Below are 57,671 nucleotides of genomic sequence, written 5' to 3' on the forward strand. Positions count from 1 at the left end.
GGGGCGTGGGCGGCCGGGAGGGCGAACCGCTCGGTGGCCGGGTCGTAGGTCACATAGCCGTGTGCGGCCATTGAGGACAACCATTCCCGAACGTACCGATCGGTTGTGCCGGTCCGTTGTGCCAACTCCGCACTGGTTGACGAGTGATCATCAGCGAGAGCGGCCCAGAGCCCCAGGCGATCGCCGATCATGGCCAGGGTGGTGACCATCCATGCGCTGGTGTCGCCCATGACACGTCCGACGAACGCCTCGATGTCGGCCGGGTCCGCTTCCGTCCTTGTGGTCGTCACTGTGGAACTCACTGTTGCCTTGCCTCCTGTCAGATGTGGGTGTGACGATGATCGGGCTGCCTTGCGGCTCGCTTGCAGCTCAGTTGCGGCTGGGAATACCTACAGGCTCGACAGGTCGGTGGTGGTGAGCGGCTGGTATGGAGTTCGGGGTACTCGGACCGCTGAGGGTCCGCACAGGCGACCAAGGTAGGGACATCGGCAGCAAGAGACTGCGGCAACTGTTGACCGTGCTCCTGGTTCATCGGGGCGCCGTGCTGTCCAGCGATCGACTGGTCGCCGCGATGTGGGGCGAGGAGCCGCAGGCGACCGCGTTACGGAACCTGCACACCTATGTGTCGCGGTTGCGCAGCCTGCTACACGCGGACGGTGACGAGGTACTGATCACCAGGCCACCCGGTTACGTGTTGCAGATCGGCCGTGAACAAGTCGACGCCGGCCGTTTCGAGGTCCTGCTCGAGGACGCGAAGGCGGTCATCGCGGTGGATCCCGAGGCGGCGCTGCGGCACCTCGACGAGGCCCTGGCGCTATGGCGTGGCGCCGCCTATGCCGAGTTCGCGGACCGGGAGTTCGTACGGGCGGAGGCCACGCGGCTCGAAGAGGTGCGGCTCACGGCGATCGAGGAGAGGTTCGACGCCGGCCTTGCTCTTGGCAGGCATGCCGACCTGGTTGGCGGGATGGAGGCCTACGCCGCTGAACACCCGCTACGTGAGCGAGCGCGGGCCCAGCTGATGCTGGCTCTGTACCGATGCGGGCGACAGGCTGAGGCTCTGGCGATCTTCCGGGCGTTTCGCCAGCAACTCGATGAGGAACTGGGAGTCGAACCTTCTGTCGCGCTCCGGACACTTGAGGCCGCGATTCTCCGGCAGGACGCCTCCCTCGACTGGATGTCTCCACCGTCGAAGACAGATCATCCGGGCGAGCAGCCGGCGATGCCGATTCGCCGGCATGGCAGTCTGCCCGCCGAGGTGTCCAGCCTCGTTGGTCGTGCGCAGGACGTCGCCGTCATCGCCGCGGCGTTGCGTGACTGGCGCATCGTGACGCTGACCGGTGTAGGCGGTGTCGGCAAGACCCGCCTGGCGCTGCATTGCGCGTCACGGGTGGCCGGTGAATACCCGGACGGTGTGTGGTGGTGCGAGTTGGCACCGGTGGCGGATGGCGCGGCCGTGGTTCACGCCGTGGCGGCAGCGGTTGGTGCCCGACAGCAGCCGGGGCTGAGCATCGAGGACTCGCTGCTCTCATTTCTCGCGACGAGGCAGCTGTTGCTCGTGGTGGACAACTGCGAACACGTGGCCGACCACGCCGCGTTGCTGATGGAAGCGGTTGTGCGGAACTGTCCGCGGGTGACTGTGCTCGCGACAAGCCGAGTCGCCCTCGGCGTAACGGGTGAGCGCATCCGGCCGACCGCGCCGCTCATGGTCCCAGAGCGCGATAACCATGCCGATGCGGTGGATTCACCCGCGGTGTGCCTGTTCGTCGATCGTGCACAGGCGGTCCGGCCCGATCTCGACCTGAACATGGAGAATCTGGAGCGCATAGCGCACATATGTCGCAAACTTGATGGACTTCCGTTGGCGATCGAGTTGGCCGCCGCGAGGGTGCAGTCGCTCAATCCCGTCGACATCGCTGCCCGAATCTCGGACCGCTTCGGTTTGCTGGCCACAGCGAGGCCGACCGTGGTTGCCCGCCATCGAACGCTGCGGGCGGTCGTGGACTGGTCTTATGATCTGCTGAGTCCACCCGAACAGCGCGTATTCGCCCGGCTGTCCGTGTTCGCCGGTGGATTCACGCTGACCGCGGCCGAGCAGGTGTGCGGGGAGGTGCTTGTGGACCTGCTCGCAACGTTGGTGGAGAACTCACTCGTCGTTGCCGGATCGACCGCCGGCCAGGTCCGCTACTCGATGTTGGAGACGCTCCGTGCCTACGGTCACGAGTTGCTGGATCGACGCGGTGAGGTCAGCGCCCTGCGTAATTCTCATGCCCAGTACTACGTCGCGCTGGCCGAGGAAGCCGGCCGCGCGATGCGCGGGCCGCACGAGGAGCGTTGGGTGTCGATACTCGACGCCGATTTCGAGAACCTGCGGGCGGCTCACCGGTGGGCTGTCGAGCAGGCCGACACGAAGCTCGCCTTGCGACTGTCCGCTGGGCTGTACAACTTCGCGATCACCCAGTTTCGGGACGAGGTGGTCTCCTGGGGACAGATCGCCCTCGGGCTGCCACAGGCGGACTCTCATCCGCTGTACCTGACGGTGTCCGGGGCGGTGGGCGAAGGCCTCACGTTGCGAGGTGAGCTCACGAGCGCAGCGGACTTGGCCGAACGGGCACTTACGTGTGCCACCGATCCGGACGATCCGGTACGGCTTCCCGTATTGAAGGTCAGCACAGCCGTCGCGCTGTATGAGGGTCGCCTCGACGACTGCTTCGCCGCGGCAGGCGAGATGCTTCGACTTGCCCGACGTGAGCACGATGCGTGGCACGCCGCGGCCGCGCTTCTGTTCCAAGGTTTGGCAAGAACCTATGCCGGTGACGCCACCGAAGGACTGCGCATCGCACATGAATGTCTTGAAGTCGCGAGATCGCTCGGCAATCGTACCTACCTGGCTTGGGGACTCTACGCTCAGGGCGAGGCGCTGGCGCTCACGCACCCGGACGAGGCCAGGGATCGTTACGAGTCGGCGATCGCTGTCGCGGAATCGGCGAGCAGTACGTTCGCCGCGAACATCTGCATGGTCGGGCTTGCCGCGTTGCTCGCTCGTTCCGGGAACACTGACGACGCGTTGCGCGCGTTTCGTCGGAGCGTGCGCGACTTCCATGTGATGCAAGTCTGGCAACATCAGTGGACTACGTTGCGGAACCTCGTGCAATTGCTGATCCGGGTTCGTGCGTATGACACGGCCGCGACGCTGCTCGGAGCGCTGGCCGCGGCGGACACGGACGCCTACGGCGAGGATGCGGACAGCATGGGATCGGCAGCGGAGCGACTCAGAAACCGGCTCGGAGCAACCGCTTACGCCCAAGCGACTGATCGGGGCGCGGCCATGTCCCCCGATGCCGCGGTCGTGTTCGCGCTTGCCGCCATCGATTCACTGCTGAAGCGACGGTGAGCGGCAGACAACGCGCCGCAAGGCTGGAGCAAGTTGACTGACAGGTCTCGCGTGCAGGCTCGGGTCAGCGTCGAGCAGAGCGAGGAGGCCGCAGCGCTCCAGTCCGGCGGTGTGCACGGTGCTGCGGAAACCCATGGTGACCGATCAGTTGGCAACTCTCGAGCAGCGATTCGCCGAGGGCGACGCAGCCGCGCTCAAGGACATCCACGACACGTTCGCGGGACGGATGTTCGGTGTGGCCTTGCGCATCCTCAATGATCGGGATCTGGCCGCCGATGCGGTGCAGCAGGCGCTCATGCAGGCATGGAAGGCCGCACACACCTATGATCCGGGACGGCCCTTGGAGCCGTGGCTGTTCTCGGTGACACGACGCGCGGCCATCGATGTCTACCACCGGCATCGCAGCCGCGAGCAGGCAGTCAGCGTCGAGTCGATCGAGCCCGACATCCACCCGGCGGTCGATGGCGCCAGTGCTGAACAGGTATGGCTCACGTGGAAGGTTCGCTCGGCCGTGGAACGGTTGTCATCGTCCGATCAGGCCATCATCAAGCGGGTCTACTTCGAGGACATGACCCATCGCGAGACGGCCGACGAGCTCGGCATTCCCATCGGGACCGTGAAGTCACGCCTGTTCCGAGCGCACCGCAAGCTCACCGCGGCTCTCGGCCACCTCAAGGGCACCGCGTAGCCGGACGACACGCGATTCAATGGAACAGCCCGCCGGACCGAACCGGCGGGCTTTCCATTCCTGTACACCCTCAGTTCCGCACGAGCGAACCTAGAACTGCAGGCTCCAGCTTCGGATCTTGCCGACGGTGCCTACCACTGTGTCGAAACCTCTGAGCTGCCACCGACCGTTGGGAGCAACAGCGGAGGCATTTATCGGAACATTGATACGAATCAGATCATCACCGGTGTCCGGGCTGGGCTGCTCAAGGATCCACCGCTGCCCGTTCGGGGCGAAGAGCTCGACAAACAGCTGACCGCGACTGGCGTGCTGGATGTCGAACGAAAGACGAAGGCTGGTTCCCATTGCGCTGCCGGGGTCACCCTGCCCGGTCACGTCGATGGACGAGATGCCACCGGTGCCGAGATCCGGGATGGGAACATCGTCCTGATCCTCGTGGAACCCGCCGAAGTGCAGAAGTCGTGCGGCGTTGACATTCGGCTCTCCGGTAACCACATTGGGAGTAGCCTCGAACTTGACCCGGAAAACCGCGTCCTGGGCGCTCACCGAATTGGAAACGTAGTGCGCCACCACGCCCGTCGCCAAAGGCGCAGCCATGGACGTACCGCTCTTGACGACCGTGCCGGTGGAGCTGTCATGCCTTGCGGCACGGATATTCGTGCCGGGGGCGTAGAGATCAACGCAACTGCCGAAATTGGAGAAGGACGCCCGGTCGTCGGTCACGTCCGAGATGGCCGCGACGGTCAGCACACCGGGAATACGAGCAGGCGATTGGGTGCAGGCCAACTGATTTTCGTTTCCCGCCGAGACAACGTACGCGATGCCGGCGTCCATCGAGCGCTGCACTGCCTCTTCAAGCAGCGCGATCTGCGGCAGGATCGCGTTGTTCACCAGGTATCCGAGTGACATGTTCACGACCGACCTGCCCGGTGTCGCGTTGCTGGTCACCCATTCGACGGCACTGACTAAACGCGACAAGGACGCAGCACCCGTGCAGGCACGCGTCGCCTTCACGGCCACCACGTCGGCGCTTCGTGCGACACCGTAGGTGTTTCCGCCGGCGAGACTCGCAACATGGGTCCCGTGGCCGTTGCAGTCTCGACCGTAGTCCGGATGGCCCACGGCGAAATCATCATTCGTGTCGAACCCGACTCGCGCTCGTCCGCCGAACGACGTGTGCTCGGCCGTGATGCCGGTGTCCAATACATAGATCGTGCTGTCTGACGCACCATTGAACGCGTTCACCGCATTGTATCTGCCGTCGAGGGGGCGGTGTGCCCGCTCGTCGATCCTGTCGAGATGCGCGGGTGCGTTCAGTTGCACATCGGACAGCGACACCTCGATATCCTGAACCACTGAGCGCACGTCCGGGTGTGCGGCGAGCTTGCGAGCCTGTCGCTCCGGCATCTCGATGGTGAAACCGCGACCAACAGCGGTGTGGACGCCTCGTAGCCGACCACCGTGCTCGCTCGAGAGATCACGAGCAAGGCGCTCAACATCCGAACCAGAAAGCTCTGCGCGAAGCGAAACGATGTAGCTGTCCTGGATGCCGCTCGCAACCGCGTGAAACGTCGGCTCCGACGCCGCGCCCGACCCGACAGCTGCTCCCGGAGAAGCCAGGGACAAGATGACGGCGGCGGCCCCAACACCTCCCATCCTCGCCAGTCGGCCCGCTGCACGGCGAATCTTCATGATGACTCTCCCACCCAATCAGTAACGGCTCTCCTTGTGCCTACGGCGCTCGTTCCCGTGGTGGTTCCACCGATGAGTCGGCCATCACACTTCTCGAGCCCAAAACGCTGCGGCTCGACCGCGTAAGCCTCGGCGATCGGCGTCCGCAACGGCAACCGCTGGCTCTGCCGGGTCGCCATGGAGATCCTCGCTCAGGCTCGGCTCGGCCAGGGCGACCTCGATGCCGCCGCGCGCGCCGCGGACATCGCGCAACGAAACCGCGGTTCGGTGCTCGGCTTCGGCCTGGTCGGCCTCGCCGCGTACCGGCGCGACAAGGACGACGACGCGCGGGACGCCTTCCACCAAGGGGGCGCCCTGTCATTCCTGCCCCTGCACGCGGCGGGCCACCACGGGACGGCACTCGATGAGGTGCCGCGCACGGTGCTGGACCGGGTGGTGTGCTCCGTGACGCCAACGCTTCGGGCGCTGGCCTACTCTCGACGCGCCGCGGGTTCACCGCGGCGTCCTTCCGACTGGGCCGTCGTGGTGGCGATGCCGAAAACTCCGGGCCGGCACGCTGACCTGTCGGGTGCCGAGGCCGAAGCGGCCGTCATCGAGCGCCACTTTCCAGGCGAGGTGGACATCCTCACCGGAACGGAGGCCACCCACGACGCCGTGCTCAAGGCGCTGACCGGGGCCCGGTGGGCGCACTTCGCCTGCCACGGGCACAGCGACCTCGCCGATCCGTCGGCCGGCCAGCTGGTGCTGGCCGACCATCACAACCGACCGCTCACCGTGGTGGACCTGGCCAGGCTCCGAATGAATGACGCCGAACTGGCGTTCCTGTCCGCGTGTTCCACCGCGCGCCCCAGCGGCCGGCTGGCCGACGAGGCGATCCACCTGGCCTCCGCGTTCCAACTCGCCGGCTACCGGCACGTGATCGGCACCCTGTGGTGGATCGGCGACTTGCCCGCGGTGGACGTTGCGGACCTGATCTACTCGGCGATCGCCGACGGCGCGGGTGTTGCCGAAGCGGTCCATGGCGCCACCCGCCGCATGCGCGAGCGGTGGCTGCACGACCCAGCAGTGTGGGCGTCGTACGTCCACGTTGGTGCGTAGCCGGAGCCGGTCACGGAGATGGCCGGGCCAGCAGGAACGTCGCGACACAGTCCGCGTAGTCCTCGTCGTCGGCGGACAGCACCAGGCCCCGCGAGCCCGCCCGGTGGTAGTGCGCCACAAACGTGGGACACGCGGTCGCAGCATTCCTGGTGGTGAACACAAAGCGGCCCTCCGTGACCGTCACCAGGGCAATGCCGTGCGCCGTGGCGAACTCGATGGCACCGGCCTGATACGACGACGTGGCAACCATGACACCCTTGTGCGCCCCCACGCTGTGGAGCTTTTGGTGGAGCACCTGGACCAGTTGACGCTTGATCGGATTCCGGTGGAGCTTCGCCTCGACGACCACCAGGAAAGCCATTCCCGCGAACCGGTAACGCACAGTCGCGTCGAAGTCGTACACACCGTCGGCGCCAACAACTTTCTCGTGCACGGCGACCACGAGGTCGTCCACCGCCGCCCCCGCCGCCCCCAGCAACTCCCCGGCGACGAACTGCTCGAACTCCCCAGGCGTGATCTCCGGGCACGGATAGCGCACAATTCCGCGGTCACTCTCGATCACGCCACGACATTACCCCAACCCAAGTCTGGCTCGAGGATCAATCGCTAGACGCTCCCGTTTGCCCATGACCATGAGGCGTTGGGGTGGTGTTCGGCTCGGCTGTCGCAGTGTAGCCAGGATTGGACGTAGGAGCCGAGGCCGGAGAAGCCGCAGGTTTGGGCGATGCGGTAGATCGCGTAGGTGGTCAGGCCGGGCACGGTGATGTCGACGGCGGTGCCGTGGGTGTGTATGCCGCCGGGCGGGGTGATCCGGTTGGGCCGGTAGGTGGTGCTGTGGAAACCGGTCTGCACTACGACTTCCCGATCGTCCACCTTGTGTCGCAATGCTTCCAGTTTGTACATCAGGCGGCGCGCATTTTCTCGTACCGTGGCCTCGTCGGGGGTGCCGGCCGCGAAACCGCCGCCGTCTGGGGCGGCGAACTGTGTCCACTCGAAATGTGCGGTGGATCCGTCGGGCGCCTCCAGGGCTGAGAGTCGGTCGCGCGTCGGGGCGTCGACCAGCCCCTTGTCTGGTAAGCCGTGGGCTTTCTGGAAACGTCGCACGGCCGCTTCGGTGGCGGGGTCGAATGTTCCGGTTATGCTCAGGAACGAATGCCCGGCGTCGTCGCTGGCCCAGCCTGCGATTCGGATCTGGAGTTCGCGAACGTCCATACCGGACATGCCGGCACGCAGTTCCCGGACACCGAGGTTGCTCGCCGCGGCGGGTAGCGCGCCGACGGTGGCCAGGCCGATGCCGATCGAGCCGATGGTCAACGCGCGCAACACGGTTCGTCGGCGGTACGGCAACGGAGCGATCGGCCGGCCGTCGTGGTCAGTCATGGCGTGACCCCTCATCCGTAGCAGGCGGCGAACGCTTGGCGCGCCCAGCCGACATTCTCGGCGACTCCCGGCCCATTGGGTTGGGCCAAGTGAAGATTCTCCAGCGCGACGGAGTTCCGGTTGAACCCGTTCGTCGTCCACTGTCCGCCGGCGTCGTAACCGACCGCGGAGTTGTTGCGCAGCCGCACGGCCCGGGGCGCGTTGTTGCGGACATCGACCAGGACCGCGGTCCGCTGGCTGCCCGGAACGGCGCTGTTGATGAACGTGCAGTTCTCCACGACGCAGGCGTCGCCGGTTCCCGGCGCGACCGACGCACCGACCCGCAGACCCGGTGCGTGCACGGCGTTGAACACGCAGTCGCGCACCGCGATGGTGCCGTCGACGGTCACCACGAGCCCGACTCCGTCTCTGTTCTTGCCGTCCGGGTGATCGTTGGAGAAAACCCGTTCGTCGCCGTTGAACCGGCTGGGGTAACGGGAGACATTGTCCGGCGAGGCGGGAATCATCTGCTGTCCGTAGTGGAACTCCAGGCCGACGACCTGGACGTTGCCGGTGATCTGGGACGGCGTGCGCTGGCCGTAGACCCGACCGCCGAGGGTGCAGTTCCGGACCAGGTTGCTGTCGCCGTTGATGCCGAACGCCCGCTGGTACTGCATCCCGCCGATGTACACGCTGAAGTCCCGCTCCACCGTCAGGCCATCGAGGATCACGCCGGCGGCGGGCTCCGCCCTGCCGATCGCGGTGTGGCCGGGATCGCGGACGTAGCACAGTTCGCCTGCGCCGCTGGTCCGGCCGCGCACAAGCAGGCCGGTGACCCGTGCGTTGCCGGCGATGCGCAACGCGTCGGACGCTCCGGTGCTGTGCATGTTGTCGATCTCGTAGTAAGGCTTGCCGACCACGCGCAGGTCCCACCGCGGCGACACCTCCAACGCGGTGAACGTGTCTATGGACGTGCCAGACACCGTGTGGGCGCGCAGGTCGACCACCGGCTGATAGGGACTCGCCACGTCGACCCGGGCCTCGAACCGGCCACCCTCACAGCCACCCCGGATCTTGAACGCGCCGAAGCCACCGCCAATGGCCCTGATCGTCTCGTCGACATGCCAGTCCTTGGATTCCCGGATGGTGAGCAGACCGAGGTCGAGGACACCCACCGCGCCCGCCGAAAACTGGGTCAGCAGGGTGATGCCGCCCCACACCGTGGACAGCGCGGGATTTCCCTTGGGGCTGAACACGAACAGCCGCGCGCCGATCGGCGTCGGCACCGGGTCGGGGTCGTCGTCCTCCTGCCACACCTCGGTCGGGGTCAGCTGCGTCCAACTGTGCGTCTCGTCCAACCCCAGGGTGGCGAAGCTGCGCGCCTCCCAGATCTCGTTGTACGGGTCATAAGCCGACGGCACCGCGGTCAGGCTCCCGATGGTCAGCGGCCGCCCACCCCGCCACACCCTGATCACCCGGTACTCCGGCCTGGCCCCGGCGACGTTGCGGGTGGTCACCCAGATCCCGGTCGGCTGCCCCGCATTGGTCCCGCCATTGCTCCGGATGTTCGGACAGCCAGCCGTGTTCGCGTTGTAGTCGTTGGCTCCGTTGAGGAAGACCTGCACGAAGTCGCTCGGCTGGTTGAGTACGTCCAGATCGGTGAAGTGCCACGGCAGGTTCGGGTCGTGCGCGGTCATCGACCAACCATCCGGCACGTCGCTCCCGGCGCCGATCCCCTTGCCCAACTGCTGCCCGAAGTTCGCCTGACCCTTCATGATGAACTGCCCGACGACGAACCGAACCCGATCCGGCGCGGTCACCGGCGACGCCAGCGCCCGAGCCCTTGTGAACGTCCTGACCCGAGTGTTCCAAGTCGTTCCGTCCGCCGAATCCACACCATCACCGCTGACGAAGATATCCCTGATCGCCACGGCACCTCCCAACTATCTGATCCGTGTTCATTCTCAAATCCACTGCCCGCCCCCGCTTGGCTGCCACAGCTGAGGGTGGCGGCGGCCGGTTGACCGCCGCCACCGATCAACATGGTTCCCGCTCCGCAACGGTCACTGGAACGGTATTTGTTGGGAAACCCGGCTGGCATCGACCGGGAAGTAGCAGAACGGATTGGCATTGTTCCTCGCCCGGCAGATCGCCGCCTCGTCGACCCGGGAGTCGACCGCGACGGAGTGCCACGCCTGCTGGCCGATCATGTTGTTGTTGCCGTACGCCCAGAATTCGGCGTAGCTGCTGTACTGCCTGCCCTCCACGATGGATGCGGGGCTCGTCGAGGCGATGGCCAGGTTGTATTGCTGGCCGTCGCCGAACGTCGTGTCGACGAATGGGGCGGGCAGGGTGGTCACCGCGTAGTTCCACTCGAAGCAGCCCCGGCTCCGATCCGCCACCTCGCCGGTTCGTCCCCCGAAGGGGGGATTGCACGCGGGATTGCCGATCAGCAGTTCGTCCTCCATCCCGGTCCGCGACACCCACACCGAGTTCTGCAGAGCGCGGCTGCACTCGGCGGTGGCCAGGAACTGCTGGACGACGCAGGGCTGCAGGCCGTCGACGAACTTGTACGCGAGCGTGCTGATGGGTCGGTTCTGGTTCGACGCGGCGATGTTGGTCACCTGCGTCCCCCAGCGGCTGTCCCACCGCGCGGCGCCGTAGGTGAACGCGGCGGTGACGATGGCGTACGGGTAGCAGGAGATCTGCCAGTATCCGCCCGTGCCATCCGGATTGGGATCCGGCACCCAGTACGCATAGCAGATGTAGAGGACCTCGTTGGCCCGGTAGTTGGCAATGCTCACGCCGAACGCCTGGAATCCGCCGGTGGCCGCGTGCGGGCGGTAGGTGTGGTCGTTCGGGCATGCCTGGTTGTCCGAGCTGTTGTTGCACCCGGTCCAGAGCGACGAGTCGTCCATGACGCCCGCCGACGGCGCCGACGTGTTCGAGCCGGCGACCATGCTGCCTTCGGTTCGCGGCAGTGCGGCGTCGACCGCCGGGTCTCCCGAGATCGGGCCGCGGGCGCCGGTCCGGCAGGCCAGCGTTCCGGCGGACTGCCAGTAGCAACTCTGTCCGGTGTTCGTAGCGACCGGCGCGCCGCGTTGCGCCGAATCCGACACCTTGGCGTCCAACCGGATCTCGGTGACGGGCGCGGCCGACTCGATGGCACGCGCCGCCGCCTGCGCCTCCCGCAGGCCGGTTACCTTGCTGTCGCCGGCGTCGGGAAGCACCGCGCGTACCGATGGCGCGCCAACAAGAGCGGCCAGCCGCGTGTTGGTCGCCACCACCTCGGCGCGGTAGAAGTGGTACGCGCCGGTGGCCAGCTCTCGCGTCGCCGCCCGCTGATCCACCGCCGCCGTCTGCGCCTGCTGGAAGTAGCGCAGCCGGGTCGAGCCGATCAGGCGGTCCAGCTGCTGGGCCGGCGTGCCGGCGACCCGGGCCACGTCGTTGAACCACATGGTGTAAACGTCGCCGGAGGCGGCGACCGGAACCTTCGCCTCCACGGCGTACAGGTCCAGCCCGTGCTTGCCGACGAAGCCGGTCAGGTCGGCGCTCGTCATCCCGGCGTCGAACACCACGGACGCGCTGGCGGGCCGGTCCGGTGCCCGGGTCGCCTGGTCCGCCACCGTCCGGTGGGCCTGTCGGATGGCCTCGTCGATCACCCGCGGGTTCGCCGTGTGCAGCACACCCTGCAGGGCGCTGGCGGCCAGATCCTGCGCAAGCCGCTGGATCGGGCGACCCGTCCCGCCGGCCGGGTCGGCGGCGGCCCCGCCCGCGCCGGCCGCGACCACGGAGGCCAGGCCCATGGCGCAGCAGGCGATTGCGGCCGCCCACCTTCTCCTCGTTGTCACTCGCATTGTCGATGTCCTCCCTGGCGCGTTAACCAGTACTTGGAGGCGTGGACCCCGGAAGCACAATCGGCTCGGAAAACATGACCTTTCTCTGCCCGCTCCCGTCGAACGCCACCGAGTGGACCAGCGTGCCCGGCACAGCGTTGGTAACTCTTTGGTAGCCCTTGCGTTGCCCGGCCAGACCCGCTATTGAAGCTGAGGGCCGGGTCGAGGAGGCCAGGATGGCGGTGCAGTTTCGCCTGCTTGGTGATATTGACGCGCGCGTCGACGACCAGCCGATCACTATTGGTTACGCACAACTGCGGTGCATGCTGGTGGTGTTGTTGATCGAGGCGAATCGCACCGTGCCGGTGGACACAATTGTCGCTCGGGTGTGGGGCGACCGCCGGGTTCCGCACCGGCCGCGCGGTGCGGTCCAGCACGACATGACGCTGCTGCGCCGGGCGCTGCGTCCCGCCGGGGATGTCCGGATCACCTGGCGGTCCACCGGCTACCAGCTCACGGTGGATCCGGACGCGGTCGACGTGTACCGGTTCCGCGCGCTGATCCGCCTGGCCCGGAGCGCGGCCGACGACGAGCGCGCCGCGGAACTGTTCGAGCAGGCACTGGCCCTGTGGCGGGGGGACCCGCTCGCCGACCTGGACACCCCGTGGATCAACTCGGTGCGCGCCACGCTGACCCAGCAGTACCACTCGGCCCAGCTGGATCTCACCGATCTACGGCTCCGCGCCGGCCAACACACCACGTTGCTCGCCGAACTCGCCGAACGGGTCGAGCAGCAGCCGCTGGACGAACGCCTGAACGGGCAGTACATGCTCACGCTGTACCGAAACGGCCGCCAGGCCAGCGCCCTCGAGCACTACCGCCGGCTCTGGCAACGCCTTGCCAAGGAGCTGGGAACGGAGCCGAGCCCGCCACTGCGCCGGCTGCACCACCGGATCCTCACCGCCGATCCGGTGCTCGACACGGCGGCGGACCGGGCCGCGCGGCCGGTCGTGCCGCGGCAACTGCCGTCGGCGCCCCGGCTGTTCACCGGCCGCGGCCACGAACTCGCGATGCTCACCGAAACCCTGACCGCACACCGGGAGACCGCCGGGATCTGCGCTATCGGCGGGATTGGCGGGATCGGCAAGACGTGGCTCGCACTGCACTGGGCCCACCACCATCTCGACCGGTTCCCGGACGGCCAGTTGCACGTGAACCTGCGCGGTTTCGATCCCAGCGGAGAACCGATGACCGCGGTGACCGCCGTGCGCGGGTTCCTCGACGCCCTCGGCGCCGACCCGGCAACCGTTCCCCCGGATCCGCAGGCCCAGCTCGGCCTGTACCGCAGTCTGCTGGCGGGCAGGCGGATGCTGATCCTGTTGGACAACGCGCGCGACAGCGGCCAGGTGATCCCGTTGCTGCCGGGCAGCCCGACCTGCGCCGTGCTGGTGACCAGCCGCAGGCGGCTCACCGGCCTGATCACCGCGCAGTGCGCCCATTCGTTGACCCTCGACGTGCTCACCGAGACCGATGCGCACAGCCTCATCGCCCGCCACCTCGGCGTGCAGCGACTGGCCGCGGAGCCCCGCGCGGTCGCCGACCTGCTGAGCCACTGTGCCGGACTGCCGCTGGCACTGGGCATCGTGGCCGCCCGTGCGACGAGCCATCCCGGCTTTCCGCTGGCCGCGCTCGCCGACGAGCTGCACGACCACACCGACCGGCTCGACGCACTCGACGCCGGCGACACCCCGGCGAACCTGCGCGCCGTGTTCTCGTGGTCGCGGCACGCGCTGTCCAACGAGGCTGCCGCCGTGTTCCGGTTGCTCGCACTCGCCCCCGGACCCGACATCGGTCTGCCGGCGGCGGCCAACCTCACCGGGCTACCGATCGCCCGGACCAGAACTCTGCTGCGCGAGCTCAGCGGCAGCCACCTGATCGGGCAACACGGGCCGGGCCGGTACCGCATGCACGACCTGATCCGGCTCTATGCCACCGATCAGACCCGGCACGAGCCGACCGATACGGCCGCGCTGCGCCGGCTCGTCGACTTCTACCTGCATACCGCGGCGGCCGCGGAACGGCTGCTCGGGTCGTACCGCCCACCCATCCCGATCGGGGCGCCCGAGCCCGGGTGCCGGCCACACCTGCTGCACGACGACACCTCGGCGCTTGCCTGGTTCACCGCGGAGCATCCCAACCTGCTTGCGGCCCAACGTATTTCGCAGGAGCACGGCTGGCACGCGCAGGTCTGGCAGCTGGCCTGGGCCCTGGACATCTATCACTACCGGCGAGGCCGCCTCGCCGACGGGCTGACCGTGTGGCAGGCGGCGCAGGCGGCCGCCGAACGACTCGGTGACCGCGCCACCCAGACCCTCGCGCACCGCCGCCTCGGCTACGCCTGCGCCCGGGTGGGTCGGCACGCCGAAGCCCGCCAGCACCTGCGGCAGGCATTGCGCCTTGCCGAGGCCACCAACGACCTTCGCGCCCAGGCCCACACGCATTACGTCCTCGCCCAGGCGTTGGCGCAGCACGGCAACGACCGGCAGGCCCTCGAGCATGCGCTGAACACCCTGCGCCTGTACCGGACCCTTGACATGCCCGCACGGCAGGCCCGCGCGCTCGACCTCGCCGGACGATGCCACACCAGGCTCGGCGACCACGACCAGGCCCGCAGCCATTGCGAAGCCGCCCTCGACCTGTTCCGCCAGCACCATGACCGCGACGGCGAAGCGTCCACATTGGACAACCTGGGACAGATCGCACACCGCACCAGCGACCACGACCTGGCCCAGAACTACTACAACCAGGCACTCACCCTGCTCCGCGAACTCGGCAACACCTACCACGAAGCCGAGACCCTCGAACACATCGGCCTGACCCAACAACACCTCGGCCAGCTCACCGCGGCCCACGCCAGCTGGCACCAAGCCCGAACCCTCTACCAATCCCAACACCGCACCGACGACGCCGACCGGGTCGGCCGGCTTCTCACCGCATGCGACAGGTCAGGTGCGTGACCGAACCGGTCGCCCGGAACTATGGCGTCCGGTTGGGGCGGTGCGGAGAATCGATGATCGTGGCGCATCCTGAGGAGTTGGCGGGCCTGGATCTGTACCGGGTCTGGGCCGGTGCGGGGGAGTTGGCCGGCGGGTTCGATCCGTTCCGGTTCCAGCAGCGGATGGCGGCCTACCGGTCGATGATCCGCAACACCAACCCGGGCCAGCGGTTCGGCGCGGACAACCGGCGCAACCCGTTGTGGGGGTTGATGTTTCAGCACCAGTGGCAGTTCCGCACCGGTCGGCTGGGCGATCCCGCCAAGCAGGACGGATGGATTGATCCGGACGCGCCGTGGGGGTATGGCAACTACACGCTGTGTGTGCCGCCGTATCTGGGTGCCTCGGCCGCCGGAGTGGTGCCGGACCTGCCGGTGGCCGATCCACCGGGCGGGCGCCGGTTCCGTTACGTGGTGGGCGGAGTCGTCCCGAGGGAGTTGGCCAGGGGCGTGGCCGACTGGCGCGCCTACTTCACCCTGGTGGCGGGCGGCGGATCGGCCGATTCGGAGCCGGTCCGGCTGGCCTTGTGGAAGGCGCACAAGAGCTGTCTGGACGTGGTGGTCGACGCGATCACCGGTATCGACGCCCCGCCGTGGCCGGAGTTGGAGATCACGTTCCTGCGCGGTTGGTGCCGGATGGTCGACTACCTGTGGGTGGCGGCCTGGCCGACCGACTTCGCCTTCATGACCGAGCACGGCCTCGACGTGCTGCCCGAGCGACTGCTCGGCACGCCGGCCGACCTGCGCGCGCTGCCGGACAAGGCCCGCCGCAACACCGCCAACATCCTGCGCCTTGCCGGCACGCCGGCCTGGCGCTACCGGCTCAACCTCGCGCTGTGGAAACGGGTCATGCGCACCCGGGCAGCCCGCGACCAGGTGCTGCCCCTGCTCGACGCGGTGTTCAACCCCCGCCCCGACAACGCCGCGCAACGCCGCAGGCTCCTCGGCTACCTGCTGCGCCCATGACCCTGATCGCATCCGGTTCGGTCAACGGGGTCCGAGCACCTGGCGGGCCACGTGGTCCTGGCGCTGCCTGAGTGCCAGCCATTCGCCGGTCAGGTCCGCGTGCGCGGTCAGCCAATCGTCCTGGAGTTCGGCCAAGCGGGCGTAGGCCGTGTCGAGGTATCCGGTTTCCCGTTTGCACCGCAGGTCCGCGCGCAGCGCCGGGTCGGTGGCCGCAACGACGTCATCCGGCAGCTTGTCCAGCAGGTCGCCCGGGTTCGCGGCGTCGATCCCGAACCGGTTCACACACGTCCGCCAGCGCTGGGTGGCGGCGAGGAAGGCCGGATCCCGGTCGAGTCGTTCCCTGGCGTCGCGTTCGCCGTCGTAGAGTCGCAGCCGCAACTCCGACGCCCGTTGTCGCTGGTCGCCGAGCAGGCGGTACTCCGCGTCGGCCAGGCAGCCGGTGCCCGGCGACGATATCTCCAACCGTTCGCCGCGCGCGACCATGCGCTGGTCGGGATCGCCGAACAGCACGCGGGCGTACTCCTCGCTGTGGACGGGCTCGGCCGGCGCCGGCTCGGTCGTGAGGTCGTCGAGCGACTCCAGCCCGAACGGCTGCAGCGCGGCAAGTGCCTCGGCCTCGGTGATGTCCTCGACGTGGGTGGCGTAGCTCAGGCCGTGTGCGGCCATGCAGTTGGTGACGAGCACCTCCCGTGCCTCGGAGATCCGTCGGTCCTGGTCGTCGGGCACGTACATCATGCGGTACATGGGCGGGACGACGCGGGTGTCGGCCTGCCCGGTGGCGACGTGCGGCGCCGAGCCGGACAGCAGCAGCGCGGTGAGCCCGGCGGCGAGCGTGGCCGCGATCGCGCGGACGTGCCGTCCCGGCGGCGAGCCGCCGGAACGGGCACGGTCGTGGTTCAGTTGCTGAGGCATACGACCGAAGTCCTCGGCCTCAAGCGCAGGGAACTGGCCCTCTCCCGCAGATTGCTCGGCAGGGAATTGACGGTCGCACCCGGGTTCACGCAGAACAGGAAACCCGAGTGGAACTCCCCGTCGTAGTAGTGGCTTTCGCGGTTGCCGGTGGAGGAGTTGCTGGCCGCCCACGCGTTGTTGTTGACGGGTTGGCCGGCGCCGAACCCGTCGCCGCCGCCGAACGTGTCATTTCGGAAGTGGTCGACGGAGTCGAAGTACTGCTTCTTCGACGAGAACACGTCGAAGAAGAACAGGCAATGGAAGCCGTTGCTGCAGTTGGCGCCGGCCACCGTCGGCGGCTGCGCGCCCGATTTCGCCGGGTCCGGTCTCGAGATCCTCGGGTCCGCACCGGCATCGGCCGACGGTTGGCCGGCCGTGGCGCCGGTGTCGTCCGCGGTCGCCGCGATCGGGCCGGCGAGCACGAGCGACCCGACGACGGCCGCGACGATCGCCGCGATACCGGGCGCCCGCCGGTTCCGTCCAAACAGGACAGGAGCGAGTTTCACTGAAAACCCCCTTCGTGGATGGCCGCGACCACAGGATCTGCTTCCCCCCGGCTCGGTCCGGGTTCCTGGCCCAGCCGTGGCACAGCCTGGTGGCGGGGCGGTGCAAAAACCTTGAACGAATCCGACGGGCCACTGTGGTGACGCGCGAAACGTGCCAGGTCGCTAGTGGGCGAGTTGGCCGAGCCGGTGCGGCTCGGGCTGTGTCCTCTCGCACCAGACCCGGGCACTCGCGGTACAGGCGTAGAGCGCATCGGGGTTCCACCCGGCCGCCGGGCCGGGTGGTGGCGCCGGGTCCAGGCCGAGGGTTCGCGCGGCGGCGTCGGCGAAGCCGATCGGAACCGGCAGGCCGAGTTCACGGCGAAGGGTGTCCCAGCGCAGCGCCAGCTCCTGGCTGGCCGCCTCGTCACCGAGATCGGCGGCGATCAGGGCGGCTTCCAGGACGCCGGTGAACGTGAGCTTGAACTGGGAACGGCCGGTGGCTGCCGTGAAACCGCCGCACAGGGTCCGCCGGGCCGCCGCCGGCCGGCCACTGCGCCGTTGTGCCTCCGCGAGCAGGATCTGCAGATACACCAGGCGCGAAGCCAGCGGCGGATACGTGGCCCGCAGCTCCGCCCACGCCTGCTCGAGGAAGCGGCATGCGGTGTCCACCTGCCCGCTGGCGAGGTAGAACAAGGCGATCACGCGACGGGGGCTGTCCTGCTCGGCGGCGTGCGCCACATCGCCGAGCAGTTCGAGGAGGCGGTCGACCAGACGCGCCGCATCGGCAAGGTCACCGAGGCCGAGCGCCGCCTCGATCCGCACGGTCAACATCGCGGCCAGTGACGAGGGGCGATGTCGACTCCCCGGCCGTCATAGTCGAGGCTCAACGCCAGTGCCTGCTCGTACCGGCCCCACGTGGCCAGCGCGATGCCGGCCGCGTTGGTCACGGTGAGCACGTCGTCGTCCTCCGCCGACCGGCGCGCCACGGCCGCGGTCGACTCGATGTCGGACAGGACCGACGGGTCGAGCAGAGCCTGTTTCGCGTTGAGGATCCCGGCCCTTCCCTCCAGGAACTCCCGGGGCCGAAGGGTTCTCAGGTCACCGATCGTCTCCTGCATGAGGCGCAGCCCGCGCAGCTCGTCCTCGGTGAACTTGACGAGCAGCGCCCGGTGGAACCGGAGCAGGGCGTGCACCTCGGACCGCTCCTCGATGCCCGGTACCGACAGGGCGCGGTCGAGCAGGCCGCGGCCCTCGGCGAGGTAGCCGGGGTGCAGCAGCCAGAACTCGAAGATCCGGGCGACGATCTCGGCCGCGTCGAGAGCGCGGCCATTCTGGAAGCCGAATTCCAGGCATTGCCGCAGGTTCGCCGCGTCCGGCTCCATCGCGCGCAGGCCCGCGACCCGGTGGTGGTAGCGGGGCAGCCGATCGACCCGGTTCGCCCGGGCCAGCCAGTGATCAAGGTGACGGGCCGCGGTGAGCGCGTGCTCGCCGAAGTCCGTCAGGTGCCTTGCCGCGAAGTTCCTGATCACTTCGAGCAGGCGGTACCGCCGCGAACCGTCCTGGTCAAACGGTTGCACCAGCGAGCGGTCGACCAGGGCGGCGAGGGTCGCCGCCGTCCGGTCGCCATCCAGTGGTGCGAACCCGCAGACCACCTCGGAGTCCGGTGCTCCGAACCCGTCCACGAACACCGACAGGCGCGCGAAGAGCCGGCGCTGCGGTTCGGTCAACAGCTGGAACGACCAGTCGAGCGTCGCGTCCAACGTGCGGTGGCGCGAGTCATTTCTCGCGCTGGTACGGAAGAGCAGGGTCATGTTGTGGCCCAGCCGGTAGACCAGATCATCGAAGGCGAAGGTCCTGGCCCGCGCGGCCACCAGTTCCAGCGCCAGCGGCAGTCCGTCGAGCCGGCGGCAGATCTCCGCGATGTACTGGAGGTCCCGGTCGGTGACGGTGACCGACGGGGCCGAGTTCCGGACCCGTTCGACGAACATCGCCACGGCAGGGTTGGACAGGTCCGCGGCCCGGTCCCGTGCCGGTACGGCCAGCGGCTCGAGGGTGAACATGGCCTCGCCCGACACGCTCAACGGCTGCCGGGACGTGGTCAGGATGACGAGATCCGGGCAGTTGCCGAGAAGTCGCAGCACGAGCTCGCCGACCTCGGCCGCGAGGTGCTCGCAGTTGTCGAGTACCAGCAGGCTCGGGCCGCCGCCCAGGATTCGTTCGACCGTGACGAACGGGTCCCGGCCGTCGTCCGCCCCACCGAGCAGCGCGCGCAGCGTGTGCACGGCCTGCCGCACCGACGGGGCCGTCGCGAGCGGCACGGCGACGCCGGACATGCGGCGTCGCCGCGCCACGGTATGGGCGACGTCCAGCGCGATCGCGGTCTTGCCGCAGCCGCCCACGCCCGTCACGGTGACCAGCCTGTTCCGCTCCAGAAGGCGGATCAGCCCGGCGCGCTCGTCCTCGCGCCCGATCAGGCGGGTGAGGTGTGGTCGCAGTCCGCGCCACAGCGGTTCGTCGCGCTGTCGGTGTGCGGGCGGCCGCGGAACAGCCGAGGTCGCCCGCAGGATCTCCTGATGAACGGTGCGGAGCCCGGATCCGGGTTCGGCGCCCAGTTCGCGCACGATCCGGCGGCGAGTCGCGGCGTAGCACTCCAGGGCTTCGGCGCTGCGCCCGACCGCGTGCAGCGCGCGCATGAGTTGCCCGACGAGCGACTCGGCGAACGGATATTCGGACACCAGCATATTGAGCTGGTCGATCACCAGGCCATGCTCACCCATTTTCAGTTCCAGATCGGACCATTCCACGGCAGCATTGATGCGGTACTGCTCGAGCTGATGCCGGGCGCCGTCCGCCCATTCCCCGACGATTCCGTCCAACGGTCTGCCCCGCCATTGGTGAAGCGCCTCCCGCAGCAGCGATCGCCGCTGCTGGTCGGCCGCCTGGCGGTCGCGTGCCTGCTCAACCAGGTGCCGGAACCGTTGGCAATCGATCGTGGTGGCCGGGACGTCGAGAACATATCCGCCGGTGATGCGCCGGAGTGGAACCCCGCGGTCGACGCCCGGCAGCTGACGCCGCAGTACCGCGCGCAGCCGGGCCATGTAACTGTAGAGCGTGTTTCTGGCCTGGTCGGGAGGTGCCGCACCCCAGACGCGGTCGACGAGCGTTTCCACCGATACGGGTTGGCCGACGGACAGCATGAGCACCGCCAAAACGCTCCGCTGTTTCACCGGGCCGAGGTCCACCCGCTCGCCACTGACCCACAACTCAACAGGCCCCAGAGCCCGGAATTCGGCGGTGATCGTCTGATCCCCCCTGTGCCGCCCGATCCGTCACCGTGAGTAAACCACAGAGGTGAGGACGGCCTCAAGGTGAGATTCAAGATTCTTTCAAGGTTAGTCCATTAACGGCAAGTGACCATTTGAATACGGCCGGTCCGACCGGGATGAACTGGATGCCCGCCAATTGGTTCAAATGTTTTCGATGAGGTCTTCGCCCTCACCGAGGGTCGCAGGCCTCGTGCAGGCAGCGCAGCGGATCGGCCGCGTGGTAGGGATGTTCGGAGCGTTCGATAGCGGTGAGGAAGCCGTGGTAGATGATCGCGCCGCGCAGTGCGTCCAGTGGTCGCATCAGTTCGAGAGCTTCTTCGGGCCGGCTTGCCGGCAGCTCCGATCGCCAGTGTGCGCACCAGTGGTCGAGCAGCACCTGCCGGTACTCGGGTGGCGCTCGGTTGGCCAGGGTGAGCACGTCGGCGGCGGGGTGGCCGATGGTGCTGTCACCCCAGTCCAGGATCGCCCGGGTGCCACCGTCGGAGCGCACGTTGCCGCGGTGGAAGTCGCCGTGCACCAACGTGTTCGGTATTCCACATGCGGCAAGGGCGGCGAACCGGGTGGGCATCCGGTCGACCAACCGGGCCAGTGACGCCCGCAGATCCGGCCTCAGCTCGGGTGTCCAGTGCTCGACGACCGTCCGTGCGGCGTGGGTGAACGGTTCGGCGCGGCGGTCCGGTACGCCCATCGCGAGCAGTTCGGTGAGGTGGCCGGCCGCCGCGACCTGTACCGGGAGCAGGTCGTCGAGCATGGCCACGGTCTCGTCGAGTCCGGCGTCGTACCGATCGGTCCCGGGGACGTCCTCGAGCAGCATCCGCGCGCCGTCGGCACCGAGCAGCCGCGGGGCCACGCCCGGCATTCGGGTGTTCAACCACGTGAGCACGGCCGGTTCGTGGCCGAAGAACGGCGGCACCTCCTTGAGCCACGCGCCCTCGAGCCGCCAGATCGACGACAGGTTCCAGGTCCGTTGCTGATCCGCCGCGCCGATCCCACCGAGCATCCGGTGCGCCCACGCCAGACCGGCCGCCGGACCACCTGGACTCGCCCACGGCATGCGCAGCGGATCCGGTGCCGTCCAACCGGTTCCGTCCGCGACCGTGCGTGAGCAACCCGCCGGCAGCCGCCCGTCGTACTCGGCGAGGTAGGTCACCGCGCCCCCGGGCGGCCGCGACCGGTCGGCTTTCAGCAGCCGCAGAACGACCACATCGATGCCGTGGACCTGGCGGGCGCCGGCCACCACGTCCCAGACCTCCTGCCACCACGGCAACTCCACCGCATACGGCGAAAGCACTCCCCTTGGCCCGCCTCGGGAATCCACCAACGCGAGCGTGACCAACCTCCCCACAAGGCAACGACCCTACGCGGCCCACACCGCCCGGGCATCCGGATATCCGGTAATCTACGAGCCGTATGGTGAGGGCGGCCCGTTTCCGATTGACTTTCTTCGGGACCTGCCGGGGCTGCGAGGTATTCAGCTGGCTGCTGAGGCGGTCCTCGACCCGACGATCGTACACCTGGCCGGTTTGCAGGCCGTCATTCTGGAGACCCGGCCGAAGGGTCGCCTCGAATTCGGCCAACTCCCTGATTCGGCGTGTCGCCCTCGACTCGGAAACCGTGGTCGTGTTCGCCGAACGCGCTGCGAGCAGGCCGCGTCGCGGAGGTTTCCGGTGGTCACTGCTTATTCGCCGGGGTGGTTGGGTCGATGGGCCAGGGGTGTTTGGGGTAGCGGCCGCGTAGTTCGGTGCGTACCTGTGGGTATCCGTTTTGCCAGAAGGATTCGAGGTCGCTGGTGACGGCGACGGGTCGGCCGGCGGGGGAGAGCAGGTGCAGCAGGAGGGGAACCTGGCCGTCGGCGATGGTGGGGGTGTTGGTCCAGCCGAAGGCTTCCTGCACCTTGATCGGCAGGATGGGTGGGTTGGTCGAGTAGTCGATGCGGAGGTGTGCGCCGGAGGGCACGGTGAGCCGGTCGGGGGCCAGTTCGTCGAGTCGGGTGGCGGCCGGCCAGGGCCGCAGCCGGGAGATCGCGTCGTGGGTGGCGATGCGTTGCAGGTCGGCGCGGCGGCGTGCGGTGGCCAGGTCGGGTCCGAGCCAGGTGTCCAGGGTTTCCAGCAGGGTCTGGTCGTCGACCGGTGGCCATGGTGGGCCGAGGGTTCGGTGCAGGAACGCCAGCCGTTGCCGCAGACGGGTCGCGCTGGTGGTCCAACGCAGCAGGCCCAGGCCTTCCCGGCGGAGTCCGGCGAGGAGCGCGCGGTGCAGGTCGGCGCGGTCGGGTTGGGTCAGTTGTCGTTCGTGCAGCACGATGGCGCCGAGTCGGTCGACCCTGCGGGCGAGGATGTCGCCGTCGGCCCACAGCACTTCGTCGGCGGTGGAGAGCAGGGCGGGGGCGGCCCGCTGCGCCAGTTGCCGGTCGGCCCGGGCGGCCAGCCGGATTTTGCCGTGGACGCGGGCGGGATCGCGGTCGACGCTGGCCACCGCGAGCCACTCGGCGTCGGTGCTGGCGTCGGTTTCGGCCGCGGTGCCGCCGGCCATCAGGTACACGCGTGATCCGGTGGCGCGCCGCCGGGCGAGGCGTTCCGGGTGGGCCAACGCCACGACCAGGGCCGGGTCGGGCCGTTCGGTGCCGGGTCGGTCGGCGACCAGTGCGGAGAGTCTGCGCACCTCGCGTCGCCAGCGGCGGGCGGCGTCGCTGTGGTCGTCGGCCCGCAACCGTCGCACCGCGGCCTCGAGATCGGTGCCGGTGGCCAGGGTGTCGTCGTCGAGCAGGGCCACCACTTCGGCCGCGGGCCGGGCGCCGATCGCGTCCGCGCCGTCGAGCAGGGCTCTGGCCAGCCGCGGGTGCAGGCCGACCCCGGCGATGCGCCGGCCGCGTTCGGTGATCTTGCCGGCGGGGTCCAGGGCGCCAAGCGCGGTGAGCACCTCCCGGCCGGCGGCCAGTGGGCCGGCAGGTGGCGGGTCCCACCAGGCCAGGCTCGCGCCGTCGGGTGTGCCCCAGCAGGCCAGTTCCAGTGCGAGCCTGGTCAGGTCGGTGGTCCTGATCTCCGGTTCCGGATACCGGGGCAGGGTGGCGTGCTCGTGCTCGGGCCAGCACCGGTAGACCCGGCCCGGTGCCTGCCGGCCGGCGCGCCCGGCGCGCTGCTCGGCGACGGCCGCCGACACCCTGGTGGTGATCAGCCCGGTCAGGCCCCGGCGGTGGTCCATCCGGGCCACCCGGGCGAGGCCGGCGTCCACGACCGCGCGGACCCCCGGGACGGTCAGGCTGGACTCGGCGACCGCGGTGGCCAGCACCACCCGAGGCCCGGCGCCCGGCCGCAGTGCCGCGTCCTGCCGCGCGGCCGGCAGCCGTCCGTGCAGCGGCAGCACGGTCAGGCCGCCGAGTAGCGCCGTGACCCGGTGGATCTCCGCGACACCGGGCAGGAAGACCAGCACATCACCGTCCGTTTCGGACAGTGCTCTGTGGACGGTGCGGGCCACGCAGCCCTCGATGCGTTCGGTTCGGGCCGGCGGTGTGTAGGTCACCTCGACCGGGTAGGCCCGCACGTCGGCGCGCAACACCGGGGTGGCTTCGCCGAGCAACGCGGCGAGCCGGTCGGTGGCCACGGTCGCCGATGTGGCCAGCAGGCGCAGGTCCGGGCGCAGTCCCGCACGCACGTCCAGCAGCAGGGTCAGCAACAGGTCGGCGTCCAGATGCCGTTCGTGGCACTCGTCGAGCAGCACCGCGTCCGTGCCGGACAGTTCCGGATCGGATTGCAACCGGCGGACCAACAGCCCGGAGGTGACCACCTCGATCCGGGTGGCCTTGGAGACCCGCCGATCGCCGCGCACCGCGTAGCCCACGGTGGCACCCACCGGCTCGCCCAGCAGTTCGGCCATCCGGGCCGCGGCGGCCCTGGCGGCCAGCCGGCGTGGCTCGGCGACCACGATCCGACCGGACATACCGGCCGCCATGGCCAGCGGAACCACCGTCGTCTTGCCCGCGCCCGGCGCCGCGACCAACACCGCGGCACCGGGCTCGGCAAGCGCGGCCAGGACCTCACCCAACACCGCCCGCACCGGCAGCTCGGGTAGATCGACGGAAAGGTCCACGACACCAGTGTGCTGCACCGCCCCAGCCAGACAGACCGACACCTACCGTGCCGGCCAAGTGGGGCGATTAGGAAATCGTGGGCACGTGGCCGGTTTCGGCCACACCGCATTATCGAACCGCACCGTCGCCCGCGATCACCTAGGAAACAACCTCACCGAAAGTGCCTGCCGACCCACGCGACAGGGGAGCTTCAGCAGCCCTCAGCACCGCAGGTCGGAAGGGCACTTTCCGGAGCAGCGCACCGACCCGGACGAGCATTCACCGGTGGATTCACACCTAGGTAATGCCGCCGAGCCACCACAACACCTACGCCATCAGGAATGGTTGGATGGCCCTGCGCGTGGGCAGCTATTATCAATTATCTGATCACCCGATCGGCGTAACATGATGCCCATTGTTGGTCGGTCAGTCACGACGGGGAACTGTCGATCATCCCCCACATGGGCCCTTGTGTCTCGCCTGAAGCATAGATAGTGTTGGCCGCGTTCTGATGTTGCTTGACCCGATGGGGGACTTGTTCTGGGGCCTTGTTAATCCATTGAGATGTCCATTGTTGACAGTGTCTCACTGCTGTTCAGTCCCAGATTCAGCCTTGCCGGTACGCCGCGCGCCGCGAATCCGCGGCCACCAAGTACGGAGGTAGAAGGGAGGATAGCCATGACCAACGAGGAGTTCATCGAGTCCCGCTCGGCGGGTGAGGCCGCCACCAAGTGGTGATGGTCCAGAGGTAGGTAACGCAAGACAGGGCCGGGTGGCGGTCGGATCGCCACCCGGCGCCCTTGCCGGCGATTATACGGGAGTTCATGTGTTCGATGACCTGCTGGAACCGTCGGCCCTGGCGGTTCTTGACGACCGGGGGTACGTGGATCGGTTGCGTGCCCTTGAGAAGGCTTTCGGCCAGCGCACCGAGTCGGACGAGCTGGTCGAGGAACTGTGCGAGCTGGCGGTCGGGCACGCGGACTGGAACGTGCGGCGGATCGCGGTGCAGACGCTCGCCGACCGGTTCACCGGGTCCGCGGCGGCGCGGGCGGCGATCTGTTCGGCGACGCACGACGACGTGGACTGGGTGGCGTTCACCGCCATTCGCGCGGCCGGGGAGCACCGGCTGCCGGAGGCGGTCGAACATATGATCAGAATTTCCGGCTGGCCGAGCAACTTCAGCAAACCGGGCTACTCCCGGAAACCGGTTGGCTGCGGCGCGGCATTCGCAAAACGGGCATTGTGGAACTATTTCGGCTCCCGTGACCCGGACGAGCTCAGGAAACTGGAGGATCGGCATTTCGCGGACAAGCACGCCGCGGTCGCGGCTGCTCGCCGGCCCCGTGATCTGCGGGACGCCGTCCTGGTGCCGGCCGGCCCGTTCATCGCCGGCGCCAACGTCCATGAGGTCGGACCATTTCAAATGGACAGTTCGGACAACCCGCTGCGGGTCGTCGAGCTGCCCGCGTTCCACATCGACCGGACCACGGTGACCAATGCCCGGTACGCCGAGTTCCTCGCCGACGCCATGGGGAGCACCGAGTTCGCGCATCCGGACGAGCCGCCGGGCAAGGACTACACCCCGACGCACTGGCGGGATCCCCGGTTCAACGACCCGTCGTTCCCGGTCGTCGGCGTCGACTGGTACGACGCGTGGGCCTTCGCCCGGTGGGCCGGCGGGCGGCTGCCGTCCGAGGACGAGTGGGAAAAGGCGGCCCGCGGGACGGACGGCCGGACCTATCCGTGGGGCAACGAGTGGGACCGGGACAAGGCGCAGTCGGTGCTGTCCGCCTACGACCGCGAGGAGTTGCGCGACCTGAGCGAGCTCGAGGAGTTGCTGGTGCGCACCACGCTGGAGTGGCCACGGAATCCCGTCCTGGCCGCGGACGCGTTGCCGGCCGGGGCCAGCCCGTACGGTGCGCGGAACATGGCCGGCAACGTCTGGGAGCTCACGCGCAGCAACTTCTTCACTCGCAAGGACATGGCCCCGTTCTTCAAGGGCAGGCGCGGCCCGGAGTTCATGAACCGGCCGGAGGCGTTCCACGTGCTGCGCGGCGGTACCTGGACCTCGCCGCCGGTGTGCCTCACGACGTTCTATCGCGGCAAGGACCTGTTGACCGACCGGCACAACGAGGTCGGCTTCCGGTGCGTCTACGAGGCGACCGCGGAGGAGGTGCCGGCGCATGCCTGAGTCCCGCGCCGCACCGGCGGCGGAGTTCGCCGAGGCCGTCGAGGAACTCAAGCAGCGTCAAGACATCAAGGCCAGACGGTTCCACTTCACACGGCGCGACGGCACCTTCGGGCCGCTCGTCGGGGCCCCGTTCGACGTGGCGAAGTTCCTGGCCCGGCCGCTGGTCGGCCGGATCGCGCTCGCCGGGCCCGTGATCCGCCCGTTCTGGTACGTCTGGGAGGAGGAGTGCTTCTGGAAGCTCACCGGTGCATGGTCCATTTTGGACGAGCGACTCCGCGCCGATCCCAACTTCGAGCTGGTGATCGACACCTGCGACCTGGACACCGGGGAGACCCGGCAGGTCATCGCGCACGGCAAGGCCTACGTGGTCGACTTCGACGTCGAGCGCGGCCGGCGCATCCTGAGCCGGTACGCGGGCCCGTACGAGGACGACTGGGATCCGAGGTTCCAGCTGCGCCCCGACCCGTCGGTGTACGGCACCCGGCTCGCCAAGATGGTGCCGGACGACATGTGGGCCGTCGAGTTGTCGTTCCGGCCGGCCTGGCCGGACCGGCCGATCAACTGGCGTTGAGGGAGCGCACCGCGTGCCGAGCACCTCGACCATTCTCCTGTTCCTCGCGGTGACCGCGACGCTGTTCCTCATCCCCGGCCCGTCGGTGCTCTACATCGTGACCAGAAGCGTTGCCCAGGGCCGCGCGGCCGGTTTGATCTCCGTCCTCGGTATGCACGTGGGCACGATTCCCTACATGCTCGCCACCGCGTTGGGGTTGTCCGCGCTGCTGACCGCCTCGTCGACCGCCTTCCACATCATCAGGTATCTCGGCGCCGCCTATCTGATCTGGTTGGGTGTCCAGAAGTTGTGGTCCCTGAGAAAGCAGGGTGAGGCGGACAGCGAGCCACCGACGGTGTCCCTGGCGCGCATATTCCGTCAGGCGGTGGTGGTCAGCATCCTCAACCCCAAGACGCTGATCTTCTTCGCCGCGCTCCTGCCGCAGTTCATCGACCCGTCCCACGGCTCAGTCGCGGTGCAGGTCGCGTTCTTCTGCGCGGGCTTCCTCGTACTCGGCGTGATCAGCGACGGAACCTACGCACTGCTGTCCAGCACGCTGGCCGGCCGGCTACGCCACACCGCGCGAAGCCGCCGCGTCCTGGACCGTTTCAGCGGCATCGTCTACCTGATGCTCGGCGCGTTCGCAGCCGTCATCGCCGAATCCTGACCCCTTCTGATCCGCGCGCTACGAGAGCTTCCTCAGTGCTGGTCGGCCGGCGTGGCGGATCGTTCTCGTCGGCGCGCCCGGATCCCGGCCCAGGTGGCGGCCGGAATCGCCACCACCGCCAGCACCGTCGCCCCGAGCAGCAGAGACGCGACCTTGTGGTTTTCCGGGGCCCGGGCGTCGCGCAGGTCGTCCTCCGGGTGCAGCGGATCGTAGATGATCGCAACCAGATCGCCGGCCTTGGCCCGCGGACCGGGAGCCTCGTCGCCCTGGCCGATCGTCGAGCGCACCTGGCGCCCGTCCGCCGTGCGGAACTCGACATGCACCCGGGAGTTCTTGCCGGTGGTCACCTTCACCACCCGGCCGGAGGCCTGCTGGCCGCGCTCACTGAGCGCGTTGTCGTTGCTCCACACCTGCCAGGTGGCCACGACCAGGACCGAGATGACCACTGCGCCGAGCGCCGCGAACAGCACCGGGGATGGCCGCGACGAGCCGGAACGCCTCACCGAACCGATGTCCCCCGGACCGGCGGCGACCAAACATCGGTGATGATCCGCGCGAGCAACGGCCTGATCGAGCAGGAAGTCGGCCGCCGCGGCGACGGTCTACTCCGGCTTGTGATCATCGACCAGTCTTGTGAGGTGGGCCTGGTAGTTCGGGCAGGTCGCGATGTCCTCGTGGGTGCAGTTCAGCCCGGCTTCGAGGAGGTCGAGCGCCGAGCGCAGCGCGGCCATCCTGGCCTGCAGGGCGTGGTGGTGGCGGCGCAGTACGTCTTTGCGGGCGGCGGGGTCGCCCGCGGTGAGGAACGCTCGGATGTCCGGCAGCGGCAGCCCGGCCTGCTTCGCGCGCACGATCGAGGCCACCCGGAACAGGTCGTCGCGGGTGTAGCGGCGGCGGCCGCCTTCGACGCGGGCAGGGCAGAGCAGGCCCACCGATTCCCAGTGCCGCAGCACGTGTGCCGGCAGACCGAAGTGGTCGGCCACCTGGCCGATCGTCATCGGGCTTGACTTCATGTCGGCATTAAGTCTGAGCATGGCGGGTATGTCCAGTTTGCTTGCTGTCCTCGATGCCGTCGACGCGCAGCCCTTTGCCGTCGGGTTGCGCCTACGTTCCTATGAGTTGCTCGGCGAGCTCACCGGCCGAACCGTGGTCGACGCCGGCTGCGGCGGTGGTCGCGCGGTCGGCGAGCTGGCTGAACGCGGCGCCCGCGCGGTCGGTGTCGACCTCGACCCCGAGATGATCGCCGTGGCCCGGCAGCGCTGGCCGGCCGGGGAGTTCCAGGTCGGCGACGCCTGCGAGCTGCCGCTGCACAGCGGGTCGGTTTCCGGCTACCGCGCGGACAAGGTGTTGCACGCGCTGGCGGATCCGGCCCGAGCCGTGGCCGAGGCCCGCCGGGTGCTCGCGCCGGGTGGCCGGGCCGTGCTGCTCGGCCAGGACTGGGACACGATCGTCATCGACTCCGACGACCCGCGGACCACCCGCGGGCTGGTCCAGGCGAAGGCGGACTCGCTACCGTCGCCGCACGCCGGCCGCAAGTACCGCAACCTACTGCTCGACGCGGGGTTCACCGACCCGGTCGTCGAGGTGCACACCGGCGTGTTCACCGACGACACCGCGCTCGCCGTGCTGCACCGGATCACCGATGAGCAGAGTTGGCTGGCCGAGCAGGCCGAGCGTGCCCGCACGAACCGGATCTTCGTCGCGGTGCCGATGTTCCTCGTCGCCGCGCGGAGATAGCCGCAGGCTCGGGTCGCGCGCCTACGACCCGGCCGACCGGCTCGCCACCATCGCCGACGCGATGGGCCGGACCACCGCGTTCCGCTACTTCGACGGCGGCCTGCTCGCCGGCACGACCCAGGTCGGGTTCCGAAACCCGAACGGCACGACCCGGGACATCCCGCTCGCCACGTACGGATACGACGGGCAGGGCAACGTCACCCGGGTCGAGGAGGCCGGTGTGGTGACCGAGCGGACCTGGGACGCGGCCGGCAACCTGTCCCGGGTGGTCTCCGACCCCGCCGGGACCGCCCGGACCACCACGTACACCTATGACACGCTGGACAACCCGGTCACCGTGCGGCGCACCGACGGCAGCGGCACGACCACCGAGACGACCGACATCGGCTATGACCCGATGGCCGGATGACCCGGCACACGGTGCGTAACGGCACACCGGCTACGACAAGCTGGGCCGGGTCTCGTCGGTGACCGACGCCGCCGGGGCAACCACAACGTTCGGCTACGACGTGCTGGGCAACCTCACCCGGCGCACCGATCCGGCCGTCGGCTCGGATCCGGCCGGCGTGTCGACGTTCCGCTACGACGCGGTGGGCGAGCTGCTGGCCGCGACCGGAGCGACTGGGGCAGCGACGACGGCGACCTATGACGATCTCGGCCGGCAGGTCACCTCGACCATCGTCGAGCGGTACCCGACGCCGGGCCGCACCCTGACCACCACGACGGCCTACAACGACTCCGGCACGGTCAGCTCGGTCCGGACCCCGGACGGGGCCGAGACCAGGTTCACCTACAACGGGGTGGGCGAGCGAGTGTCCACAACGGACCCATTGGGGAAGAAGTCGACCGTCGGCTACGATCTCGCCGGCCGGACCACCCGGCTGACCGACCCGCTCGGTCTGGGCACCAGGATCGAGTACGACCTGGCCGGCCGGGCCGTCACGATGTCCTCTATGGACACCAATGGTCAGGTGTTGCGCACCAGCAGGACCGGATACGACCCGGCCGGCAACGTGGTATCCCGCACCAACCCGCTCGGAGTAACCGTGACAAGGCAGGTCGACGCGCTCGGCCGAATGGTCCGGGAGACCGAGGTGATCCCAATGATTGGCCGGTCGTCTTGACGGACACCTCGCTCGAGCGTTGGGAGCAGTACGACGTGGGTGCGGTGGAGTTCCTGATCGCGCTGGTGAAGGGTGAGTTGCCCAGCGAGATCATTCCCTCGGTGGTGGGGCAACCCGGGTACCGGACCCTTCAGGATCTGGCGGGTGCTCCGGGCAACCAGGCGGCGGCCGGTGGGTAGCGTTGGGGAGTTGGCCCGGATCGTGGGGTGGTCGGGGCGGTCCTGTGTGGAGCCTGCGTGGGACGTGGTGGAGCGGGATCTTGGGCTGGGGCTTCCGGCGGAGTACAAGGAGCTGCTGGCCGTGTTCCCGCCGGGGACGTTTCTGCTTCCGGACTGGAAGGACATCATCGTCCAGCCACCACACCATGTGGACGGTGTGCCGGACCACCTTCATCAGTTCGGGGTGGAGATGGGTGAGCTGTCCGAGTGGCGGACCGAGCATCCGCAGGACGTGCCGCACGCGTTGTATCCGGAGCCCGGGGGGTCAGTCTGCGTTGGTCCAGGCGTTGGCGAGGCTGACTTTGCCGCGGGTTTGGAGGAGCGCGCCGGAGTAGAGGCGGCTGGCCAGGAGGATGGCCAGGACGGCCGAGGCGGCCAGCAGGGTGAGTGCGGTGAGGGCTTGCCAGGTCTGGGCGTTGCCGGTGAACAGTTGGACCGGCATCGCGATGGGGGAGGAGAACGGCAGGTACGACAGGACGGTCATCACGTTCGCGTTGTCGTTGAAGAACATCACGGCGAAGTAGGGGCCCATCACCAGCAGCATGAGCGGGCCGATGGCGGAGCCGAGATCCTCCTGGCGGCTGACCATGGCGCCGGTGACCGCCCACATCGCGGCGAGCAGGACGAAGCCCAGGATGAGGAATGGTATGAACCAGCCGAGCGCGGGGGCGATGGCGGCCAGCAAGTCCGACTGTCCACCTAGGCGCAGCGCGATCGGCGCGGCCACGGCAAGGATGACCACTTGACCAAGGGTGAGCAGGGTGTGGCCGACGATCTTGCCGCTGAGCAGGGCTCGCACCGGGACCGTCGAGACCAGGATCTCCACGATCCGGGTCTGCTTCTCGGTGACCGTGCTCTGCGCGATCGTCATGCCGCCCATGCCGAACATCAGGAACACCAGCGCGAAGACCATGATCACGAGCTGGCGTTGGTCGGAGGGGGTCTCGGACGGGTCAAGTAGATCGACCGGTGGCGTGGTGGCCAGCGCGACGACGACGTCCTCGGGTGGGTCGGTCAACGCCACCACGCGCACGCCGGTGACCGACTGGCCGGTGGTGTCCGGCACCACGGCCGCGTCCACCTCCTCGGAGCGGACCAGTTCCTCGGCGGCGGCGACGTCGGCGACCTGCCGCACCTCAAGGTCCGTCCCGGTCAGCACCCGGGCCGCCGCCGGGCCGACGGCGGCCACGCTCGGCGGCCCGCCGCCGATCACCCCGGGCAGGATGATCAGGGCGAACAACCCGGCCAGGATCACGGCAAGGCCGATCCAGAACGACTTGAGCCGGAGGATGGTCAGGACCTCGCGCTCGGCGACCAGCCGGGTCGAGGACACGAACGAGGTTCCGGTGACCGGTGGGATCTCCGTGGGCTGGACCGGTGGTGTCGTGACGGTCATCAGATCGCCTCCTTGAAGATCTCGGTCAGGGACGGGACGACCGGGGTGAAGCTGCGCACCGCGCCCCGTTCGATGGCGGCCTGCAACACCAGTTGGTCCGTTCTCCCGTTGCCGGTGGGCTCGAACACCGCCCGTGGACCGTCCAGGTCGACGATCCGGACCTCGGGAAGATCACGCAGCCAGCCGGCGTCGGCGTCGACGATCAGTTCGAATCGCTTGCCCCCGTACTTCGCCCGCAGTTCCTCGCGCCCGCCGCTGGCCTTGACCACACCGCCGGAGATGATCACCACGTCGTCGCAGAGCCGTTCGACCAGACCGAGTTGGTGGCTGGAGAACAGCACCGGAACACCGCCGGCGGCCCGCGCACGCAGCACGCCGAGCACGGTTTCGATGGCAATCGGGTCCAGCCCGGAGAACGGCTCATCGAGGATCAGCATCGCCGGGTCGTGCACCAGCGCGGCGGCGATCTGCGCGCGCTGCTGGTTGCCGAGCGACAACTCCTCGAGCTTGTCGTCGGCCCGCTCGGAAAGGTCCAACTGCTCGAGCAGCCGCCGGGTGTTGTCCCGCGCCGTGGCGTGGTCCAGCCCGTGCAGCCGGCCCAGCCAGGTGATCTGCTCGGCCACCTTCGCCTTCGGGTACAGGCCGCGCTCCTCGGGCATGTACCCGAACCGCTGCCGCAGCGCCTGGCTGACCGGCGCGCCGTGCCAGGTCACCGTGCCGCCGTGCGCGGCGAGAACGCCGAGGATGATCCGCATCGTGGTCGTCTTGCCCGATCCGTTGGCGCCGATGAACCCGGTCATCCGGCCGGGCCGCACTTCGAACGACACCCGGTCAAGGGCCTTGTGGTCGCCGAAGTTCCGGCTCAGCTCCGTCACGGTCAACATGCCCACGACAGTAGGCGGCGGGCGCGCGGCCGTCGTCCGGCCAGCGATCGATTCGCGGGTCCGCCGCGCGATCTACCCGGTGCGGCCCGGCGCGATGATCCCGCGTTCGTAGGCGTACACGACGGCGTGCGTGCGATCGCGCAGACCCAGCTTGGTCAGGATCCGGGACACGTGGGTCTTCACCGTCGCCTCGCCGAGGACCAGTTCCTTGGCGATCTCGGCGTTGCTGGCGCCGCGGGCCAGCAGCACCAGCACCTCGAACTCGCGGTCGGTCAGCTCGGCCGGGCGACGTCCCGGCACGGCCCCGGCCGGATGGGAGCCGGCCACCGCGGAGAACCGGGCGATGACCCGGCGGGTGACTTCCGGGGACAGCAGCGCGTCCCCGCGTGCGACGACCCGGACGGACTCCACGAGGTCTTCCGGCGAGGCGTTTTTCAGCAGGAACCCGCTCGCGCCGGCGCGCAGCGCCTCGAACAGGTAGTCCTCGCGGTCGAACGTCGTGAGGATCACGACCCTGACCGGGCCGCCGGAACCGAGGATGCGGCGGGTGGCCTCCAGCCCGTCGATGCCGGGCATCTGGACGTCCATCAACACCACGTCCGGGGCGAGGCGGCTGACCAGGTCCACCGCCGCGAGGCCGTCGCCGGCCTCCCCGACGACTTCGATGCCGTCCTCCGCCCCGAGGATCACGCGGAAGCCGGCCCGGACCAGATCCTGGTCGTCGGCAAGCACCACCCGCAGCGTCACGTGCCTGCACCGTCCTCGGTGGAGCTTCGCGCGGCGGTCGGCAGGCTGGCGCGGACCCGGAAGCCGTTGTCCCGCCGCGGACCGGCCTCGAGCACGCCACCGTGGACCGCGACCCGTTCCCGCATCCCCAGCAGCCCCAGCCCGCTGCCGTTGGGGCGGCGGGCCGCCGCGCCCCGGCCGTCGTCGGTGACCTCGACTTCGAGCGCGTTTTCCAAGTACCGCAAGCGAACGTCGGCCCGGCGTGCGTCGGAGTGCTTGACGATGTTGGTCAGCGCCTCTTGCACGACCCGGTAGGCCGACAGCGCGACACCCTGCGGCAGCGGCCGCGGGTCGCCGTAGACGCCGTGATCCACCTCGAGACCGGCCGATCGGGCGGCGGTCACCAGTTCGGTCAGCTGGTCGAGCCCCGGCGAGGACAGGTGCGCCTCGGCCGGCACGTCCGCGTCCTCGGCGCGCAGCACGCCGAGCAGGTCGCGCAGTTCGCCGATCGCCGAGCGGGCGGTCTGTTCGACGGTGCGCAGCGCGTCGCGGGCGAGCTCGGGGTCGGTGTCGAGCACCCGCCGGGCGGCGGCCGCCTGAATGCCCATCACCGACACGTGATGGGCGACCACGTCGTGCAGATCCCGTGCGATGCGCACCCGTTCGGCGACCACCGCGCCCCGCAGGTTCTGCTCCTGCGATTCCCGCAACTGCTCGGCGCGGCGTTCCAGCTCGGCCTGCCGGCGCGCCGAAAGCCAGGCCATGTTGCCGAAGAAGTACGCACTGAGCAGGAACACCAGGTTGATCACGATGGGATACAGCACGAAGGCCAGGACCGGATCCAGTGGCCCGGCCGCGTCCGCGAACGGCGGGGTCGGCTCGGCCATGGCGCGCACGACCGCGATCCCGAGCCAACCGAGCATCACCGCGATCACGGCGATCCGCGCCCACCTGGCGACGACCCGGTTGCCGATCCAGCCGCCGGCCGTATAGATCGCAAGGAAGAGAACGACCGCCTGCACGGTGTTGTCGCCAACGTGGCGCACCTGCGCACCGATGAACAGCGCGCTGATCACGATCAGCACGGCGAGTGGATACCGGCGCCGCACGACCAGCGGAGCGGTCAACGCCACCACCCACGCGAGCTGCTCGGCCAGTGCCGGAGCATCGTCCCAGGCGAACGCGCCAAGGCTGTTGACGAGCACGGTCATCACCATCGCGCCGGCCATCGTCGCGAGCGCGATCCAGACGTCGACACGCCGCTGCGCCCGCGTTGGCAACGGTCGCCGCCACCGGCTCCACACCGCCTCCCGGTCGCCGGTCGAGCCTGCGCTACCCATGTGCGTCAAGGTAGCGCACCGCGTGCTCCGGCAACGGTGCGCGCGGCTGCCGGGCACGCCGGATGCCCGAGCCAGCCGGCAGCTCTTGTCCAAAGTGGACAGAAACGCCGGTCCGGCGAATCGCCGTCCCCGGATTCTGTTTCGCCGGGCTTGACCTGGTGTGCCTTGATATGGTCGCGCGCGGAGGTTCGGCCGATGGCCGGCGGAGTGGGGACGGGGGTGACGTGTGCGGTTTCGAGTGCTCGGCACGCTCGAGGTGCGCTCCCTCGATGGTCCGTGCCGGTTGGCCGCTGCCAAGCAGCGGAACCTGCTCGCGGTGCTGCTGCTAAATGCCAACCAGCCGGTGGACATCGGCCGATTGGTCGATGCATTGTGGCCGGACGGTCCACCGCGGACTGCGCCGGTCGCGCTGCGCACGTATGTTTCGGCGCTGCGGCGGTCCCTGGGGCTCGCCGGTCGTTCCGGCCTCCCGCGGCTGGGCACCGTGCCCGGTGGGTACCAGTTGTACTGTGCGCCGGGCGATCTGGACCTACTCGCCTTCGACGATCTCGTGACCGAGGGCCGGCGGGCGCTGGCCGCCGGAGCGCCCGAGACGGCGGCGGACCGGTTGCGACACGCGCTCGGGCTGTGGCGGGGCCGGCCATTCGAGGACGTCGTGCTCGACGCCGGACTGCGGACCGAACTGATCCGGTTGGAGGAGCGCCGGTTCCTCGCGCAGGAGTCCTGGCTCGAGGCCCAGCTCGCCCTCGGGCACCACGAGGACGTCCTCGCCGAGCTGCTCGAGCTGGTGACCACGCAACCGCTGCGGGAACCGTTGTGGGCCATGTGGATGCTCGCGCTGTACCGGTCCGGCCGGCAGGCCGAGGCGCTGCGCGCCTACCGGGACCTGCGCCGGCATCTGGTTCGGGAGCTCGGTGTGGAACCGGGACAACCGTTGCGCCGGCTGCACCAGCAGATCCTGACCAGCCATCCCGACCTGGCGGCGCCGGTGCGGCCGGCATACCCCTACGCGATCCCCGTTCCGCGCCAGCTTCCGGCGGACATCAGGAGCTTCGTCGGCCGGCAGGCCGAGCTGACCCGCCTGCTCACGATCGCCGACGACCGGCCGCAGGCGTTGATGATCAATGCGATCGACGGAATGGCCGGGATCGGCAAGACCGCGCTGGCCGTGCACGCCGCGCACCGGTTGGCCGACCTGTTCGTCGACGGGCAGCTGTTCGTCGACCTGCAGGGGTTCACCGACGGCGTCTCGCCGATCGCGCCGGCCGACGCGCTGGACTGCATGTTGCGTGGTCTCGGCCTGTCCGGCGAGCAGATTCCGCACGCCCTCGAGGCCCGGGCCGCCCTGTATCGCACCCGCCTGGCCACCAAGCGGGTGCTGATCGTGCTGGACAATGCGGCGACCGAGGAGCAGGTGCGGCCGCTGCTGCCCGGCGCGCCCACCTGCCTGGTGCTGATCACCAGCCGGGTCCGGCTGACGATCTCCGACGCCGAGCCGCTGACCCTGTCCGCGCTGCCCTCCGCCGAGGCGCTCGAACTGTTCGTCCGCACCGCGGGCGAGGCCCGGCTGCGGTCGACGGAGTCCGACCTGCTCACCAGGATCGTCGACCTGTGCGGCCGATTACCCCTGGCGATCCGGATCGCCGCGGCCCGACTGCGGGCCCGGCAGAACTGGAGCGCCGAACACCTTGCCGACCGGCTGCACGACCAGCGGCACCGGCTGACCGAACTGTCCGCGGGCGGACTGTCCGTCTCGGCCGCGATCGACCTGTCCTACCACCACCTGTCCGCCCCGGCCCGCCGCGTCTACCGGCTGCTCGGCCTGCATCCCGGGCCGGAACTGGACACCTGGGCCGCGGCCGCACTCGCCGACCTGCCCGTCCAGGATGCCGGCGACCTGCTGGACAACCTGATCGACGCACATCTGCTCACCGAGCCGGTCCCGGGCCGGTACCGGTTCCACGACCTGATCCGCGCACACGCCGCGGCCACATCGTCTCATGTGGACAGTGCGGAGGACCGGCAGGCGGCGCTGACCCGCCTGTCCGACCACTACGTCGACACCGCCTGCGTGGCCATGGACGTGGCCTACCCGTTCGACGCCGCGCGCCGGCCGGGAGTCCGCGGCGCGCGGCGTCCCAGCCCGGCCTTCACCGACCACGCGGGCGCGACCGCCTGGTTGGACATCGAACTGTCCAACCTGCTGGCCTTCGCGGCGGCCGGCCCGGACGACGCCCGGCACCTGTCCGCGACCCTGCACCACCATCTGCGGGTCCGGGCCCAGTGCCGGCAGGCACTCGCGCTGCACGACCGCGCCCGGCTGGCGGCGCAGGCCTGCGCAGACGCCGGCGATGAGCTGATGGCGCTGTGCCGGCTCGGCGAGATCGACCTCCAGCAGGTCCGGTACCCGCAGGCGGCGGAGCACTTCGAGCGGGCGATGGCCATGGCCAGGACGACCGGGAACCGGGTCGGCGAGCTCCGCGCGCTGGTCGGCCTCGGTCACCTGAACCATCCGCAGGACCGGTACGCGACCGCCGCCGAGTACTACGCCCAGGCACTGGAGTTGGCTCGCGCCACCGGTGAGCACACCATCCAGCTCGACGCCCTGCAGGGTCTGGCCAACGTGAACCGGCACGTCAACCAGTACGACCAGGCCGCGGACAACCTCGCGGAGGCGCTGGACATCGCCCGGGCCACCGGAAACCGCCACGGAGAGCTGGACACCTTGTGGGGACTCGGCCACCTGCGCTGGTTCCAGGACCGGCGAGACGAGGCTGCGCGCTTTCACGAGCAGGCCCTGACCATGGCCAGGGCCATCGGCAACCGGTCCGGCGAGCTGCGCGCGCTGGTCGGCCTCGGCTACGTGCACCTCTTCCAGGACCGGTACGAGGCCGCAGCCGAGTGCTACCAGCGGATCCTCGGGCTCGCGCCGGAGATCGACGACCGCAACAACCAGTTCGAGGCCCACTACGGCCTCGGTCTGGTGCACCGGGCGAGCGGCCGGCTGGACCAGGCGATCTTCCACTGCCAAGCGGCGCTTGCCATCGCCCGGGACATCGGCCAGGTTTCCGACCAGGCCAGGGCCCTGCACGGGCTCGCATACGCCAATCACGGACTCGGGCACACCGCGCTGGCCCGGCAGAACTGGCAACGCGCCCTGGACATCCTCACCGGCATCGGCCTCGACCGCGCCGAGGACCTGACCACCGCGGAGATCCGCGCGCACCTGCGCGGCCTGGACGGCCAGTTGGTGAACGCCAAACTGGTGGCGGCGGAGTGAGCGCCGGCCCGGCTCAGTGGATCGCCCGGCGGTGGAAGGCGCGCATACCGGTCACCAGGAACAGGGTGGTGAAGGCGATCAGGCCGGCGACGGCCCAGGCGATGTCCAGGGTCGGGGTCCGGGTGCCGTCTGGCAGTGCGGGGATCATGGCGAACCGGAGACCTTCCGCCGAGTAGGTCAACGGATTGACCAGGGTGACGATCTGGAACCCGGGCAGGGTGTCGAGGGTGGACCACGGGTACTGCAGGCAGCCGGTGAACACCAACGGGGTGAACAGCGCGGCGAAGGCGAGCCCGAGCTGGTCGGTGGGCACGAGAACGCCGAACACCAGGCCGCCGGCCGCGCTGACGATGGCGGTGAGCACGACGATGCCGGCGAGCAGCGGGATCGAGTCGGCGCGGACCTGAAATTCGCCGCCGAGAACCAGGGGTGCCAACGGGAACAGGATCGCGGCGGCGAGCACACCGCGGAGCGCGGCGAAGGCGATCTTCTCGAGCACGATCGCGGGGACCGGGGTGGGGGCGAGCAGGCGGTCGTCGATCTCCCGCAGGTGGCAGAGATCGACGGCGAGCGGGGCCATGACCGCCTGAGCCGACGCGAAAAACACGGTCATCGTGACGATGCCGGGCAGCAGCAGCGCGCCGTAGCCCTGGACCGCGAGGCCGGTCGCGGGCAGCACCACGCCGAACACGAACAGGAACAGCACCGGCTGGACGAACGCGTGGACGGCGAAGACCACGAATCCGCGCGCGGTGACGACGATGTCGCGGTGCAGGATCGCGGCGAACGCGGCGAACGCCAGGCCCGTCGTGCCGCGCCCGGAGGGATGGGTGGCGGTCACCGGTGCAGGTTCCTTCCGGTGAGGTGGATGAAGACGTCCTCGAGGCTGGGCGTGCTCAGCCGTACGTCGCGCGCCCGCGCCCCGACCTCGAGCAGGTCGCCGTCTGGGACGATCTTCTTCAACCCGTTCGGGGTGTCGAGCACCAGGACCCGGCCGTGGTCGACGATGGCGATCCGGTCGCACAGCGAATCGGCCTCGTTCATGTCGTGCGTGGTCAGCACCACGGTCACCCCGGTCGCGTTGAGCTCGCGGATCCGCTCCCACAGGTAGCGCCGGGACTGCGGGTCGAGGTTGTTCGTCGGTTCGTCCAGGAACAGCACCTCGGGCCGGTGCATGAGGGCGCGGGCCAGCATGAGGCGCTGCGCCATGCCACCGGAGTACCGGTTCACCCGCTCCCGGGCGCGGTCGGCCAGGCCGAACTCGTCGAGCAGCCGGTCCGCCCGGGCGTTGCGCACGGCACGCGGCATGCCGTGGTAGGCCCCGTGGTAAGTGAGCACCTCGCGGGCCCGCAGGCTGCGGTCCAGGTTGTTGATCTGGGGCAGCACCGCGATCCGCGGCTTGACCAACAGCGGCCTGGTGACGTCGATCCCGGCCACCCGAGCGATGCCCCCGGTCGCCCGGATCATCGTGGTGAGGATCCCGATGATCGTCGTCTTGCCCGCGCCGTTCGGTCCGAGCAGGCCGAAAATCTCACCGCGCCGAATGGTGAACGACACGCCGTCGACCGCGTTGCCGGCCGCCTTCCGGTAGCTCTTGACCAGGTTCTCTACCACTACCGCGCTCACGGCACCTCCTCACAAGCTCGGTGTCTCGGACCAACCAACGCAACCTCAGGGGCACCGTGATGCAACCCAGCCACAATCAACCCGCAATCCGCACTTCCGCTGGAACGCAACAACAGCAGTCAATCCCGGAGCGGCGGACCAGCGAGGCGGACTAGCTAGTGCTCGGCCTTCGGGGGATCCCCGGAGGTCCACACGAGGTCGAAGGTCAGCTCCCGGATCCGCCAGCCGCTCGGCGTGCGAACGGCTTCGGCGTCGTAGTGCCCGCCGATCATGAAGTGCCGGCCGGTGTCGTCCCGGCTGGGCACGTGGGCGGCCATCAGGTGCGCACGCACCTGTGCCCGGTCGGTGTCCAGCTCGATGTCGTAGTTCGAGCTGATGTGGTGGGTCCGCTCGAAGGTCGTCCGGGCCATCTCCTGGAACCGCGTGAGGCCGGCCATCCCCTTGTACTGTCCCATCGGGAAGGTCAGCAGGGCGTCGTCGGTGAACACGGTGTCCAGCCACGTGTCGGTGTGCCGGCTCTTGTCGAGGTGCAGGGCGTAGCGGTCACAGAGCCGGGTGATCTCGGCGCGGTCGCGCAACGACCGAAGCTCGGACCGTAGCTCGGCGAGGTCGTCCTGGGTCGCGGTCATGTGTCTCCTTCGTGATCCTCGGGCGCGGGGTGCGCCACGTTCGTGGGTCGGCGAAATCGGGCCGCCGCCAGGGCGCGGCCCGCCGGGCACACGGCGACCTCCGCGCCGTGGCGAGCCGGATCAGCAGCGCCACGGTCAGCGCGGCCAGCTCGTACTCGTCGGGTACGCCCCGGTCCACCCGGAACAGCGCGCCGGTCACTGCGGCGGGTTTCCGTGCTTGCGGCGGGCCGGCTCCGCGTCCTTGCCGCGCAACATGGCCAGCGAACGGATCAGGACCGACCTGGTGTCCCGCGGGTCGATCACGTCATCGACCAGCCCCCGCTCGGCGGCGTGGTACGGGTGCGCCAGCGCCGCGCGGTACTCCTCGATCCGGCTGCGGCGCAGCTCGTCCGGCCGCTCCGCCGCGGCGATCTCCCTGCGGAAGATCACGCTGGCCGCGGCTTCCGCACCCATCACCGCGATCTCGTTGGTGGGCCAGGCAAGCGCCAGGTCCGCGCCGATCGACCGGGAGTCCATCACGATGTACGCGCCGCCGTACGCCTTGCGCAGCACCACCGAGATCCGCGGCACGGTGGCGTTGCAGTAGGCGTAGAGCAGCTTCGCGCCGCGCCGGATGATGCCCTGGTGTTCCTGGTCCACCCCGGGCAGAAACCCGGGCACGTCCACCAGGGTGACCAGCGGAATGCTGAAGGCGTCGCAGAACTGGACGAACCGGGCGCCCTTCTCGCTCGCGTCGTTGTCCAGCACGCCGGCCAGCACGGCGGGCTGGTTGGCCACGATGCCGACCACCTCGCCGCCCAGCCGGCCAAGCGCGCACACCAGGTTGGCCGCCCAGCCGGCGTGCACCTCCATGAAGTCGCCGCCGTCCACGATCGCCTCGATCACCCCGCGGATGTCGTAGGACCGGCTGCCCTGCGCCGGAACCAGCTCGAGCAGCGTGTCGTCCCGGCGCTCCTCCGGCTCCTCGACCGGCACGGCCGGCGGCAGCTCGCGGTTGTTGGACGGCAGCAGGGAAAGCAGGTGGCGCACCTCGTCGAGGCAGGTCTCCTCGTCGTCGTAGACGAAGTGCGCCACGCCGGAGCGCATGCCGTGCACCTCCGCGCCGCCCAGTCCGTTGTGCGAGACCCGTTCCCCGGTCACCGCGGCCACCACGTCCGGTCCGGTGACGAACATCTGGGCGATGTCGCGCACGGCGAAGACGAAGTCGGTCAGTGCGGGCGAGTACGCCGCCCCGCCCGCGCACGGGCCGAGCATGACGCTGATCTGCGGGATGACGCCGGACGAGCGGGTGTTGCGCCGAAAGATGCCGCCATAGCCGGCGAGCGCCGAGACGCCCTCCTGGATGCGCGCACCGGCACCGTCGTTCAGCGAGACGAGCGGCGCGCCGGCGGCCAGGGCCAGGTCCATGATCTTGTGGATCTTCTCGGCGTGCGCCTCGCCGAGCGCGCCCCCGAAGATCCGGAAGTCGTGCGCGTAGACGAACACGGTCCGGCCTTCGACGGTTCCCCAGCCGGTGACCACCCCGTCTGTGTACGGCCGCCGGTCCTCCAGCCCGAACCCGGTGGCCCGGTGCCGGCGCAACGGCTCGACCTCGGTGAAGCTGCCCTTGTCCAGCAGGAGATCGATCCGCTCCCGGGCGGTCAGCTTGCCCTTGTCATGCTGCCGTTCGGTGGCCCGCGGATCCGGCCCGTCCATGGCCAGCCCTTTGTGTTCGCGGAGGTCGGCCAGCCGGTCGGACATCCCGGCCGCGTTGTCTGTGTCGGTCATCGGCGAGTCTCCCGGGGTTCAGTAGCGCCGCGCCAGATCGGCCGCGACCGCGGCGGGCGACGGCATGCCGGCCATCTCCCGGCTCAGCTCCTCGGCCGCCTTGCGGTGCTCCGCCAGCGACAGCAGCGTCTCCAGCGCGTCGGCCAGCGTTGCCGGGTCGTCCTGGCTGGCGACGTCGTCGAGACTGATCCCGGCGCCGAGGGCCTGCAGCCGCTCACCGGTGGCGAACTGGTCGGCCCACTGGGGCAGCACAAGCTGAGGTAGACCGGCGGCGGTGGCGGTCAGCGCTGTGCCCGCACCGCCGTGGTGCACGACGGCATCGCAGCTGTCCAGGAACAGGTGCAACGGAGTGGGCGCGACCAGTCGAACCCGCGGCGGCACCGGACCCACGGCATCCCGAAATTCCTCCTCGCAGGTGGCGATCACCTCGATGTCGGCGACGGTGGCGCAGGCTCGCAGTACCCGCCGCAGGTGCGGCACACCATTGAGCGCGAGAATGTGCCGTCCGAACGAGACCACCACCCGGCGGACACCCGGCCGCGCCCGGTGCCAGGAAGGCAGCACACCACTGCCGTTGAACGGCACGAACCGAATCGGCGTGCCCGGCTCCGCCGACGGGAACTGCAACGACGGTGGGCAGGGATCAAGCTTCTCCGCCGGCAACGGCAGCCCGTCAAGGCCATGCTGGGCGGCCAGATCGGCAAGTTCCGTGCCCGCGTCCCGCAACGCCACGTCGGAGCCCGCATCAACACCCCAACGGTGGTGCAACACCGGCACCCCTGCCAGACCACCAACCAGCAGGGCGGTGTACTCCAGTTTCTCAGCGATGATCAGTTGGGGCTGGAACGAGCGGGCTATGGCGAGATACTCGGGCAGGACCGCCCTGGCGTGTCTCATCCATACCCGGCCGAGGATTCCCATCTGCTCGGGCGCGAAGCGCGGAATTGCCTCAAGTGGACGCTTGTCCCCGGTCAGCAGCCTCCGAACGGACTTGATGGCGTCGTGCGGCTCGCCGGCGCTGACCGCGACCAGACCGGCCGAACGGACCGTGGGGATCACGTCGGGTTGAGCGACAACGAGCACATCGTGACCCGCGGCCCGCAATGCCCACGCCAACGGAACGAGCGGAGCGAAGTGGGTGGGCACCGGGGTGGTCGTCATCAATACTCGCATGGCTACCTCAGCCCGCCTCTCACAGTGCGTCGACCGAAAGTCTCAGGTGGACGTTTGCACGCCTCGTCCCGGTTGAACTCAGTAGCGTTGCGCCAGGTCGGCCGCGACCGCGGCGGGCGACGGCATGCTGGCCATCTCCTGGCTCAGCTCCTCGGCCGCCTTGCGGTGCTCCGGCTGCGACAGCAGCGCCTCCAGCGCGTCGGCCAGCGTGGCCGGGTCGTCCTGGCTGGCGACGTCGTCGAGACTGATCCCCGCGCCAACGGCCTGCAGTTGCTCACCGATGTCGAACTGGTCGGACCACTGGGGTAGGACAAGCTGGGGCAGACCGAAGGCGGTGGCGGTCAGCGAGGTGCCGCCACCGCCGTGGTGCACGACGGCATCGCAGGTGTCGAAGAACAGGTGCAGCGGAGTCGGCGTCACCAACCGGACCCGGGGCGGCATCGGACCCAGGGCGTCCCAATATTCCTCGTCGCAGGTGGCGATCACCTCGATACCTGGAATCGTGGCGCAGGCCTCGAGTACCCGCCGCACATGGGGTACGCCGTTGAGCGCGAGAGTCGCGGTGCCGAGCGAGACCGCCACCCGGCGGACACCGGGTTCGGGCCGGTGCCAGGAGGGCAGTTCGCCGGGCCCGTTGAACGGCACGTACCGGATCGGTGTGCCTGGCTCGGCCGACGGGAGCTGCAGGGACGGCGGGCAGGGGTCGAGTACCTCGGCCGGCAGCGGAAGCCCGTCGAGGCCAAGGTCCGCGGCCAGGTCGGCAAGTTCGGCACGGGCCTCCCGCATCGCCGGACCGGAGATCGGATCGACGCCCCAGCGGTGGTGCACCACCGGAATCCCTTCCGCACCGCCCACCAGCAGGGAGGCGAACTCGACGTGGTTGGAAACGATCAACTGGGGCCGAAACGACCGGACGGCCGGGAGATACTCGGGCAGAACCACCCTGGCGTTCCTGATCCACACCGCCGCGAAGGATCCCATCTCCTCGGGACGCCTGCGTTCGAATGTCTCACGGAGACGTTTGTCACCCGTGAGCTTCGACCGGACGCCTTTGGTGGCCTCGAACAGCTCGCCGGCGCTGGCCGCGACCATACCGGCCGAGCGGACCGTGGGGATCACGTCGGGTTGGGTGACAGCCAGCACGTCGTGACCCGCGGCCCGCAGCGCCCATGCCAGCGGCACGAGCTGGGTGAAATGAGTGGGCACCGGATTGGTCAACACCAACACACGCATGGCGCGTCAGCCTGCCTCTCGTACTTGTTGGTCTACCCGGCCAGCGCCGGCTTGCGGGCCACCGCCTTGAGTGCGTCGACGACCCGGGTGATGTCGGTTTCGGTGAGGCGGCCCCAGAACGGCAGGCACACGATGTGGCGCGCGGCCCAGTCGGCACGTGGGGTCGGGCCCGCCCTCCGCAACCCGCCGACCCGGTACCGCCCGGCGAAGTACGCCCTGGTGTGCACGCCGTGCGCGAGCATGGCGCGCACCAGTGCCTCGGCGTCCACCGGCGCGTCGGTGGTCAAGCGCACCGGCAAGGCCGCGACGGCAGGGCCGGCTTCCGCGCGGAAATCGCACGGCCGCAACCAGTTCAGCTCCGCGAGAGCCTCCTGATACCACCCGCGGACCGCCGTCCGTCGCGCGACCTCCGTGGCCGCCCCGGCGTGTACCACGGCACCGATCGCCGCGTGCAGCTCGCTCATCCGCGCGTTGGTGCCGGTGCGCAGCGCGCCGGACTCACCGAAACCGAAGTTGCGCAACCGGCGCACGGTGCCGGCGATCGCCCTGGTGTTGCCGAACACCGCGCCGCCCTCGATGGAGTGGGTCAGCTTCGTGGCGTGCAGGCTCAACGTCGCCACGTCCCCATAGGACAGCAGGGGCCGGCCGCGGAAGTTCACTCCCCAACAGGTGGCCGCGTCGAAGATCAGCGGCACACCGGCCGCCCGCGCGATGGAGCGCAGCGCGTCGATGTCGGCCGGGCAACCGAAGGAGTGCACAGCGAGGATGGCACACGTCCGCGAAGTGACCGCCTGCCGGACAGCGTCCGGGTCGATGGTCAGGTACGTGTCCTCGATGTCCACCTCGACCGGCGTCGCACCGGCCCGGAGCACCGCCTGGGCGGTCGCCGGAAATGCCGCCGCTGGAACGAGAACCTCGCCGCGCAGCTCCAGCGCGGAGCAGGCGAGCTGGATGGCGGTGGTACCGCTGCCGGTGACCGCGACGTCCGCGATCCCCAACTCGGTGGACAGCAACGCCTCCAACTGGCGAACGCGCGGCCCGTCGTTGGTCAACACCTGACTCTCGAACACCTCGAACAGCGCCGACTTCAGCCGGTCCCAAGGCGGAACCAACGGGCGGACGACGACCAGATCATCAGTCATGGGCTACCCCATAACGTCGTGCGATATCGGCGGCGACCGTGCTCGGTGCCGGCATGCCGGCCATCTCGTGGCTGAGTTCCTCCGCTGCCTTGCGGTGTTCCGGTTTGGACAGCAGGGTGTGCAGCGCGTCGGTCACCGTGTCTGGATCGTCCTGGCTGGCGACCTCGTCGAGGCAGATCCCCGCGCCAACGGCCTGCAGCCGCTCGCCCCCGGCGAACTGGTCACCGAGCTGAGGTAGGACGAGTTGAGGTAGACCGGCGGCGGTGGCGGTGAGCACCGTGCCCGCACCGCCGTGGTGCACGACGGCATCGCAGCTGTCCAGGAACAGGTGCAACGGAGTGGGCGCGACCAGTCGAACCCGCGGCGGCACCGGACCCACGGCATCCCAGTACCTTTCGTCGCAGGTGGCGATCACCTCGACCTCCGGAATGGTGGCGCAGGCTCGCAGTACCCGCCGCACATGCGGCACACCATTGAGCGCCAGGGTGGAGGTCCCGAGCGAGACCACCACCCTGGGGACACCCGGCTGCGCCCGGTGCCAGGAAGGCAGCACACCATTGCCGTTGAACGGCACGAACCGAATCGGCGTGCCCGGCTCCGCCGACGGCAACTGCAACGACGGTGGGCAGGGATCAAGCTTCTCCGCCGGCAACGGCAGCCCGTCAAGGCCATGCTGGGCGGCCAGATCGGCAAGCTCCGTACCCGCGTCCCGCAACGCCACGTCGGAGATCGGGTCGATCCCCCAACGGTGGTGCAGCACAGGTATCCCCTCGATGCCACCAACCAGCAACGCGGTGTACTCGAGCTGATCAGCGATGATCAGCTCGGGCTGGAACGAGCGGGTCACGGCGAGATACCCGGGCAGGACCACCCTGGCGTGCCTCATCCATACCCGCCCGAAGATTCCCATCTGCTCGGGTGCGAAGCGCGCAAAGGTCTCAAGTGGACGCTTGTCCACCGTCAGCAGCGTCCGCATGTGCGCCCCGATGTCGAACGCCTCGCCGACGCTCGCCGCGACCAGGCCGGCCGAGCGGACCGTGGGGATCACGTCGGGTTGCGTGACAACGAGCACATCGTGGCCCGCGGCCCGCAGTGCCCACGCCAACGGCACAAGCGGGGCGAAGTGAGTGGGGACCGCAGTGGTCGTCATCAACACTCGCATGGCTTCCCCAATCGCTGTACTAAGTGGTGCCGGGTCGGCTAGGCGTTGCGCACGATCACCTCGAAGGTTGGCGAGGTCGGGGGGAATCCGGTGTCGAAGTGCGAGTTGACCAGGGCCAGCCGGGAGCCGAACTTGGCCGCCGTCGTTGGCACCCCGAACAACGGGTCGGTGATCGTCTCGACCAGGGTCCCGCTGCTCAGGTCGGTGCTCAGCCGCCATTCGGTGACCTGGTTCATGAAGCCCTGCACCACCCAGACCTTGCGGTCGGCAAGCACGATGCCGTCGGCGGCGGGCACGTCCACCCCGGCGATCTCCGCACTGGCCCCGGTGTGTGCGTCCACCGTGAACAGCTTTTCCACACCGGAATGGGCGACGATCAACGTGTGCCTGGCCGGCGTGGCGTCGATCCCGTTGAGGTTGAAGTCCCCGGTGATGGCGGCCGCCGGGCCGGTCAGCTGGAGCGTGCGGGCCGGACCCGGCACGCCGCACACGAGCGGCACGAAGAACAGCCGTGCGGCCCGGGAGTCGGTGAACCAGGCGCCGGACGGAGTGGCCACCACGTCGTTGATCATCGTGCTGGCCGGGTCGCCGAGGTCATAGCTGGCGACATTGGTTCGGGTCCGCGTGTTGTACACGTAGGCTTGGCCGGCGCCCCCGCCGGCGACGAACAGCAGGTCGTACCGGAGGTCCGCGGACATGCCCACGGCGGGCCGGCCGTCCGGCGCGTCGATGAGCCGCTCCGCCGTTCCGCGCCGGATGTCGCCGACGAAGATGTCGCCGCGGGCCAGGTCGCCGGCGTAGAACGTGGTGCCCTTCCCGGCCGTGATGCCCTCGGCGGAACTCGCCCCGGGCAGCACGATCACTTGGCTGGCCTGGTCGGCGGTGGCCGCCGCCGGTGTCAGCGCGAGCGACAACACCACCAGTGGCAGGGTCAGAGTCAGGATCTTGCGCATCGGATTTCCTTCCAGTCGTTCAGTTGTGTAGTGCCACGGGCAGGCTGGCGAGCGACCGCACGACGTTGTTGACCCCCCAGGTCGGCTCACCGACCTCGATCCGTCGCACCCGCTTGGCCAACGCCGTGAACAGGGCCGTGCCCTCCAACCGGACGAGGCCCTGACCGATACAGCTGTGGATCCCGTGCCCGAACGCGATGTGGTGCTTCGCGTCGGGTCGCCTGATGTCGAACACGTCGGGCTCCGCCCACCTCCGCTCGTCCCGGTTGGCCGCGCCCAGCAACAGGAAGACCCGGGACCCGGCGGGCAACGTGGTCCCATCGAGCTCGTATTCTCGGGTCACCAGACGGGTGTAGCCCCTGACCGGCGACTCGTACCGCATGACCTCGTTGAGTGCGTTGGGAATGAGCGAGTGGTCCCGGCGAATCGCTTGCCACAGCGACGGATCCCGGCCGAGCAGCCACAGCGCGCTGGACAGCATGGCGACCGTCGTGTCGATGGACGGCGCGAGGTAGGCACCGATCAGTGACGGGATCTGGTTCTTGTCGATCCGTTCGGCTTCGGCGGCGGCGAGCAGGTCGGCACCGCAACTGCCGGGCCGCAGCCGTCCGGAGTCGATGACCTCCCTGGTGTACTCCTGCATCGCCTTCAGCGCCGGCAGGTCCGCGATGGACCGCTCGTTCATCGGCCCGCTGAGGTTGAAGATTGCGCAGGACCAGGACAGGAACTCCGACCGCCCTTCGACCGGCCAGCCCAGCAGGTCGGAGACGACCGACAGCGGGAGTACCTGGGCGAAGTCGGTGACGACGTCGAACGTGCCGGCGCCGAGCAGCTTCTCGACGAGCTCGTCGGCACGCCGGTGGAACAGCTCCTGGTGGGCCCGCAGCGCCTTGGGCGTCAGCGGCCGGTTGATCAGGGTCCGGAACTGTTCGTGTTCCGGCGGGTCGGTGGACACCGTCGTGGCGCGCATCCTCTCGTTGGTCTGGTCGTTCAACGCGACCCCTGAGGCGGATGAGAACGTCTCGGGGTCCTGCAGCGCCGCATGGACGTCCCGGTACCTGGCCACCGCCCACACGTCGTTGCGTTCCAGCCAGACGGCCGGCCCGAGATCCCGCAACAGGCGGTAGTTCTCGTACGGCGACCTGATCGCGGCCTCGGTGTACAGGTCGATGTCGGTCCGTGGCGAAGCGGTCAGCATGGCGGCGTCCTTTCTACCGTTGGGTCGAGACGTGCGTGCTCAACTGGCGGTCGGGCGGCCAGACGGAGCTGAGCAGGTCGGTCAGCGACTCGTCGAGCCCGTGTTCGGCCCGCCAGCCCAGGAGTTCCCGGGCCCGCGACACGTCGAGCCGTTGCCACTGCATGGGTTCCCGCGGCAGGCTCCCGTTCGAGTCCTCGACGAGACGAACGGGCAACCCGCCCAGCGCGATCAGCCGCTGGACCACCGTGCGCACGTGCACGGCCGTCCCGCTGGCGATGTTGATGACCTGGCCGGTCACGGCCGGAGCGGCCACGGCCGCCAGCACGGCCTGCGCCACGTCGCGCACGTCGACGTAGTCCCGCCAGGTGCGCAGCGGGGCCAGCCGCAACTCCGCGGGCCGGTCGCCGCACCCGGCCGCGGCGATTCCGGCCAGCCGGCGCGCGACCACGGCCGGCAGCGTGTCCGCGCGCGCCCGTGGACCGGCCACATTGGACACCCGGAGCACGACCGCGCGACCCCGCAGGGCCGCCCGGGCGCCGTCCAGCTTCGTCCTGCCGTACATCGACAGTGGAGCCGGCGGGTGGCTCTCGGCCGTGGTGCTCCCCGGCACGTCCGGGCCGTACTCGTGGCTGCTACCGATCTGGATCAGTCGGGTGTCCCGGGTCGCGGCGACGAGCCGGGCCACGAACTCGGCGTTGATCGCCCGCAGCTGCCGGTCGGTGGCCGGGGTCGCGAGGCCCGCCGCGTTCACCACGACGTCCGGGGCCTCGTCGGCCAGGAGCGAGCCGAGATCGGCGATCCCCGCCCGGGCCAGGTCGAGCCGCACGTGCCGACCCGGCCCGGCGGATCCGTTGCGGGAGACGCTGACCACGCCGCACCCGGCCGCCTGGAACGCCTCGCGGATGTGACTGCCGAGAAAGCCGGTGCCGCCGAGCACCATGATCCGCCCGGTCATGAGGATTGCTCGTCTTGCTTGAGCGGCTTCCACCACGCGGGGTTGTCGCGGTACCAGGCGAACGTCTCGGCCAATCCGGTCTCGAACGGAATCCGTGGGGCGTAGCCGAGCCGGTCGCGGATCTTCGTGTCGTCCACGCAGTACCGCCGGTCGTGTCCCAGCCGGTCGGGCACCCGTTGGACCATCGCGGAGCCGGCGCCGGCGAGCTCGAGCAACCGCTCGGTGACGGCCAGGTTGGTGTGCGCCTCGCCGCCCACGTTGTAGATCTGGCCGGCGGCTCCGCGGGTGAGCACCAGGTCGATCGCGCGGCAGTGGTCGTCGACGTGGACCCATTCGCGGACGTTGGCGCCGTCGCCGTACAGCGGCACGGGCCGGCCCTCGATCAGGTTGGTGACGAACAGCGGGACGAGCTTCTCGACGTGCTGGTACGGGCCGTAGTTGTTGGCGCACCGCGTGATCGAGACATCCAGACCGTGGGTGCGCCAGTAGGCCCGGGCGATCAGGTCGGCACCCGCCTTGGAGGCCGCATAGGGGGAGTTGGGCCGCAGCGCCGCCTCCTCGGGACTGCCGCCCGTCTCGACGGAGCCGTACACCTCGTCGGTGGAGACGTGCACGATCCGCGCGACGCCGGTCCGGCGGCCCGCCTCAAGCACGTTGTGCGTGCCCTCCACGTTGGTGCGGACGAACTCGGCCGCGTCCGCGATCGAACGGTCCACATGCGACTCGGCGGCGAAATGGACCACGGCGTCGTGGCCGGGCAGCACGTCGACCAGCAGCGGCAGGTCGAGCACGTCACCGTGGACGAAGTCCAGCCGGGGGTGGTGTTCCGGGAGGTTGGCCCGGTTGCCCGCGTAGCCCAGCTTGTCCAGCACCGTGACCCGGTCCGCATCGTGGTCCGGATAGGCGCCGGCCAGCACGGCGCGCACGTAGTGCGAGCCGATGAACCCGGCGCCGCCGGTGACCAGCAACCTCATGGCGTCACCAGGTTCTCCAGCGTGCCGACCACCTCGGCCGGCGGCGGCAGGGTGGCGATCTCCGCGGCGAGCTGTCCCGCCCGGCTCGCGTACGACGGGTTGGACAGCAGCTCCAGGCAGCACTTCTCGATCTCCTCGATGGTGTCCTGGTCCCGGGTGAGCAGCAGTCCGGCACCGAACTCGGCCACCGGCTGGGTGGACTCGACCTGGTAGTTGGACTTCGGGAGCATGAGCTGCGGGATGCCGACGTTCAGCGCGCCCATGGTGGTCACGCCGCCCCCGTGGTGCACCATCAGGTCGCAGGTGCGCGCCGCCACCTCCAGCGGAATCCAGCCGGCCTTGACCTCGTCGAGCCCGGCACCGAGCGACTCCACCAGTTCCTGCGGACCGGCGAGCAGCACCTCGATGCCGGCGGCGGACAGCGTCCTGGTCAGCCGGGGGAGCAGGTCGACGTGCGCGGGAATGTACGGCCGGCTGCCGGCGGTGACCAGCGCCCGGGGCCGGTCGTCGGTCCGGGTGTACATCCACCGTTCCAACCGGCGCTGCCGGGAGCCGGGCGCCCAGCGCATCGTCAGCCCGTCCGGCGCGTCGGCGCGCCGCAGGCTCGGCGGAGTGATGTCGACGAACAGGTCGGGCTCCGGCACCCGGTCGAGGCCCAGCCGTCGCAGCTCCGGCGCCAGTTCCTCCGCCGCGCCCGGGTCGAGGTCCGTGGTCGGGGTCATGTCCCAGGCGTGCCGCACGGAGGGAACTCCGAGGTGCGCGGCGAGCAGCGGCGCGGCGTAGGACAGCGCGCCGCCGACGACGATGTCGGGCCGCCAGTCCCCGGCGAGCTCGAGCAGCACGTCGAGGCTGTCGGCGGCCATCCGGCCGAACGCGCCGCCGAGGTGGCGCAGCTCGCCCTGCCGGTCCCACGGAACCGACAGCTCGTTTCCCGCGCGGTCTTTCCAAACGAAATGCTTGACCGGATGGGGGGTCATCGAGATCCCCGGAATTCCGGCGCCGGTGACATCCGGGATCAGGTCCTCGTTGGCCGCCATGAAGACCTCGTGCCCGGCGTTCCGCGCGGCCGATGCCAGTGGCGCGACGGCGAAGACACAGGCCGGGCTGCCGCCGGTGATGAACAGAAATCTCATTGTTCCCGTTGCCTTTCCTCGAATGAAGCCCGCGCGGAACTAACCAGCGGAATTTGATTTGTTCGGATTCGGATGCGCCGTCCCGGTGGTTCAATTATCTCGTCCGGGAATCGGAGAGTTCAAGGATTCCGGGTTCAGATCTGCGTCAAATCAGCCGGCCGGATCACCGAACCAGCGGTGCAGCGCGATCGTGAGTTCGGCCGGATCCGAGCCGATCCAGGCGATGTATCCGTCCGGCCGCACCAGCACCGCGTCGTGCTCGGGCAGCGGCTGCCCGGCACCGGCCGGCGCGGCCGTCGCGGTCAGCACCCGGTCCTTCCAGCCGGCCGCCGCATCGCGTATCGCGGCGTCGTCGGCGATGTCCAGCAGCACCCCCTGCGCCGGGTGCAGCAGTGCGGTCGTGCTGGTCTGTCCGGCGGTTCCGTGCACCGCGACCGGCGGGACCCGGCGGCCGAGCAGCGGGTGGTCGCCGCCGCCGACCTCGTACCGGAGGTCCAGACCACTGACGATGCCGGCCAGGTGCCGCTTGACGGCGTCGTGCTCGATCAGCTCGCCGAGCAACTCGCGCAGGGGCTGCGCGTCCGCCCCGCCCAGGAAGATCATGCCCTGGGCGCGGGTGTTCATCAGCAGCCTGGCGCCGGCCGGATGTCGCTCGGCGTGATAGCTGTCCAGCAGCCCGTCGGGCGCCCAGCCGGCCACCGTCGCGGCCAGCTTCCAGCCCAGGTTGACCGCGTCCAGCAGGCCGGTGCTCATCCCCTGTCCGCCGGCCGGCAGGTGGATGTGCGCCGCGTCGCCGGCGAGCAGGACGCGGCCCCGCCGGTACTCGGTCACCTGCCGGGTGGCGTCGGTGAACGAGCTGACCCATTCGGTGTCCGCGCCGTGGATGTCCTCGCCGGTGATCCGCTGCCAGGCGTCGGCGACCTCGGCGAAATCCGGTTCGCCGTCCTGCTCGACCGGCTCGGCGCCGTGCTCGCAGACGATGATGCGGTCCACCCCGGGCCGCAGCGGGGCGGCCATCACCATGCCGCCCGGCAGGCGCTCACCCAGCATGCGCGGCCGGAGCCCGGCGCCGACCACGTCGGCCAGGTACATCCGCCGGGTGGCCGGCGTGCCCGGGAAGTCGAACCCGGCCGCCCCGCGCACCGCGCTGTGCCCGCCGTCGCAGCCCACGAGGTAGGCCGCCCGGAGCCGGTGCTCGCCGTCCGGCGCCGCAACCGTGACCTCCACGGCATCCTCGCCGGCGAGGAGTTCCCGGAACTCCCAGCCGCGCCGGATGTCCGCACCCAGCTCGGCGGCCCGGCGCTCCAGCACGTCCTCGGTCTGGGACTGCGGGATGCCGCGCGCGCCGAAGTGGGCACCGGGCAGCACGGTGTAGTCGAACCGCACGCCGCCGAAGTGGCCGAGCGGGCTGGTCTCGACCGGCCCGAACCGGGGCAGCAGACCGCGCTGGTCGAGCACCTCCATGGCCCGGGCGGTGAACCCCAGGCCGCGGGACTGCCCGGTCGGCTCGGCGAGGCGCTCGACGACGACGACCCGGGCTCCGCCCAGCCGCAGCTCGGCGGCGAGCATCAGGCCGGTCGGCCCGGCCCCGACGATGATCACGTCGGTGTTCATGTCAGCTCACCGCCGATCGGGAGTGCCAGACCCGGTAGGTGTTCGAGGTGCGCGACGTGATCAGGGACCGCGCGCGGATGCGGGACTTCTGGATTTCCACCGGCAGGTCGTCGTCCGGCACGGCGTGGAACCGGTCGTAGGACTCGCGGTCGTCCCACTGGGAGTAACCGACCACGGCGTGCCCCTCGAGCACGCGGAAGTAGGCGTGCGAACGGTATCCGGGCACGGCGAACCGCCACTGCTCCGGCTGCGCAAGGGCGTCGACGAGTGCCTTCTGGTTCGCCGGCTCGACGCCGAGCACGGTGATCACCGTGAAGTCGTCCCGCTGCACGGAGATCTCCGGGACCGCGCCCGCCTCGGGATGGCACTGGACGAACGCCAGCTCGGTCTTGAGCAACTGGACCATGGTGGACAGCCGCTGGAACAGCGGCACCGTCTTCTTCTTGAACTTCTCCCCGGCGTAGCGTGCCTCCAGGTCGGCGAGGCTGCGCCACTGGATGTAGTTGGCGGTGCCCGGGTGATCCTCGGCGGTGTGCACCGTGGAGGAGATCCAGCCCGGATAGTCGGCGCCGTCGACGATGTCGCGCATCGCGTCGAGCACCCGGTCCTGGTCCTCGACGGTCGCGGTCTCGAAGATGTTGAACAGGGTCAGGTAGCCGTCGTCCGGCGAGATGAAGGGCATGTGTTTCCCCGTTTCCGTTGCGTTGAACCGGTTTCAGCCGGCCGTTGACACATCCATGACGTACTGCCCGTAGGACGAGGCGGCCAGCCGGCGGCCGAGCCGGTGGCAGGCCTCACGATCGATGTAGCCCATCCGCCAGGCGATCTCCTCGATGCACGCGATCCGCAGGCCCTGGCGGTGCTCCAGGCTCTGCACGAACTGGCCGGCGTCGGTGAGGGCGTCCGGCGTACCGGTGTCCAGCCAGGCGAACCCGCGGCCGAGGGAGACGACCCGGACCTTGCCGCGCCGCAGGTAGGTCAGGTTCACGTCGGTGATCTCCAGCTCGCCCCGGTCGGATGGCTCCAGCCCCCTGGCGATGTCGACCACGTCGTTGTCGTAGAGATAGAGTCCGGTGATAGCCAGGTTGGACCGTGGTTGAGCGGGCTTCTCCTGCAATGACAACAGGTTCCCGGCCGCGTCCAGCTCACCCACCCCGTAGCGTTCGGGATCGCGGACCGGGTAGCCGAACAGCACGCAGCCGTCGAGATCCGCCACGTTCCGCCGGAGCAGGCCGCCGAGCCCGTGCCCGTGAAAGATGTTGTCGCCGAGCACAAGGGCCACCGGGTCGGCACCGATGTGCTCGGCGCCCACGATGAACGCGTGCGCCAGACCGCGCGGCTTGTCCTGCTCCGCGTAGCCGATGGACAGACCGAGCGCCGAGCCGTCACCGAGCAGGTTCTCGAAACCGCGCAGGTGCTCCGGCGAGGAGATGACCAGGATGTCGGTGATGCCGGCCAGCATCAGCACGGAAAGCGGGTAGTAGATCATCGGTTTGTCGTAGACCGGAAGCATCTGCTTCGACACGCCGAGTGTGCTCGGGTACAGCCGGGTTCCGTTGCCGCCGGCCAGGATGATGCCCTTCATGTCGCGCCTCCCAGGCTGTTCCGTCCCGGCCGGCCGAACCAGCGCCGCAGGGCGGTTTCCGGGCCGTGGCGGGGGCCGACCCACACGATGTGGCCGTCCGGCCGGATGAGCATCGAATCCGGGAGCCCAGCGCCGTCGGCGACTGCCGCGACCGTGTCCACCCGGTCCGCCCACGGCGCCGCGATCACCGACAGCGCCGCGCCGTCGCCGGACAGGTCCAGCAGCACGCCTCGGCCGCGCCGCAGCAGCGCCGCGATCCGCGTCGAACCGTCCACAGTGGTCAGTAACAAAGACGGCATCCGCAGTCCCAGCAGGGGATGTTCCCCGTCGCCGACGTCGTACCGGATGTCCGTGCCCGAGATCATGCCGGCCAGGTGGGCGCGCACCTCGTCGAGTGCGATCAGCTCGCCGAGGATCGCGCGGACCGGCTCGACCTCCGGGCCGCCGAGCAGCAGGGCGGCCTGGGTCCGGATGTTGGCCAGCACCCGCCGGGCCACCGCATGCCGCTCGGCGTGGTAGCTGTCCAGCAGTTCGTCGGGGGCGGCGCCGCGGGCCACCAGGGCGAGCTTCCAGCCGAGGTTCACCGCGTCCTGCAGGCCCAGGTTGAGGGCCTGCCCGCCGATCGGCAGCTGCCGGTGCGCCGCATCCCCGGCGAACAGGATCCGGCCGTGCCGGTAGCCGGCGAGCAACCGGTTCGCGTCGCCGAACGCGTTGACCCACAACGGTATCCCGCTGCGGATGTCCTCTCCGGTGACCCGCTTCCAGGCGTCGGCCAGCTCGTCGAACGTGGGCTCCGTGGTGCGGGGCCCGGCGGTCGCGCCGTACTCGTGCACCATGATCCGGGTGACGCCGTCGGGACGGCGGGCCGCGATGGCCAACCCGGCGGCCAGGCGCTCGAACCGCCGGTTCGGCACGTCGATCCCGGCGACGTCGGCGCGCAGCAGCTCGCGGCCCGCGTCCTCGCCCGGGAACTCGGGGTCGACCAGCCGGCGCACCGTGCTCCGCTCGCCGTCGCACCCGACGAGGTACCGGCCCCGCACCGGCACCGGGCCGCCCGGTCCGATTGCCCGCACCTCGACCTGATCGTCCACTACGGACAGATCGACCACCTCGTGGCCGGAGCGGAGGTCCGCGCCGAGGCCGGTCGCCCACGCCCGCAGCAGCTCCTCCGTCCTGGTCTGCGGGACCTTCCATTGAGTCAGGTCGAAGCCGATCCCGCCGAAGTGACCGCGCGGCTCGACCGGCGGCTCGCCCAGCCGGTCGAGCAGGCCGCGGCTGTCCAGGATCTCCATCGTCCTGGCGTGCAGGGTGGACGCGCGCGACTCGGTGACCGGCCCGGTCCGTCGCTCCAGCACGACCACGTCCGCGCCGCCGAGGCGAAGCTCCCCGGCGAGCATGAGCCCGACCGGACCCGCGCCAACGACGATCACGGTGTGCACCGTCATCGCCGGCTCTCGACGAAGTCCTTGGCGTAGCCCAACGTGGCGCGGCTGTTGGCGCTCAGCGCGTT

49 protein-coding genes and 1 pseudogene (1 of these 50 running past the window's edge) are annotated in these 57,671 nt (G+C 69.6%); 13 read left to right on the top strand and 37 right to left on the bottom strand.

What is annotated here, in order from left to right:
- Window positions 1-290 (bottom strand): annotated as a pseudogene (locus VFV67_RS19945) (SAM-dependent methyltransferase); the annotation flags it as partial.
- Between the two features lie 137 nt (window positions 291-427).
- Between VFV67_RS19945 and VFV67_RS19950 the strand changes: the two are divergent.
- Window positions 428-3,391, top strand: a complete 2,964-nt coding sequence (locus VFV67_RS19950) for a BTAD domain-containing putative transcriptional regulator (RefSeq protein ID WP_326472039.1) — start codon at window positions 428-430, stop codon at window positions 3,389-3,391.
- Window positions 3,392-3,500: 109 nt separating this feature from the next.
- Entirely contained in the window at window positions 3,501-4,079 is a 579-nt protein-coding gene (locus VFV67_RS19955) for a sigma-70 family RNA polymerase sigma factor (protein WP_326472040.1), read from the top strand.
- Window positions 4,080-4,169: 90 nt separating this feature from the next.
- Here VFV67_RS19955 and VFV67_RS19960 read toward each other — a convergent pair whose 3' ends face one another.
- Window positions 4,170-5,771, bottom strand: coding sequence for a S8 family peptidase (locus VFV67_RS19960; protein ID WP_326472042.1), 1,602 nt, complete (start codon window positions 5,769-5,771; stop codon window positions 4,170-4,172).
- Between the two features lie 177 nt (window positions 5,772-5,948).
- Here VFV67_RS19960 and VFV67_RS19965 point away from each other — a divergent pair, with 177 nt between their 5' ends.
- The gene (locus tag VFV67_RS19965) at window positions 5,949-6,869 is read left to right on the top strand and encodes a CHAT domain-containing protein (RefSeq protein WP_326472043.1); all 921 of its coding nucleotides are present in this window, start codon (window positions 5,949-5,951) and stop codon (window positions 6,867-6,869) included.
- 10 nt (window positions 6,870-6,879) lie between these two features.
- On the opposite strand, the gene VFV67_RS19970 is transcribed toward VFV67_RS19965, so the two are convergent.
- From VFV67_RS19970 to VFV67_RS19985, 4 genes are all read right to left on the bottom strand, one after another.
- Window positions 6,880-7,431, bottom strand: a complete 552-nt coding sequence (locus VFV67_RS19970; protein ID WP_326472044.1) for a restriction endonuclease — start codon at window positions 7,429-7,431, stop codon at window positions 6,880-6,882.
- 44 nt (window positions 7,432-7,475) lie between these two features.
- Window positions 7,476-8,249, bottom strand: coding sequence for a M15 family metallopeptidase (locus tag VFV67_RS19975; protein WP_326472046.1), 774 nt, complete (start codon window positions 8,247-8,249; stop codon window positions 7,476-7,478).
- Between the two features lie 11 nt (window positions 8,250-8,260).
- Window positions 8,261-10,048, bottom strand: a complete 1,788-nt coding sequence (locus VFV67_RS19980) for a hypothetical protein (protein ID WP_326472048.1) — start codon at window positions 10,046-10,048, stop codon at window positions 8,261-8,263.
- A 243-nt stretch (window positions 10,049-10,291) separates the two neighbouring features.
- Entirely contained in the window at window positions 10,292-12,034 is a 1,743-nt protein-coding gene (locus VFV67_RS19985; protein WP_326472050.1) for a hypothetical protein, read from the bottom strand.
- Between the two features lie 266 nt (window positions 12,035-12,300).
- Here VFV67_RS19985 and VFV67_RS19990 point away from each other — a divergent pair, with 266 nt between their 5' ends.
- On the top strand, window positions 12,301-15,081 hold the full coding sequence (locus tag VFV67_RS19990; RefSeq protein ID WP_326472051.1) for an AfsR/SARP family transcriptional regulator: 2,781 nt from the start codon (window positions 12,301-12,303) through the stop codon (window positions 15,079-15,081).
- A 53-nt stretch (window positions 15,082-15,134) separates the two neighbouring features.
- Window positions 15,135-16,082, top strand: coding sequence for a Leg1-related protein (locus VFV67_RS19995; protein WP_326472053.1), 948 nt, complete (start codon window positions 15,135-15,137; stop codon window positions 16,080-16,082).
- A gap of 21 nt (window positions 16,083-16,103) precedes the next feature.
- Here VFV67_RS19995 and VFV67_RS20000 read toward each other — a convergent pair whose 3' ends face one another.
- The 6 genes from VFV67_RS20000 to hrpB form a co-directional block, all read right to left on the bottom strand.
- Window positions 16,104-16,994, bottom strand: a complete 891-nt coding sequence (locus VFV67_RS20000; protein WP_326472055.1) for a hypothetical protein — start codon at window positions 16,992-16,994, stop codon at window positions 16,104-16,106.
- Window positions 16,979-17,539, bottom strand: coding sequence for a hypothetical protein (locus VFV67_RS20005; RefSeq protein WP_326472056.1), 561 nt, complete (start codon window positions 17,537-17,539; stop codon window positions 16,979-16,981). The genes VFV67_RS20000 and VFV67_RS20005 overlap by 16 nt, the downstream gene beginning before the upstream one ends.
- A gap of 162 nt (window positions 17,540-17,701) precedes the next feature.
- A complete protein-coding gene (locus VFV67_RS20010) occupies window positions 17,702-18,349 on the bottom strand; it encodes a hypothetical protein (protein WP_326472057.1) in 648 nt (215 codons plus the stop codon).
- The gene (locus tag VFV67_RS20015; RefSeq protein WP_326472118.1) at window positions 18,343-20,715 is read right to left on the bottom strand and encodes a BTAD domain-containing putative transcriptional regulator; all 2,373 of its coding nucleotides are present in this window, start codon (window positions 20,713-20,715) and stop codon (window positions 18,343-18,345) included. The genes VFV67_RS20010 and VFV67_RS20015 overlap by 7 nt, the downstream gene beginning before the upstream one ends.
- A 298-nt stretch (window positions 20,716-21,013) precedes the next feature.
- Window positions 21,014-22,162, bottom strand: coding sequence for an aminoglycoside phosphotransferase family protein (locus VFV67_RS20020; protein ID WP_326472058.1), 1,149 nt, complete (start codon window positions 22,160-22,162; stop codon window positions 21,014-21,016).
- 353 nt (window positions 22,163-22,515) lie between these two features.
- Entirely contained in the window at window positions 22,516-24,927 is a 2,412-nt protein-coding gene (gene hrpB / locus VFV67_RS20025; protein ID WP_326472060.1) for an ATP-dependent helicase HrpB, read from the bottom strand.
- A gap of 806 nt (window positions 24,928-25,733) precedes the next feature.
- Between hrpB and VFV67_RS20030 the strand changes: the two genes are divergently transcribed.
- Genes VFV67_RS20030 through VFV67_RS20040 form a run of 3 tightly spaced genes read left to right on the top strand, consistent with a single transcriptional unit; the run spans window position 25,734 to window position 28,315 of the window.
- Complete coding sequence (locus tag VFV67_RS20030; RefSeq protein ID WP_326472062.1) at window positions 25,734-27,098, top strand: SUMF1/EgtB/PvdO family nonheme iron enzyme; 1,365 nt, start codon at window positions 25,734-25,736, stop codon at window positions 27,096-27,098.
- Window positions 27,091-27,669: a pyridoxamine 5'-phosphate oxidase family protein gene (locus VFV67_RS20035; protein ID WP_326472063.1), complete on the top strand. Its 579-nt coding sequence runs from the start codon at window positions 27,091-27,093 to the stop codon at window positions 27,667-27,669. The genes VFV67_RS20030 and VFV67_RS20035 overlap by 8 nt, the downstream gene beginning before the upstream one ends.
- Window positions 27,670-27,682: 13 nt before the next feature.
- Complete coding sequence (locus VFV67_RS20040; protein WP_326472064.1) at window positions 27,683-28,315, top strand: LysE family translocator; 633 nt, start codon at window positions 27,683-27,685, stop codon at window positions 28,313-28,315.
- A gap of 32 nt (window positions 28,316-28,347) precedes the next feature.
- On the opposite strand, the gene VFV67_RS20045 is transcribed toward VFV67_RS20040, so the two are convergent.
- Both VFV67_RS20045 and VFV67_RS20050 read right to left on the bottom strand, forming a co-directional pair.
- Window positions 28,348-28,818 (bottom strand): DUF3592 domain-containing protein, encoded by a 471-nt coding sequence (locus VFV67_RS20045; protein WP_326472065.1) that lies wholly within the window; start codon window positions 28,816-28,818, stop codon window positions 28,348-28,350.
- A gap of 99 nt (window positions 28,819-28,917) precedes the next feature.
- On the bottom strand, window positions 28,918-29,325 hold the full coding sequence (locus VFV67_RS20050) for a MerR family transcriptional regulator (protein WP_326472066.1): 408 nt from the start codon (window positions 29,323-29,325) through the stop codon (window positions 28,918-28,920).
- A 28-nt stretch (window positions 29,326-29,353) separates the two neighbouring features.
- Here VFV67_RS20050 and VFV67_RS20055 point away from each other — a divergent pair, with 28 nt between their 5' ends.
- The 4 genes from VFV67_RS20055 to VFV67_RS20070 all read left to right on the top strand — a co-directional run bounded on the left by VFV67_RS20055 (window position 29,354) and on the right by VFV67_RS20070 (window position 31,352).
- The gene (locus VFV67_RS20055) at window positions 29,354-30,049 is read left to right on the top strand and encodes a methyltransferase domain-containing protein (protein ID WP_326472067.1); all 696 of its coding nucleotides are present in this window, start codon (window positions 29,354-29,356) and stop codon (window positions 30,047-30,049) included.
- 61 nt (window positions 30,050-30,110) lie between these two features.
- Window positions 30,111-30,458 carry a hypothetical protein gene (locus VFV67_RS20060; RefSeq protein WP_414636298.1) on the top strand — a complete coding sequence of 116 codons (348 nt, stop codon included), beginning with the start codon at window positions 30,111-30,113 and terminating at the stop codon, window positions 30,456-30,458.
- Window positions 30,459-30,516: 58 nt separating this feature from the next.
- Window positions 30,517-31,173: a hypothetical protein gene (locus VFV67_RS20065; RefSeq protein WP_414636299.1), complete on the top strand. Its 657-nt coding sequence runs from the start codon at window positions 30,517-30,519 to the stop codon at window positions 31,171-31,173.
- Window positions 31,170-31,352: a hypothetical protein gene (locus VFV67_RS20070; protein WP_326472070.1), complete on the top strand. Its 183-nt coding sequence runs from the start codon at window positions 31,170-31,172 to the stop codon at window positions 31,350-31,352. The genes VFV67_RS20065 and VFV67_RS20070 overlap by 4 nt, the downstream gene beginning before the upstream one ends.
- A gap of 304 nt (window positions 31,353-31,656) precedes the next feature.
- On the opposite strand, the gene VFV67_RS20075 is transcribed toward VFV67_RS20070, so the two are convergent.
- The 4 genes from VFV67_RS20075 to VFV67_RS20090 form a co-directional block, all read right to left on the bottom strand.
- A complete protein-coding gene (locus VFV67_RS20075) occupies window positions 31,657-32,787 on the bottom strand; it encodes an ABC transporter permease (RefSeq protein WP_326472071.1) in 1,131 nt (376 codons plus the stop codon).
- Complete coding sequence (locus tag VFV67_RS20080) at window positions 32,787-33,671, bottom strand: ABC transporter ATP-binding protein (RefSeq protein WP_326472073.1); 885 nt, start codon at window positions 33,669-33,671, stop codon at window positions 32,787-32,789. The genes VFV67_RS20075 and VFV67_RS20080 overlap by 1 nt, the downstream gene beginning before the upstream one ends.
- 72 nt (window positions 33,672-33,743) lie before the next feature.
- Window positions 33,744-34,418 (bottom strand): response regulator transcription factor, encoded by a 675-nt coding sequence (locus tag VFV67_RS20085; RefSeq protein ID WP_326472074.1) that lies wholly within the window; start codon window positions 34,416-34,418, stop codon window positions 33,744-33,746.
- A complete protein-coding gene (locus VFV67_RS20090; RefSeq protein ID WP_326472076.1) occupies window positions 34,415-35,737 on the bottom strand; it encodes a sensor histidine kinase in 1,323 nt (440 codons plus the stop codon). The genes VFV67_RS20085 and VFV67_RS20090 overlap by 4 nt, the downstream gene beginning before the upstream one ends.
- Window positions 35,738-35,963: 226 nt before the next feature.
- On the opposite strand from VFV67_RS20090, the gene VFV67_RS20095 reads away from it, so the two are divergent.
- Window positions 35,964-39,017, top strand: a complete 3,054-nt coding sequence (locus tag VFV67_RS20095; RefSeq protein ID WP_326472078.1) for an AfsR/SARP family transcriptional regulator — start codon at window positions 35,964-35,966, stop codon at window positions 39,015-39,017.
- A 13-nt stretch (window positions 39,018-39,030) separates the two neighbouring features.
- Here the strand turns inward: VFV67_RS20095 and VFV67_RS20100 are convergent, their stop codons facing one another.
- From VFV67_RS20100 to VFV67_RS20185, 19 genes are all read right to left on the bottom strand, one after another.
- A complete protein-coding gene (locus VFV67_RS20100) occupies window positions 39,031-39,858 on the bottom strand; it encodes an ABC transporter permease (protein WP_326472079.1) in 828 nt (275 codons plus the stop codon).
- Window positions 39,855-40,643, bottom strand: coding sequence for an ABC transporter ATP-binding protein (locus VFV67_RS20105; protein WP_326472081.1), 789 nt, complete (start codon window positions 40,641-40,643; stop codon window positions 39,855-39,857). Before VFV67_RS20105 ends, VFV67_RS20100 begins: the two co-directional genes overlap by 4 nt.
- Window positions 40,644-40,798: 155 nt before the next feature.
- Entirely contained in the window at window positions 40,799-41,272 is a 474-nt protein-coding gene (locus VFV67_RS20110; protein WP_326472082.1) for a nuclear transport factor 2 family protein, read from the bottom strand.
- Window positions 41,187-41,471, bottom strand: a complete 285-nt coding sequence (locus tag VFV67_RS36830; protein ID WP_414636300.1) for an acyl-CoA carboxylase epsilon subunit — start codon at window positions 41,469-41,471, stop codon at window positions 41,187-41,189. The genes VFV67_RS20110 and VFV67_RS36830 overlap by 86 nt, the downstream gene beginning before the upstream one ends.
- Complete coding sequence (locus VFV67_RS20115) at window positions 41,468-43,039, bottom strand: acyl-CoA carboxylase subunit beta (RefSeq protein WP_414636302.1); 1,572 nt, start codon at window positions 43,037-43,039, stop codon at window positions 41,468-41,470. Before VFV67_RS20115 ends, VFV67_RS36830 begins: the two co-directional genes overlap by 4 nt.
- Before the next feature lie 18 nt (window positions 43,040-43,057).
- Window positions 43,058-44,200 carry a nucleotide disphospho-sugar-binding domain-containing protein gene (locus VFV67_RS20120; protein WP_326472083.1) on the bottom strand — a complete coding sequence of 381 codons (1,143 nt, stop codon included), beginning with the start codon at window positions 44,198-44,200 and terminating at the stop codon, window positions 43,058-43,060.
- A 90-nt stretch (window positions 44,201-44,290) separates the two neighbouring features.
- Window positions 44,291-45,445 carry a nucleotide disphospho-sugar-binding domain-containing protein gene (locus tag VFV67_RS20125; protein WP_326472084.1) on the bottom strand — a complete coding sequence of 385 codons (1,155 nt, stop codon included), beginning with the start codon at window positions 45,443-45,445 and terminating at the stop codon, window positions 44,291-44,293.
- A 32-nt stretch (window positions 45,446-45,477) separates the two neighbouring features.
- Window positions 45,478-46,587 carry a DegT/DnrJ/EryC1/StrS family aminotransferase gene (locus VFV67_RS20130; RefSeq protein WP_326472085.1) on the bottom strand — a complete coding sequence of 370 codons (1,110 nt, stop codon included), beginning with the start codon at window positions 46,585-46,587 and terminating at the stop codon, window positions 45,478-45,480.
- Window positions 46,580-47,737: a nucleotide disphospho-sugar-binding domain-containing protein gene (locus VFV67_RS20135; protein ID WP_326472086.1), complete on the bottom strand. Its 1,158-nt coding sequence runs from the start codon at window positions 47,735-47,737 to the stop codon at window positions 46,580-46,582. The genes VFV67_RS20130 and VFV67_RS20135 overlap by 8 nt, the downstream gene beginning before the upstream one ends.
- 50 nt (window positions 47,738-47,787) lie before the next feature.
- Window positions 47,788-48,702: a hypothetical protein gene (locus VFV67_RS20140; protein ID WP_326472088.1), complete on the bottom strand. Its 915-nt coding sequence runs from the start codon at window positions 48,700-48,702 to the stop codon at window positions 47,788-47,790.
- A 19-nt stretch (window positions 48,703-48,721) separates the two neighbouring features.
- Window positions 48,722-49,900: a cytochrome P450 gene (locus VFV67_RS20145; RefSeq protein WP_326472090.1), complete on the bottom strand. Its 1,179-nt coding sequence runs from the start codon at window positions 49,898-49,900 to the stop codon at window positions 48,722-48,724.
- 13 nt (window positions 49,901-49,913) lie between these two features.
- Window positions 49,914-50,855, bottom strand: a complete 942-nt coding sequence (locus tag VFV67_RS20150) for an NAD(P)-dependent oxidoreductase (protein ID WP_326472092.1) — start codon at window positions 50,853-50,855, stop codon at window positions 49,914-49,916.
- Entirely contained in the window at window positions 50,852-51,829 is a 978-nt protein-coding gene (gene rfbB, locus VFV67_RS20155; protein WP_326472093.1) for a dTDP-glucose 4,6-dehydratase, read from the bottom strand. The genes VFV67_RS20150 and rfbB overlap by 4 nt, the downstream gene beginning before the upstream one ends.
- Complete coding sequence (locus tag VFV67_RS20160; RefSeq protein WP_326472094.1) at window positions 51,826-52,962, bottom strand: glycosyltransferase; 1,137 nt, start codon at window positions 52,960-52,962, stop codon at window positions 51,826-51,828. The genes rfbB and VFV67_RS20160 overlap by 4 nt, the downstream gene beginning before the upstream one ends.
- A 150-nt stretch (window positions 52,963-53,112) precedes the next feature.
- Window positions 53,113-54,576 (bottom strand): FAD-dependent monooxygenase, encoded by a 1,464-nt coding sequence (locus tag VFV67_RS20165; RefSeq protein WP_326472096.1) that lies wholly within the window; start codon window positions 54,574-54,576, stop codon window positions 53,113-53,115.
- Window position 54,577: 1 nt separating this feature from the next.
- On the bottom strand, window positions 54,578-55,258 hold the full coding sequence (locus VFV67_RS20170; protein WP_326472097.1) for an antibiotic biosynthesis monooxygenase: 681 nt from the start codon (window positions 55,256-55,258) through the stop codon (window positions 54,578-54,580).
- Between the two features lie 33 nt (window positions 55,259-55,291).
- Window positions 55,292-56,161: a glucose-1-phosphate thymidylyltransferase RfbA gene (gene rfbA / locus VFV67_RS20175; protein WP_326472098.1), complete on the bottom strand. Its 870-nt coding sequence runs from the start codon at window positions 56,159-56,161 to the stop codon at window positions 55,292-55,294.
- Complete coding sequence (locus tag VFV67_RS20180; protein WP_326472100.1) at window positions 56,158-57,606, bottom strand: FAD-dependent monooxygenase; 1,449 nt, start codon at window positions 57,604-57,606, stop codon at window positions 56,158-56,160. The genes rfbA and VFV67_RS20180 overlap by 4 nt, the downstream gene beginning before the upstream one ends.
- Window positions 57,603-57,671: the end of an aromatase/cyclase gene (locus VFV67_RS20185; protein ID WP_326472102.1), read on the bottom strand. It continues 876 nt past the right edge of the window; the window shows 69 of its 945 coding nt (coding positions 877-945); its start codon lies off the right edge, out of view; it ends in the stop codon at window positions 57,603-57,605. The genes VFV67_RS20180 and VFV67_RS20185 overlap by 4 nt, the downstream gene beginning before the upstream one ends.

It is taken from the genome of Actinophytocola sp., assembly GCF_035762905.1.
Taxonomy (GTDB): Bacteria; Actinomycetota; Actinomycetes; order Mycobacteriales; family Pseudonocardiaceae; genus DASYTH01.

What these genes read in the sequence shown, in the direction of transcription:
- VFV67_RS19950 (WP_326472039.1), top strand. Translation starts at nt 428, where the DNA reads ATGGAGTTCGGGGTACTCGGACCGCTGAGGGTCCGCACAGGCGACCAA.
- VFV67_RS19960 (WP_326472042.1), bottom strand. Translation starts at nt 5,771, where the DNA reads ATGAAGATTCGCCGTGCAGCGGGCCGACTGGCGAGGATGGGAGGTGTT.
- VFV67_RS19965 (WP_326472043.1), top strand. Translation starts at nt 5,949, where the DNA reads ATGGAGATCCTCGCTCAGGCTCGGCTCGGCCAGGGCGACCTCGATGCC.
- VFV67_RS19975 (WP_326472046.1), bottom strand. Translation starts at nt 8,249, where the DNA reads ATGACTGACCACGACGGCCGGCCGATCGCTCCGTTGCCGTACCGCCGA.
- VFV67_RS19985 (WP_326472050.1), bottom strand. Translation starts at nt 12,034, where the DNA reads ATGGGCCTGGCCTCCGTGGTCGCGGCCGGCGCGGGCGGGGCCGCCGCC.
- VFV67_RS19990 (WP_326472051.1), top strand. Translation starts at nt 12,301, where the DNA reads ATGGCGGTGCAGTTTCGCCTGCTTGGTGATATTGACGCGCGCGTCGAC.
- VFV67_RS19995 (WP_326472053.1), top strand. Translation starts at nt 15,135, where the DNA reads ATGATCGTGGCGCATCCTGAGGAGTTGGCGGGCCTGGATCTGTACCGG.
- VFV67_RS20000 (WP_326472055.1), bottom strand. Translation starts at nt 16,994, where the DNA reads ATGCCTCAGCAACTGAACCACGACCGTGCCCGTTCCGGCGGCTCGCCG.
- VFV67_RS20010 (WP_326472057.1), bottom strand. Translation starts at nt 18,349, where the DNA reads ATGTTGACCGTGCGGATCGAGGCGGCGCTCGGCCTCGGTGACCTTGCC.
- VFV67_RS20015 (WP_326472118.1), bottom strand. Translation starts at nt 20,715, where the DNA reads ATGCTGTCCGTCGGCCAACCCGTATCGGTGGAAACGCTCGTCGACCGC.
- VFV67_RS20035 (WP_326472063.1), top strand. Translation starts at nt 27,091, where the DNA reads ATGCCTGAGTCCCGCGCCGCACCGGCGGCGGAGTTCGCCGAGGCCGTC.
- VFV67_RS20050 (WP_326472066.1), bottom strand. Translation starts at nt 29,325, where the DNA reads ATGAAGTCAAGCCCGATGACGATCGGCCAGGTGGCCGACCACTTCGGT.
- VFV67_RS20055 (WP_326472067.1), top strand. Translation starts at nt 29,354, where the DNA reads ATGTCCAGTTTGCTTGCTGTCCTCGATGCCGTCGACGCGCAGCCCTTT.
- VFV67_RS20060 (WP_414636298.1), top strand. Translation starts at nt 30,111, where the DNA reads ATGGGCCGGACCACCGCGTTCCGCTACTTCGACGGCGGCCTGCTCGCC.
- VFV67_RS20075 (WP_326472071.1), bottom strand. Translation starts at nt 32,787, where the DNA reads ATGACCGTCACGACACCACCGGTCCAGCCCACGGAGATCCCACCGGTC.
- VFV67_RS20080 (WP_326472073.1), bottom strand. Translation starts at nt 33,671, where the DNA reads ATGTTGACCGTGACGGAGCTGAGCCGGAACTTCGGCGACCACAAGGCC.
- VFV67_RS20090 (WP_326472076.1), bottom strand. Translation starts at nt 35,737, where the DNA reads ATGGGTAGCGCAGGCTCGACCGGCGACCGGGAGGCGGTGTGGAGCCGG.
- VFV67_RS20110 (WP_326472082.1), bottom strand. Translation starts at nt 41,272, where the DNA reads ATGACCGCGACCCAGGACGACCTCGCCGAGCTACGGTCCGAGCTTCGG.
- VFV67_RS20115 (WP_414636302.1), bottom strand. Translation starts at nt 43,039, where the DNA reads ATGACCGACACAGACAACGCGGCCGGGATGTCCGACCGGCTGGCCGAC.
- VFV67_RS20120 (WP_326472083.1), bottom strand. Translation starts at nt 44,200, where the DNA reads ATGACGACCACCCCGGTGCCCACCCACTTCGCTCCGCTCGTTCCGTTG.
- VFV67_RS20125 (WP_326472084.1), bottom strand. Translation starts at nt 45,445, where the DNA reads ATGCGTGTGTTGGTGTTGACCAATCCGGTGCCCACTCATTTCACCCAG.
- VFV67_RS20130 (WP_326472085.1), bottom strand. Translation starts at nt 46,587, where the DNA reads ATGACTGATGATCTGGTCGTCGTCCGCCCGTTGGTTCCGCCTTGGGAC.
- VFV67_RS20135 (WP_326472086.1), bottom strand. Translation starts at nt 47,737, where the DNA reads ATGACGACCACTGCGGTCCCCACTCACTTCGCCCCGCTTGTGCCGTTG.
- VFV67_RS20140 (WP_326472088.1), bottom strand. Translation starts at nt 48,702, where the DNA reads ATGCGCAAGATCCTGACTCTGACCCTGCCACTGGTGGTGTTGTCGCTC.
- VFV67_RS20145 (WP_326472090.1), bottom strand. Translation starts at nt 49,900, where the DNA reads ATGCTGACCGCTTCGCCACGGACCGACATCGACCTGTACACCGAGGCC.
- VFV67_RS20150 (WP_326472092.1), bottom strand. Translation starts at nt 50,855, where the DNA reads ATGACCGGGCGGATCATGGTGCTCGGCGGCACCGGCTTTCTCGGCAGT.
- rfbB (WP_326472093.1), bottom strand. Translation starts at nt 51,829, where the DNA reads ATGAGGTTGCTGGTCACCGGCGGCGCCGGGTTCATCGGCTCGCACTAC.
- VFV67_RS20160 (WP_326472094.1), bottom strand. Translation starts at nt 52,962, where the DNA reads ATGAGATTTCTGTTCATCACCGGCGGCAGCCCGGCCTGTGTCTTCGCC.
- VFV67_RS20165 (WP_326472096.1), bottom strand. Translation starts at nt 54,576, where the DNA reads ATGAACACCGACGTGATCATCGTCGGGGCCGGGCCGACCGGCCTGATG.
- VFV67_RS20170 (WP_326472097.1), bottom strand. Translation starts at nt 55,258, where the DNA reads ATGCCCTTCATCTCGCCGGACGACGGCTACCTGACCCTGTTCAACATC.
- rfbA (WP_326472098.1), bottom strand. Translation starts at nt 56,161, where the DNA reads ATGAAGGGCATCATCCTGGCCGGCGGCAACGGAACCCGGCTGTACCCG.
- VFV67_RS20180 (WP_326472100.1), bottom strand. Translation starts at nt 57,606, where the DNA reads ATGACGGTGCACACCGTGATCGTCGTTGGCGCGGGTCCGGTCGGGCTC.